The following is a 57,671-nucleotide window of genomic DNA, read 5'->3' on the forward strand; positions in this document are numbered from 1 at the left end:
GCCCCCCACACGGGCGACCGTCTCCCCCCCATCACCCCCCCCGGGGCGCGAACCGCCAAACCCGACCTAACGCCCGGGGCGGGGCCGTACTCCCGTACGGCCGAGCCGAGGGCGCCCGCTTTACATCCGGTCCGACAGCAGGTCGAACTCCTGCGCGTCATGCGACGAGAAGATGCGGATCAGCCGCGGATACGCCCTGCGCAGCGCGATCAGCCGCTCCAACTGGTCCAGCCGCAACCGGTGGTCGTCCGCGCCCATCCGCTGGTGCAGGGCCAGCGGGCGGGGGCAGCGCGGGCGCCTGAGGTCGATCTCGCCATGGAAGAAGTAGGCGTCGCCCGCGTGCAGCAGCCAGTGGTTCTGCTGCTGCACGGCGACCGCGCAGTGGCCGCGCGTACGGCCGGGCAGCGGCACCAGCAGGATGTCGGGAGCGCGCATGACCCGGGACGCCTGGAAACCGAACCAGTCCGAGTCGGCGGTGTCGTGGACCACCCAGTCGACGCCGTGCGCCCACTGGGACGGAAGGTAGCGGTTGGCCTCGAGCCGGGTGTCGCGGCGCATCGCCGAGCGGTACTCGTCGGCCATGACGTGCACTCTGGCGTGCGGAAAGTCGGCAAGCCCGCCCGCGTGGTCCAGATCGAGGTGGGTCAGGACGATGTCCTGTACGTCATAGGGGTCGTAGCCCAGCGCCCGGACCTGGTGGGCGGCCGTGCGTGACAGGTCGAGCTCGGGACGCATCGTGTGGCGGAACAGCCCGCCGAGCCGCCGGGGGTCCGACACCTCGGCGGCGCCGAGGCCGGTGTCGACGAGCACAAGGCCACTGCCGGTGGCTATCAGAAGGCAGTGCGAGACAAGGGGGATACCGCCAAGGGGGCGCATGGGTGCGCAGTCGAGATGGTGCACGGTCAGGGACGAGCGCCGCTGCGGAACGAGGGCGGTGCGCACAGACATGTGGGTCTCCTGCGGCCAGGGGGAGACCCGGCGAGGGGCCGGGCTGGAAGGCGGTGCTGGGGAGCGGGCGGCGGGGAAGGCGGGGCGGGCGGGGCGGGCGGGGAGCCGGCGGCTAGGGGCTGACGGTGGGGAGGTGTCGGCGGGGAGGGGCGAAGACCGAGAGGATGGTGGCCGTGCTGAGCTGGCGCGCGAGTGCGCCACTTACGGCGTAAGTACGAGACAGGAGAGAAGCACTTACGCTGTAAGCCGTCAAGCGTTACCGCGCGTAGCCACCCGAAAGAGAGCGACCGCCATGGCGCAGGAACCTCGACATGAACTCCCGCCCCCACGTGAACCTTTGACACGGGAACGGATCGTCGCGGCAGCGCTGGTGATCATCGACGAGGAGGGCGTGGACGGTCTGTCCATGCGGCGCATCGCGGCCAGGCTCGGAGTGCAGGCGATGTCGCTCTACAACCATGTCCAGAGCAAGGCGGACATCCTCGACGGCGTGACGGAGTACATCACGGACCGGATGCGGATGCCGACCCGGATGACCGGCGGCTGGGAGGACGGCATCCGCACCCTCTCGTACGCCTTCCGCCAGGCAGCGCTGCGCCATCCGCGTGCCGGTGAACTGGTGCTGATGCGCCAGCTCTCCACCCCCACCGCGCTGGCACCGGTCGACACCATGCTCGCGATGATGCTCGACCACGGCTTCGACGAGGCCACGGCCGTGCATGTGCTGCGACTGTTCGTCTCGTTCCAGGTCGGCTCGCTGCTGCGGGAGATCCATGCGTCGTCGCCTTCCCAGGACCGCGACCGCGCCGAGGTGCAGAAGGCCAGGACCGCCTACCTCTCGGAGGCCGGATTCCCCGCGGTGGCGAAGGTCGCGCCGATTCTCGCGGTCAACGACCATGACGCGGAGTTCACGTTCGGCGTCGAACTGCTCATCGAAGCGCTGCGGAAGCTCGCGCCCGACCGGAAAGCGGACGGCGACACCGGGCCCCTGAAACCCTGAAAGGGGCGCGTTCACCGCGCGGCCCGCCGGGTACAGCGACGCAGACGCCCGACAGCGCTCCCGGCGGAGCGCCTCGCTGCGCCAAGTGGCCGAATGGACCGGCCGGGCGCACGCTGGGCCGTATGAGAACGTCCCGAGGCACTCGTGACTCCCACGACACCCGTGTTCCCCGCAACGCACTCATCCGCAACACGCTCATCGCCGCAGCCCTGATCGCCGCGACGCTCACCGGCTGCTCGTCGGACAGCGACGAGACGCCGAAGTCAGCGGCCTCCAAGGCAAGCGACCTCATCGCCTCCGCCACCGCGCAGCTGTCCGACATCCAGGGCGGCCTGGATGCCAAGGGCGATGTGAAGGCCGGGTCCACCGAGAACGACGACGGCAGGGCCGTCGCCGAGATCACCGCGACCAACAGCTCGAGCAGCACGGCGGACTACACGATCCAGGTCAACTTCAAGGACTCCGACGGCAATCTGCTCGACGCCGCCGTCGTCAGCATCAACGACGTGCCGGCAGGCGGCACCAAGACCGCCGACGCACGCAGCAACCGCGATCTGTCCGGCACCCCGGCGGCTGAGATCGCCCGCGCGGTGCGGCACTGAGGCCGGCGCCCGAACGCCCCAACTCCGGTGGCTGAGCGATGGTGGCGCCCCGCGGGCGGCTGTCCCCGCCCCCCTGGCTGGTCAGAAACCTGCGACCGCAGCCCGCGCCCATCCCGTGGGCCGCCGTCGTACGCGCCTCCATCGCGATGTCCGCCCCGCTCGCCGCCGGCTTCGCCACCGGACAGGTGGCGTACGGGGCACTGGTGGCGATGGGCGCGCTGTCCGGCGTGATCGGCGACACCGCCGACGCGTACCGGATGCGCATCTTCAACATCGCCGTACCTCAGGCGCTGGGCGCGGTCGGGGTCACCGTCGGCACCCTGGTGTACGACCGGGGCTGGGTCGCCGTCGGCGTGCTCACCCTGGTCGCGCTGGTGTCCGGGATGATCTCCTCGATCGGCGCGATCGCCTCGGTCGCCGGGCTGCTGCTCCTGCTCGATGCCGTGATCGGCGCCGGGCTCCCGCTGCCGGACCCCTGGTGGAAGGCGCCGCTGCTGCTGAGCCTCGGCGGTCTGTTCGTGCTCGTGCTCGCCCTGCTCGGCTGGCCGCTGCGCGGCGGGGTGCCGGAGCGGTCCGCGGTGGCCGGGACCTACCGGGCCGCTGCCGACCAGCTGGCGGCGTCATCGGACGACACCGACGAGGACGCCTACGACGCCCGGCGCCACGCGGTGACCGCCGCGCTCAACACCGCGTACGACCTCGTGCTCGGCCGCCGTACCCGCGACCATGGCCACAATCCGTCGCTGGTACGGCTACTCGCCCAGCTCAACGCCCTGATCCCGGTGGTCGAAGCCGCCCCGGCCGCGCGTCTCGCCGGCCATCCGCTGCCCCCCGCGCTCCCCGCCGCCGTACGCTCCCTCGCGGACGACGTCGAACAGGGCCGCCGCACCGGCGGCCCGGCCCTGGAACTGCCGCCTCCGCACACCCCGTCCGAACGGGCCGTGGACGACGCCGTGCGGCACGCGGCCGTGGTCGTGCACCAGGCCGACGTCGATCCGTACCAGACCGAGGAATGCCTCGATCGCCTGGGCCGCCCCGCCGCCCTCGGCGTACGAGCCCGGCGCACCGCCCGCGGAGTGCTGCTGTCAGGGGCCTCCTGGCGTTACGGTCTGCGGCTCGCGATCTGTATCGGCATCGCCCAGGCCCTGGTCTCGCTCGTCACGCTGGACCGCTCCTACTGGGTGGCGCTCACGGTCACCTTCGTGCTGAAACCGGACTTCGGCTCGGTGTTCTCGCGTGCGGTGCTGCGCGCGCTGGGCACGGCGCTGGGGCTCGTGGTCGCGACGGCGGTGCTGGCGGAGGTGCCACGCGGCTGGTGGTACGTGCCGGTGATGATGGTGCTGGCGGCGATGATCCCTGCGTTCACGGTCAAGGGCTATGCCTTCCAGACGGCGGCGATCACCCCCGCCATCCTGCTGCTGTCCGATCTGCTCAACCACGAGGGCACCGGACTGCTGCTGCCCCGTCTGGTGGACAGCCTGATCGGCTGCGCGATCGCACTGGTCGCGGGCTATCTGCTGTGGCCGGAGAGCTGGCACACCCGCGTCGGGGACCGGCTCGCCGACTCGGTCGACCACGCGGCGCACTATGTGGAGCTGTCCTTCGCCCCCGCCCCCGACCCGGGCGCCCGGGAACGCTCTCGCCGCCGTCTCTACCGTGACCTGTCGGCCGTGCGCAGCGAGTTCCAGCGCGCCCTCACCGAGCCCCCGCCGACCGGCACCCGCGCCGCCGCCTGGTGGCCGCTCGCCGTCGCCATGGAGCGGGTGACCGACGCGACGACAGCCGCCAAAGTCCGAGTGGACCACGGCGCCCCCGCCCCGGCGCCCGACGAGGTCGCCGCCGTCGTCGCCGAGCTGCGGGAACTGGCGGCGGGGCTCCGCGCCAGTGAGGAACTGCACGAAGTGCGGGCCGATCTGCGGGGCTGCGAGCAGAGCGTGCTGTCGCCGCTCCGGCACGAGGTGACGGCGGCCCGCGCCATCGCCTCGCCGCGTACCTGAGGGCTAGGCGCTGTCCTGGCGGCCGTGCAAGCGATCCATCTCGCGCCGGTCCCGCTTCGTCGGGCGGCCCGCGCCCCGGTCCCGCACCCCCGTCGGGGCCACGAACTCGCGCGGCGGGGGCGGCGGGGTGTTGTCCGTGTAGCACTGCACCGCCACGGGCGCTCCGACCCGCTTGCGGATCAGCCGGGAGACCACCACGATCCGCTCGTGGCCCGCGTGGAACAGCCGCACCTCGTCCCCGGGCTGCACCGTGTGCGCGGGCTTGACCCGCTCGCCGTTCACCCGGACATGGCCGCCGCGGCAGGCGGTCGCCGCCTGCGAGCGGGTCTTGGTGAGCCGTACGGACCAGATCCAGCTGTCCACTCGTACCGTTCCGCCGGTCGCCGCGTCCTCAGCCATGCGACCGACTCTACGTCGTCGCCCACGGGCCCGGCAGGAGCTGCCGGGCCCGTGGGTCCGCGATCAGAAGCCTGATCACACCCCGATGTCGCGACCGTCCTGGCGGTACACCGCGACCACCGCGGGACGGACGATCCTGCCCGGTCCGTCCGGCCACACCGAAGCTGGCTTCTCGACGGACGCCCCGTCGACCTCGCCCGGGTGCTGCACGGCCACGATGACACGGCGGTCCTGGACGATCGGCCCGCAGGTCTCCGCACCCTTCGGCACCGTGAGGAACTGCTTCAGCTCACCTCGGCGCTCGCCCCGCGTGGCCACACCGAACAGGCCGTCGTGCGAGCCGAGCTGATTGCCGTCGGTGGAGATCCACAGGTTGCCGTGGGGGTCGAAGGCCACGTTGTCCGGGCAGGAGATCGGGCTGACCTCGTCCTTCGGGTAGCCCGCGAAGTACGTGGCCGGGTCCTCCGGGTCCCCCGCGACCAGGAACAGCCGCCAGGCGAAGCCGTCGCCCGCCGGGTTGTCCCAGTGCTCGGCGAGTTCCAGGATCTGGCCGTGCTTGTTGAGGTTGCGCGGGTTGGCCTCGTCCGCACCGGCCTTGCCCGTCTTGCCGCGGTCGGTGTTGTTGGTGAGCGCCACGTAGACCCGGCCGGTACGGGGGCTGGGCTCGACGTCCTCGGGGCGGTCCATCTTGGTGGCGCCGACCTTGTCGGCGGCGAGCCGGGTGAAGACGTAGACCTCTTCGGCGGTCATGCCCTCGACGTGCGAGACATCTCCGGTGGCCAGCGGGATCCACACCCCGGTGCCGTCGAACTCACCGTCGTCCGGCAGCTTTCCGGTGCCGTCGATCTCGGCGGCCGGGCTGTCGCCGCTGATCTTGGCGACGTACAGGGTGCCCTCGTCGAGCAGGGTCAGGTTGTGCTGGTGGGCGGCCCGCGAGTCGCCCTTCTTCATCCGCTTCGACGAGACGAACTTGTAGAAGTAGTCGAAGCGTTCGTCGTCGCCCATGTACACGACCGGACGGCCGTCGCGGGTCAGCCGCGGCTGGGCGGCCTCGTGCTTGAAGCGGCCGAGCGCGGTGCGCTTGCGGGGCGTCGATTCCGGGTCGTACGGGTCGAGTTCCACCACCCAGCCGAAGCGGTGCGGCTCGTTGGGCTCCTGGGCGACGTCGAAACGCTTGTCGAACCGCTCCCACTTGCGCTCGGTGGCGGAGGCGCCGATGCCGTAGCGCTTGTCGGTGGCGCTGGAGCCGTTGGCGAAGTACTGGTTGAAGTTCTCCTCGCCGTGCAGTGTGGTGCCCCAGGGGGTGGTGCCGCCCGCGCAGTTGTTGAGCGTGCCGAGCACCTTGGTGCCGGTCGGGTCGGCGGAGGTCTTGAGCAGGTCGCTGCCCGCGGCGGGGCCGGTGAGCCGGAACTCCGAGGTCGCGGTCAGCCGGCGGTTCAGGTGGTGCCGGAGGACGGGCGTGAGCTTGCCGCTCCTGCGCTCCTCCTGGACCACGACGACGGAAAGACCGTGCGCCGCCCAGGCGATCTCGGCCTGCTCGCGGGTGGGGTTGGCCGGGTCGTATCCCTTGAACATCAGGACTTCGTCCGTGTACTCGTGGTTGGCCACGAGTACCTGGCGCCCGTGCTCGCGCAGCGGGAGCAGGCTGAGGAAGTCGTTGTTGTAGCCGAACTGACCGGCTTGTGCCCTGGCGGTCTGACGGTCGGGGTCGAAGGCCGGGGCGCCGCGCAGAATGGGTTCACCCCAGCGGATGACGACATTCTGCGTGTAACCGGAGGGAACGGTCACCTGGTCGGCGGTGTTGGGCTCGACGGGTGCGAAGCGGAGACCGCGTGCGCCGTCGCAGACGGAGCCATGACCGTGGCCGCCCCGGCCCTCGGCCGCCGCGCCGGTGGTGGCCGCGTGGGCCTCGGTGGCACCCTGCGCGACGACGACACCTGCCGTGGCGGAGGCGACGGTCACGACGGCGGCCGTGCGCATCATGGAGCGCCGGGAGAGCACGCCCGCGATGATGTCGCCGGCGTACTCGTTGTCGCTGGTGTTCGGCACTTCATGGAAGCAGGCGTCACCACAGCGGTATCGACAGGTGAGAGCGGACCGGCCGCCCGCGTGACCCGAGTTCAGCAGCGGCAGCAGTTTGCGCACTTCGTCCCCAATCCCCTTCGGCGCGTGCCGCGCCGACATCGTGTCGGAATGTGTCCGGCCGTGACGCTAGGCGTACACGCGTTCACGCGGGCGGCGGTGAGGTGAACAGGGGATGAATGGGGACGGACCGAGGCGCTCTTGACACCGGAGGGGGTTGCCCACTTGCGGATCGGGCGGGGGCTAACCTTACGTGTCCGCCGTGGCCAGGGATGCGGGCTGCCGCGCCTGGCCCGGACATGGATCGCCCCAATTCACGCGAAAGGCCTCGCCCATGGGCATTCGGAGCTTGCTGCGCAAGGTGTTTGGACGCGAGCGTACGGAGTTGTCGTCCGCGTCATCCACGGCCGCCCCGACGACAACCCCGACCGGCGTGCCGCCCCAGGCCGAGGCCCCTGCCGGACCCGTCACCCCCGAGGAACGAGCCGCTGACCTGGTGTCGGCGGCCTTCGACAGCCCGCCGCCGCGCCCGACGATCCCGTCGGCCCGTACGACACCGGACGCGCCGGAGAGCGCGGACGCTGCTGCGGGTGCGGACGCTGTCTCCGGTGCGGCGGCCACGACGGCCGACGAGGACGCTCCCGTCACGGAGGCCGGTGCGAACGCGGCCGACGAGGCGGACGTGACCGTCGCGTCCGGGACCACGACGGCGGATGAGGCCGACGAGGCCCTCGCCGAAGCAACGCCGCAGGCCGACCCGCACACGGTCGCCGCGGCGACGGCGGAGACCGCGGGCACGGCCCAGGGCGGCGCGGAGACGGCGAACGAGGCGGAGGACAGCGACCGCGTGACGGCGGACGCCCACGAGGCCACGAGCGCAGCCGCCACGACGGCCGGCAGCGGGGCCGCGACCGAGGCGGACACGGGCGCTGACACCTCCGCTGCCGTGCAGGACGAGGCCGGCGCCGAAGCAGCGCCGCAGTCCGGCGTGGACGCCGAGCCGTCCACCGCGGACACGGATGCGGACGCGGTGCCCGCGGAACCGGCCGAGGTCACCGCCGAAGCCGCCGACGCCGACGCGCCCGCCGACCCGGCCGAGGCCAACGCCGTGATTCCGGCGCAGGCCACCCCGCAGAGCCGGGCCGATGGCGCCAAGCCGACCACAGCCGAGGCCGACCGGGACGGCAGCGACACGGTTCCCGCGACGGACGGCTCCGCGGAGCCGTCCGCGGAAACCCCCGCAACCAGCGCCGACGAGCCGGAGACCGCACCCGCGGCCGACGAAGCGGCACCGGCAGCCGGGGCCGGCCGGGACGGCGTCGACGCCACTCCCACCGCGGACACCTCCGCCGAGGAGTCCGCGGAAGCACCCGCAACCACCGCTGCCGAGCTCGCGGCCGACGAGCCCCGGGCCGAGGCGGCGGCCGCCGAGGCAGCCGAAGAACCGCGGGCCGCGAAGGCCGCCGAGGCCGCACCGACGGCTGAAGCAGCACCGGCGGCTGAAGTCGCGCCCGCAGCCGACGACACCGCCACCGGAAAGCCCGCCCTCTCCCTCGCCCGCGTCAAGTCGCGGGCCGCGGGTCTCCTCGGCGCCTACAAGGCGGCCGGCTCGGTGCTCAAGAGCACCGGCGCCACCGGGGCGCGGGCCAAGGTGTACCTGGTGCTCGACCGGTCCGGGTCGATGCGGCCGTACTACAAGGACGGCAGCGCCCAGCAGCTCGGTGAGCAGACACTCGCGCTGGCCGCGCACCTGGACGAGGCCGCGTCCGTCCACGTCGTGTTCTTCTCGACGGACATCGACGGCACCGGCGAGCTGACGCTCAGCGAGTACGAGGGCCGGGTGGACGAACTCCACGCGGGCCTCGGGCGCATGGGCCGCACCAGCTACCACCGAGCCGTCGAGGAGGTCGTGGCGCACCACGAGAAGCACGAGGAGTCGGCGGGAGCCGATGTCCCGGCCCTCGTGGTGTTCCAGACCGACGGTCCCCCGGACGCCAGGCAGCCGGCCAAGCAGGCCCTGGCGGAGGTCGCGGGCAAGCCGTTCTTCTGGCAGTTCGTGGCCTTCGGCGAGTACGAGGCCAAGGGCTTCGAATTCCTGCGCAAGCTGGACGCGGACGAGTCGGTGGACAACGCCGGGTTCTTCCACGCCGGTCCCGACCCCCGCGAGCTCACCGACGACGAGCTCTACCGGGGTCTGCTCGGCCGCTTCCCTGAGTGGCTGAGGAACCGCGAGAGCTAGGCGCTGTCCCGGCTGACACGGCCTGGTCCGTGTCAGCCGGCGATACCGGAGGGCAGGCTCACCCGCACCACGAGCCCGCCCTCCGGGCCCGGTTCGGCGGTCACCGTGCCGCCGTGGGCCACGGCGATGGACCGCACGATGGAGAGCCCGAGGCCCGCCCCGGGGCCCATCCGGTCCCGCCCCGAGCCGCGCCGGAACGGCTCGAAGAGAGCCGGGACGTCCGCCGCATCCACCCTCGGGCCGGTGTTGGCGACGGTGAGCCGCCCCGCGTCCACGGACACGTCCACCACCCCGCCCGGCGCGTTGTACGCCACCGCGTTGGCGATCAGGTTCCGTACGAGCTGGGCCAGCAGCAGCCGGTTCCCCCGCACGTGGACCACCTGCTCCCCACCGACGGCGACGCCGTACCGCTCGCACTCCTCCGCCACGACCTCCCCGAGGTCCAGGCACTCGGTCTCGCCCCGCGCCAGGCCCCGTTCGCTGCGGGCCAGCACCAGCAGGCCCTCGATCAGCCGCTCGCTGCGGCGGTTGCTGTCGAGCAGGAGCTGCCTGGTCCTGGCCAGCTCCCCGGCAGACGCGGACTCGTCCAGGCCGACCTGGATGGCCGCCCGCTGGGTCGCCAGCGGCGTACGCAGCTCGTGCGAGGCGTTCGCGATGAACCTGCGCTGGCTGTCGAACGCGGCCTCCAGCCGCGCCAGTAGCCCGTCGAACGTGTCGCCGAGCTCCTTGAGCTCATCGTCAGGGCCCCGCACGGCGATCCGTCCCCAGCCCGCACCACCGCCCTGAACCGAGGGTGTCTGCGCCGCCAGCGCCCTCGCCCGCGCGGTCATCTCGTGCACCGGGCGCAGCACCCGTCCCGCCGTCCACCACCCCACCACCACCGCGCACACCGCCATGACCAGCAGCGCGAGTGAGGACCAGATCAGCATCTGCTCCGCCACCGCGTCCCGCACCCGGTCCGAGAGCTCCCGCTCGAGACCCGTCGCCCCGTCCTCGTCCGCCCCGGCCAGGGACAGCAGGTTCACGATCCCGAGCAGCAGCGCGCCGAGTACCAGGAAGGCGCCCCCGTAGACCATCGCGATGCGGGTGCGGATGGTCGAGCCGGACCCCAGCGGAGCCGTCACAGCACGTACCCCACGCCCTGCACCGTGCGGATCAGCCCGGGCTCCCCCAGCTTGGCCCGCAGCTTGCTCATGCACACCCGCACCGCCCCGGTGAACGGATCCGCGTGTGCGTCCCAGGCCCGTTCCAGGAGCTCCTCGGCCGATACCGCCGCCCCGTCCGCCTCGAGCAGCACCTGGAGCACCGAGAACTCCTTCGGGGACAGCTCCAGTGCCCGTCCCTCCCGTACCGCCGTCCTGCGTACGGTGTCGAGCCGCAGCCCGTGGCGCTCCAGCAGCGGGGGCACGGGCGGCCGTGCGCTGCGCCGTCGCAGGGCACGCACCCGTGACACCAGCTCCGGGAACTCGAAGGGCTTGGTCAGGTAGTCGTCGGCGCCCAGGTCGAGGCCGTACACCCGGTCCTCCGTGGCCGCCGCGGCCGTCAGCATCAGGATCCGGGTCCGGGATGCGGCGGCGACCAGCCCGCGGGCCACATCGTCCCCGTGCACCCCCGGCAGATCGCGGTCGAGCACGACGACGTCGTAGTCATGCACCCCCAGGTGCTCGATGGCGGCATCGCCGCTGTGCACGGTGTCGACGGCGAAACCGGCCCGCCGCAGCCCCGTGGCGACCAGCTCCGCCAGCGTCTCCTCGTCCTCCGCGACCAGTACCCGCATAGGTCCTTCCTCTCCCGCCTGCCTCCCCTCAGCATCACTGACGCAGGTAAGTCGATCTTCGGCAGGTCGATAGGATTCCGGCCATGGCGGCCACTGGATCCGAGAAGCCCGAGCAGCACGACGAGACGCGGGGGGCGAGCGAAGGCGCGCAGGCTTTCTACGTCACGACCCCCATCTACTACGTCAACGACGCTCCTCACCTGGGCCACGCCTACACGACCGTCGCGGGAGACGTGCTCACGCGCTGGCACCGCCAGCGCGGCGAGAAGGTGTGGTTCCTCACCGGCACGGACGAGCACGGCCAGAAGGTCATGCGCACCGCCGAGGCGAACGGCGTCACCCCCCAGCAGTGGTGCGACAAGCTCGTGGAGGAGGCCTGGAAGCCCCTCTGGGAGCACCTGGAGATCGCGAACGACGACTTCATCCGTACGACGGAGAAGCGGCACACCGACCGCGTCCAGGAGTTCGTGCAGGACCTGTACGACAAGGGCGAGATCTACAAGGGCGGCTACGAAGGCCCGTACTGCGTGGGCTGCGAGGAGTACAAGCTCCCCGGGGAGCTGATCGACGGCGGCGCCGACGGAGAGTACGCGGGCCAGAAGCTGTGCCCCGTGCACAAGAAGCCGGTGGAGATCCTCAAGGAGGAGAACTACTTCTTCAAGCTCAGCGAGTACGGCCCGAGGCTGCTGGAGTTCTACGAGGCCAACCCCGGCTTCATCCAGCCGGAGTCCGCCCGCAACGAGGTCGTGAACTTCGTGAAGCAGGGCATGCAGGACCTGTCGATCTCGCGTTCCACGTTCGACTGGGGCGTCAAAGTGCCGTGGGACGAGAAGCACGTGATCTACGTGTGGATCGACGCCCTGCTGAACTACGCCACGGCCGTCGGCTACAACGAGAACCCGGCGAAGTTCGACGGGACCTTCCCGGCGAACGTGCATCTGATCGGCAAGGACATCCTCCGCTTCCACGCCATCATCTGGCCCGCGATGCTGATGGCCCAGGGCCTTCCGGTGCCGGGGAAGGTCGCGGCCAACGGCTGGCTGATGGTCGGCGGCGAGAAGATGTCCAAGTCCAATCTGACCGGCATCAAGCCGCAGGACCTGACCTCGCACTTCGGCGTGGACGCCTACCGCTGGTACTTCCTGCGCGCGATCGCGTTCGGCCAGGACGGCTCGTTCTCCTGGGAGGACTTCACCGCCCGTTACACCAGCGAGCTCGCCAACGACTACGGCAACCTGGCGTCCCGGGTCGCGGCGATGGTCGGCAAGTACTTCGGCGGGTCCCTGCCCGGGGCCACGGCGGACGGCGCGGCCGAGAAGGCCGTCCAGGACGGACTGGCGAAGGCGGTGGCCGAGGCCGACCGGCGGATCGGTGACGAGCTGGACTTCCAGGGCGGCATCCTGGCGGTCTTCGACTTCGTCAAGCAGGTCAACGGCTACATCACGGAGCAGGAGCCGTGGAAGGTCGCCAAGGACGAGTCCGACGAGGGCAGGGCCCGCCTCGCGACCATCCTCTACACGGCCGCCGAGTCGCTGCGCGCGGTCGCGGTGCTTCTGAACCCCGTCATGCCGGACACCTCGCAGAAGCTGTGGGACTCGCTGGGCGCCGAGGCGTCACTCGGGGCCCTGGCGGAGCAGCGGGTCCAGGACGGGGCGGACTGGGGCAGGCTTCCGGCCGGTGCGACGGTGACGAAGGGCGCGGTGCTGTTCCCCCGGCTGGAGGAGAAGCCCGCGCGGTAGTGGTAGCGGTGTCCGGGGACGCGGGCCGGCGGGTCAGCGCGCCAGCGCATCCAGGTCCCCCATCACCACCACCGGCTCCCGGTCCGGGTCCAGCCAGCGCAGCAGTTCCCGCATGTGCTCCTGGCCCAGCGAGACACACGCCTGGGTGGGGCCGCCGTGGTCGACATGGAACCAGACCCCGCCGCCCCGCTCCGAGCCCATGGGCCGCTGGACCACCCCGTCCTCGAGGGGACTGGCGCCCTCGTGGCGGTTGTAGTTGATCGCGACCACGTAGTCGAAGGAACCCGCGAGCGGCTCCCCGAGGAAGCCGCGGCCGGGCGCGTTGAACAGGGAGCTGCGGTGGTACGGCAGCCTGGTGCCCGGATCGGGCAGCCGGCCGCCCGAGTCGGTGAGCCCGAACACCCCGATCGGTGAGCGCTTGTCACCGGCCCAGTGCTCGTCGGTCCAGCCCTTCAGGCCGTTGTGGGCGGGCCAGCTGTCGGATACGGCCTGCCAGCCCGTGGCCGCGGTCCACTCGTACAGGACGACCGTGGAGAAGGGCGAGCGCCGGTCCTCGCCGGTGACGACGACAGCCTGGGTGGCGCCTTCCGGGATGAGGTCGCGGGTCCGGCCGCCGATCCCGGGGATCGCCGCGGCCGGTGCCGCCTCGACCGCCCCGCCTGCGCCCGGGCCGCTGGCGGGGCGGGGCGGGGTGTCCATGACCGGGGCCGGCGGCGCGGCCCGCGTACAGCCGCCGACGAGCAGTCCGGCAAGCAGCAGCGGGACGGCTGCCGCGGCGGCGGCTGTTCTGGCGGACCTCGTCGGTCTGGTCGGTCTCGTCGGTCTCGTCGTCGGTACGGTGCTGGGCACGACGCGGTGTCCTCTCCGGTTCCGGTGGTGCGTCACCGGTGGTGCGTCACCGGTCCTGCCTTCCCTGGCCCTCTCTTCCCGTTCGGCGCCCGGACGCCGAACGCCACGCCGCGAACGACACGGAAGGTACGGGAATTACGCGAGAAGGCGTCGCAGGACTTGCGCGTGTGTCGGAACGCGTGAGGGGCCGGGAACGCGTCAGGGGCCCGGAACCGTGTCGGTTCCGGGCCCCTGACGGAGCAGTCGCCCAAGGTCGCCCGATGGCGCCTAACGACGCGTCACTCGCCGGACTTGGCCTGGGGCTTGCGCAGCGCGATGTGCAGCTCGCGCAGCCGCGCCTCCTCGACCTCGGCCGGTGCGCCCATCAGCAGGTCCTGGGCGTTCTGGTTGAGCGGGAAGGAGATCGTCTCGCGGATGTTGGGCTCGTCGGCCAGCAGCATCACGATGCGGTCGACGCCGGGGGCGATACCGCCGTGCGGCGGGGCACCGTACTGGAAGGCGCGGAGCATTCCGGCGAACTCGCGCTCCACGGTCTCCCGGTCGTAGCCCGCGATCTCGAAGGCCTTGAACATGATGTCGGGCTCGTGGTTCCGGATCGCGCCGGAGGACAGCTCCACGCCGTTGCAGACGATGTCGTACTGCCAGCCGAGGATGTCCAGCGGGTCCTGGGTCTCCAGGGCCTCAAGGCCGCCCTGCGGCATGGAGAACGGGTTGTGCGAGAAGTCGATCTTGTTGGTGTCCGGGTCCTTCTCGTACATCGGGAAGTCGACGATCCAGCAGAACCGGAAGACGTTCTCCTCGAAGTGGCCCGAGCGGCGTGCGGCCTCGACCCGCACCGCGCCCATGATCTTCGAGACCTCGTCGAACTCGCCCGCGCCGAAGAACACCGCGTGACCCGGGACCAGGCCCAGGCGCTCGGTGAGGACCTTGACGTTCTCCTCGGTGAGGAACTTGGCGATCGGGCCGGACAGCGCCCCGTCGTCGCCGACGCGCACCCAGGCCAGGCCCTTGGCGCCCTGCTCGATCGCGTACTCGCCGAGCTGGTCGAAGAACTTACGGGGCTGGTCCTGCACGGCGGGCACCGGAAGGGCGCGCACGTGCTTGCCCGCGAAGGCCTTGAACTCGGAGCCCTCGAAGACATCGGTGATGTCGACCAGCTCGAGCTGTGCGCGCAGGTCGGGCTTGTCGTTGCCGTACTTCAGCATCGACTCGCGGAACGGGATCCGCGGGAAGGGGGAGGTGACGTGGCGTCCGCCGCCGAACTCCTCGAAGAGCTCCGTCATCAGCCGCTCGATGGGCTGGAAGACGTCCTCCTGCTCGACGAAGCTCATCTCCACGTCGAGCTGGTAGAACTCGCCGGGTGAGCGGTCCGCGCGGGCGTCCTCGTCGCGGAAGCAGGGCGCGATCTGGAAGTAGCGATCGAAGCCCGCGATCATCAGAAGCTGCTTGAACTGCTGGGGAGCCTGCGGCAGCGCGTAGAACTTGCCGGGGTTCAGCCGGGACGGCACCAGGAAGTCACGGGCGCCCTCGGGGGAGGTGGCCGTGAGGATCGGGGTCGCCATCTCGTTGAAGCCGAGGGCGGTCATCTTGTGCCGGATGGCGGCGATGACGGCGGTGCGCAGCATGATGTTGCGGTGCATCCGCTCACGGCGCAGGTCCAGGAAGCGGTACTCCAGGCGCCGCTCCTCGTTGACGCCGTCGTCCGTGTTGATCGTGAACGGCACCTGGGCGGAGGCGCCGAGCACCTCGACGCCGGTGACCTCGATCTCGACCTCGCCGGTGGGCAGGTCCGGGTTGACGTTCTCGGTGCCACGGGCGGACACCTTGCCGTCGACGCGGACGACGGACTCCTTGGCGAGGTGGCTCAGGGCCTCGTTCGCGGGAGTGCCGGGGCGGGCGACGAGCTGCGTGATGCCGTAGTGGTCGCGGAGATCGATGAAGAGGATGCCGCCCAGGTCTCGGCGATTGTGCAGCCAGCCGCTCAGCCGGACGTCGGTGCCGACGTCAGAGGCGCGGAGCTCGCCGCAGGTGTGGGACCTGTACCGATGCATCGTCGTTCATCCAGTTCTTCGTGGCGGTGGGGATGTGGGCAGACCCACCCAGGTTACCGCCCGGCCTGCGCTCTCTTTTGAGGCATTAGCAGAGGCCACTCCCGGCATATCGTGAATACAGTAGGAAAATGCGTCGCGAAGATGTCCTGGCCGCCCTGGCCGCGATCGCGACAGGCGTATGGCGCTGGGACAACGCCTCCGGGACCATCACCCTCGATGCCGAGGCCGCCCGGTTGCTCGGGCTGCCCGCCGACACCCGCACCGTGCCCGTGGCCACCGTGCGGGCCCGCCTCCACCCGGTGGACTGGGAGGAGGTCTACGGCCTTGTGACGGTCGCGGTCGCCGACGGCACCCTGGCCGAGATACGGATACGCATCCTCGACGAGGAGGGCGAGGTGCTGCGCACCGTGCGCAGCCGCTGCAAGCCGGTCATCGAGGGCGGCGACTACCTGCTGGTGGGGACGGTCGAGGACGCCGGAGAAGGTGCCACCGCGGCCCCGGCGCCCGCCGCCGGGGCCGCGGGCGCCAGACCCGGCAGCGGCACCCCTTGGCGCCGCTCCCGCGAGGCGTTCCTGCTGGACACCGGGCGGGCGCTGGCCGAGGCGCGGTCCACCCGGGAGGTGCTGCGGGTCGCCGCCTCGCTTGACATGCCCGGCTTCTCGCCGGACGGGCTGGTCGTCTTCGGCATCGAAGGCGACCGGCTGGCCGTCCTCGGCCACCACGGCTACGACCCGGGCAAAGAGGACGTCTTCACGGACATGCCGCTGGACACCGCCTTCCCCGCGGCCGAGGTCATCCGCAACGGACGGGCCCTGTACATCCCGACCCCCGCGGACTACCGGCGCCGCTACCCGATCGTCTGGCCGCTCGTGGAGCGCTTCGGCCGCCAGTCCTGGGCCTTCCTCCCGCTGATCGTGTCGGGCCGCACCGTCGGGGTCTGGCTGGCGTCCTTCACCCAGCCCGTGGCCTTCACATCGGACGCCCGCTCGGTGCTCACCACGGTGGCCCGGATGCTGGCACAGGCCCTCTCCCGGGCCGGTGTCACGGACGACCCGGGCGACCCCGTGCGTGGCCCCTGGGCGCTGGCGCCCGAACTGGGCTCCGGGATCCCGGGGATGTCGGTGGCCGCGCGCTATGTGCCCACCGGTGGCGGACCTCATGTGGGCGGGGACTGGTACGACCTCATCCCGCTGCCCGGTGGCACCCGCGCCGCGGGCGGTGGCGGGGGCAGGATCGCCCTGGTCATCGGGGATGTGCAGGGGCATGACGTACGGGCCGCGGTGCTGATGGGGCAACTGCGGATCGCGCTGCGGGCCTACGCCTCCGAGGGGCACCGCCCGGACGCCGTGCTCGCCCGGGCGTCCCGGTTCCTGGCGGGACTGCACGAGTACGCGGAGACCGAGGCGTACGACGACGGCGACCTGGTCGAGCGGGCCGGGGCGTACAGCGGTCCGCGCTTCGCGACCTGTCTGTACATCGAGTGCGATCCGGCGACCGGCACACTGGAGATCGCCCGCGCGGGACATCCCGACCCGGCGATCCGGATGGCCGACGGCACGGTCATCCTGCGGCCGACGGAGGGCGGGCTGCCGCTCGGTATCGACCCCGACTCGGACTACCCGACCACCCGGCTCACCCTGGAGCCGGGCGAGACGATCATGGTCTGCACGGACGGCCTCCTGGCGACCGGCGGCCATGACTTCGACTCGGGCTGGGCGCGCATCCGGTCCGTGCTGGAGGCGCCTCTCAGCGGCGGGCAGGCCCTGGAGAAGCTCGCCGACGCACTGGTCCAGGCCGTGCACGGGCCCGCGTCCCACTTCACCAGGGGACCGCTCGCCGACCGCCGTGAGGACGACATCGCGGTGCTGCTGCTGTCCCGGCACGGCGGGCCGCCCCGGCTGAGCGCCCGGCGCACGGTGTTCACCGTGGCCCAGGCCGATCCGGCGCGGATCTCGGTGGCGCGCCGGCAACTGCGCGAGCTGCTGCACGACTGGACGGACGGCGAACAGATCGACTCGGCGGTGCTGATGCTCTCCGAGATGATGACCAACGTGCTGGTGCACACCGACTGCGACGCGCTGCTGGTGGCGGAGGCGATGGGCGACCGCGGCAGCAGGCGGCTGCGGGTCGAGGTCTCGGACTCCAGCGACGAGCTGCCGCACAAGCGGCACCCGGGCGAGCTGGCGTCATCGGGTCGAGGGCTGGTGCTGATGGAGGTGCTCGCGGATGTCTGGGGCGTGGAGCCGCGCGGCGAGGGCAAGTCGATCTGGTTCGAGCTCTACGAGCCGGGGCCGCCGGGCGGGCTGCCGGGTGGCCCGGTCGAGCCGTCCGGGCCCTCGGTGGGCTCGCCGACCGGCGCGTAGCGCTTCCGCAGCTCGCTGAACACCCCGAAGGCGGCGGCGGTCAGCGGCACGGCCAGCAGCATGCCGAGGATCCCGGCCAGCCCCGCACCCGCCGTGATCGCCAGCATCACCACGGCCGGGTGCATCTGGACCGTACGGCTCTGGATCACCGGCTGGAGGATGTGGCCCTCCAGGACCTGCACGGCGAGCACCACGCCGAGCGCCCAGAGCGCGATCACGAAGCCCCGGTCGGCGAGCGCCACGAGCACGGCGACCGAGCCTGAGATGAACGCGCCCAGATAGGGGATGTAGGCGAACACGAAGACCAGCGCACCGAGCCCGACCGCGCCCGGCACCCGCAGGATCAGCAGGCCGACGGTGATGCAGACGGCGTCGATCAGCGCGATGAGGGTCGTTCCGCGCATGAAGCCCTCGACCGCCTCGAAGGCCCTGCGGCCCATCGCCTCCGCGGTGTCGGCGCCGGAGCGCGGGGCGAAGGAACGCAGGACGCGGACGGCACGGTCGGAGTCGCGGAGGAAGAAGAAGATCAGCAGCAGGGCCAGTACGGCGATCGCGATCATCTCGCCGACCGCGCTCAGCCCGGAGATCACCCCGGTGGCGGCGGTCCCGCCGAACTTGGTCATCAGGTCCTTGGAATTGGCGGCCAGATCGTCCAGGGACGTGCCCGCGGCCCCGAAGTGCTTCGCGAGGTCCCGGGCCGCCTGCCGCAGCGAGGTGATGATCTGGTCCCCGGACTCGACGAGGGCGTTGACCACGATGTAGATCGCCCCGCCCACCACGATGACGACGGCGGCGCAGGTGAGTCCCGCGGCGAGTGACCGCCTGACCTTCATGCCGACCAGCCGCCGGTACAGCGGCCCGAGCAGCGCGGTGCCGAGCAGCGCGAGCAGCACGGGGGTGACGGCGGTCTTGAAGGCCACGATCAGTTTGATGCCGACGGCGACCACCCCGGCCGCCAGGAGTACGACGGCGCACCAGGCGGCGAGGCGCCAGACCGGCCGGGGGAGGAGGGGCCACGGCGCCCCGGGCTGTGGCTGCATCCCTCCAGCGGATCACGGCGGGGGCGAACCGTCCCGCCGACCCGGGCCGGCCGGGTGACGTCTCATCAGATGCGGGGCGGGTCCCCCGGCCCCGCACGCCGAGGGGCCGGGGGCCGGCGTCACATGCCGTGCACCGCGGGGATGGTGCCCAGCCGTCCCTTCTGGAAGTCGTCGAAGGCCTGCTGGAGCTCCTCGCGGGTGTTCATCACGAAGGGCCCGTAGTGCGCCATCGGCTCCCGTATCGGCTGCCCTCCGAGCACCACGACCTCCAGGTCCGGTGTGTGCGCGTCCTGCTTCTCGTCCGCGCGGACGGTGAGCGCGGAGCCCGCACCGAAGACGGCGGTCTGACCCAGGTCGACCGGGCGCCGCTCGGCGCCGACCGTGCCACGGCCCGCCAGCACGTACGCCAGGCCGTTGAAGTCCTCCCGCCAGGGCAGGGTGACCTCCGCGCCCGGCGCCAGCGTCGCGTGCACCATGGTGATCGGCGTGTGCGTGATGCCGGGGCCCTGGTGGCCGTCCAGCTCACCGGCGATCACCCGGAGCAGCGCGCCGCCGTCCGGCGAGGTCAGCAGCTGCACCTGGCCACCGCGGATGTCCTGGTAGCGGGGGGCCATCATCTTGTCCTTCGCCGGGAGGTTCACCCAGAGCTGGAGACCGTGGAAGAGCCCGCCCGACACGACGAGGTGCTCCGGCGGCGCCTCGATGTGGAGCAGCCCGGAACCGGCTGTCATCCACTGGGTGTCGCCGTTGGTGATGGTGCCGCCGCCGCCCTGGGAGTCCTGGTGGTCGAAGACGCCGTCGATGATGTAGGTGACGGTCTCGAAGCCCCGGTGGGGGTGCCAGGGCGTCCCCTTGGGCTCTCCGGGCCGGTACTCCACCTCGCCCATCTGGTCCATCATGATGAACGGGTCGAGGTGCTGGTAGTTGATCCCGGCGAACGCGCGTCGCACCGGGAAGCCCTCTCCCTCGAAACCGCTGGGCGCCGTGGTCACGGCGCGTACCGGACGCTGCACGGCGTCCGCGGGAGCGGTGACGCGCGGCAGGGTGAGCGGGTTCTCGACAGTCACTGCGGGCATGGGGTGACCTCCTTGTGCGCTCAGTTTAGTTGAACACTGAACTTCTTGCCAGCCCCAACGCGAGACGCCCGGGAGGAATTCCTCCCGGGCGTCCACGACATCGCTCGCGACGGTCAGCCGTACATGCGCCGCATCGCGAAATCGACCATCTGCTCCACTGCCTTGGCGTCGAACACCATCCGGTGGTCACCCTCCATGTCCAGGACGAAGCCGTACCCGGTCGGCAGCAGGTCGATCACCTCGGCTCCCGTGATCACGAAGTGCTTGGAGTCCTTGCCCGCGTACCGGCGCAGCTCCTTCAGCGAGGTGAACATCGGGATCACCGGCTGCTGGGTGTTGTGCAGCGCCAGGAACCCCGGGTTGTCGCCCCGCGGGCAGTACACCTTCGACGTGGCGAAGATCTGCTGGAAGTCCTCGGCGGACATCGACCCGGTCGTGAACGCCCGCACGGCGTCGGCGAGCGACGGCGGCGACGGCTCCGGATACAGCGGCTGCTCCCCGTAACCGGGGGCCTGCCCGCCGTAACCGGCACCCGGCATTCCGGCGCCGTGCATGGGCTGCTGCGGCGGGGCACCGTAGTGATGCTGGGCACCCGGGTTCTGGTCGTAGCCGTACATGAGCGCAAGCCTACCGAGCCGCCACGGCGGGGCGAGGTGGGTACGGGAGCGTGCGGGACGCGTCACAGATGCCCGCGAGGGGTTGCCTCTTATTACCGACGGGTAGCATCATCTCGACTACCAACGGGTAGATGTGTGTACTGACGTACGAGGACCCCCTCCCAATCCAGACGGAGCCGTCGCCATGGGCCACTACAAGTCGAATCTCCGCGACATCGAGTTCAACCTCTTCGAGGTGCTCGGCCGCGACAAGCTGTACGGCACCGGCCCGTTCGCGGAGATGGACGTCGAGACCGCCAAGAGCATCCTGGACGAGATCGCCCGCCTCGCGGAGAACGACCTCGCCGAGTCCTTCACGGACGCCGACCGCAACCCGCCGGTCTTCGACCCGGAGACCAACACCGCTCCCGTGCCCGCCAGCTTCAAGAAGAGCTACAAGGCCTTCATGGAGTCCGAGTACTGGCGTCTCGGCCTGCCGGAGGAGATCGGCGGCACCACCGCGCCCCGCTCTCTCGTCTGGTCGTACGCCGAGCTGCTGCTGGGCTCGAACCCGGCGATCTGGATGTACTCCTCTGGCCCGGCCTTCGCCGGCATCCTCCACGACGAGGGCAACGAGGCCCAGAAGAAGGTCGCGCAGATCGCGGTCGAGAAGCAGTGGGGCTCCACCATGGTCCTCACCGAGCCGGACGCCGGCTCGGACGTCGGCGCCGGCCGCACCAAGGCGATCGAGCAGGAGGACGGCTCCTGGCACATCGAGGGCGTGAAGCGCTTCATCACCTCCGGTGAGCACGACATGGAGGAGAACATCCTCCACTACGTCCTCGCCCGCCCCGAGGGCCACGGCCCCGGCACCAAGGGCCTGTCCCTCTTCCTCGTGCCGAAGTTCCACTTCGACTGGGAGACCGGCGAGCTGGGCGAGCGCAACGGCGTCTACGCCACGAACGTCGAGCACAAGATGGGCCTCAAGGCCTCCAACACCTGCGAGATGACGTTCGGCGACAAGCACCCCGCCAAGGGCTGGCTGATCGGCGACAAGCACGACGGCATCCGCCAGATGTTCATGATCATCGAGTTCGCCCGGATGATGGTCGGCACGAAGGCGATCTCCACGCTCTCGACGGGCTACCTGAACGCGCTGGAGTACGCCAAGGAGCGCGTCCAGGGCTCCGACCTGTCGCAGTTCATGGACAAGACCGCCCCCAAGGTCACCATCACCAACCACCCCGACGTGCGCCGCTCGCTGATGACGCAGAAGGCGTACGCGGAAGGCATGCGCACCCTCGTCCTCTACACCGCGTCCGTCCAGGACGAGATCGCGGTCAAGGAGGCGGCGGGCGAGGACGCCAAGACGCTGCACGGCCTGAACGACCTGCTGCTGCCGATCGTGAAGGGCTACGGCTCCGAGAAGGCGTACGAGCAGCTCGCCCAGTCGCTCCAGATCTTCGGTGGCTCCGGGTACCTCCAGGAGTACCCGATCGAGCAGTACATCCGGGACGCCAAGATCGACACCCTCTACGAGGGCACCACGGCGATCCAGGGCCAGGACTACTTCTTCCGGAAGATCGTCCGCGACCAGGGCGCGTCCCTGAACCTGCTGGCCGAGGAGATCAAGAAGTTCCTCGCGGTCGGCACCGGCGGCGACGAGCTGGCCGGCGCCCGTGACGCGCTCGCCAAGGCCGCCGTGGACCTGGAGGGCATCGTCGGCCGGATGCTGACCGACCTCACCGCCACCGGCGAGGACGTCAAGAACATCTACAAGGTCGGCCTCAACACCACCCGCCTGCTGCTGGCCTCCGGCGATGTCGTCGTCGGCTACCTGCTGCTGCGCGGCGCGGCCGTAGCCGCCGAGAAGCTGGAGACCGCGTCCCCCAAGGACAAGGCCTTCTACCAGGGCAAGATCGCGGCCGCGAAGTTCTTCGCCGCCAACGTCCTGCCGGGCGTCACGACCGCGCGCGAGATCGCCGAGGGCATCGACAACGAGCTGATGGAGCTGGACGAGGCCGCGTTCTAAAGCGCCTCCGCCGTCACTCCGGTGCCGCCACTCGACTCGTTCGGGTGGCGGCATCGTCGTACCCGCGACCGGCGGCACGGCCCGGAATCCCGTCCATGGGAGGAACCGCCGGGCGGCTGCACCATGGACGACCTCCTCCCGCTCGACGCCGTCCCGCCGCACACCGATCCCACCGAGATCGACCGGCTACAGGCGGCCCACTTAGGCTGGCCTCATGACGAGCAGCGCCCCCACCGCCTTCGACCGCGGCCACACCGACGACCTGATGTCCTTCCTCGCGGCGTCCCCCTCGCCCTACCACGCCGTGGCGAACGCCGCCGCACGACTGGAGAAGGCCGGTTTCCGGCAGGTCGAGGAGACCGACGCCTGGGACGGCACGAGCGGCGGGAAGTACGTGCTGCGGGGCGGCGCGATCATCGCCTGGTACGTGCCCGAAGGTGCGGCGCCGCACACCCCGTTCCGGATCGTCGGGGCCCACACCGACTCCCCGAACCTACGGGTCAAGCCGCAGCCGGACATGGGGGCGCACGGCTGGCGGCAGGTGGCCGTCGAGATCTACGGCGGGCCGCTGCTCAACTCCTGGCTGGACCGCGACCTCGGCCTCGCGGGCCGGCTCTCGTTGCGCGACGGCGGCACCCGGCTCGTCAACATCGACCGCCCCCTGCTGCGTGTGCCCCAACTCGCCATCCACATGGACCGCGCGATCTACGAGAAGGGCCTCCAGCTCGACAAGCAGAAGCACATGCAGCCCATCTGGGGGCTCGGCGACTCCGTGGGCGAGGGCGACCTCATCGCCTTCCTGGAAGAGGAGTCCGGGCTGTCCGCCGGGGAGGTCACCGGCTGGGACCTGATGACGCACGCGCTGGAGGCTCCCGCGTACCTCGGCCGCGACCATGAGCTCCTCGCCGGACCCCGGATGGACAACCTGCTGTCCGTGCACGCCGGTACGGCCGCGCTGGCCTCGGTTTCCGCACGGGACGGCCTGCCCTACATCCCCGTGCTCGCCGCCTTCGACCACGAGGAGAACGGCTCCCAGGCGGACACCGGCGCGGACGGCCCGCTGCTCGGTTCGGTGCTGGAGCGCTCGGTGTTCGCCCGCGGCGGCTCGTACGAGGACCGGGCCCGCGCCTTCGCCGGGACGGTGTGCCTGTCCTCCGACACCGGCCACGCGGTGCACCCCAACTACGCGGAGCGCCACGACCCCACGCACCACCCGCGCGCGGGCGGCGGCCCGATCCTGAAGGTCAACGCCAACCAGCGGTACGCCACCGACGGCAGCGGCCGTGCCGTGTTCGCGGCGGCGTGCGAGCGCGCCGGGGTGCCATGGCAGACGTTCGTCTCCAGCAACTCGATGCCCTGCGGCACGACGATCGGCCCGATCACCGCGGCACGCCACGGGATCCGGACCGTCGACATCGGCGTCGCCATCCTGTCGATGCACAGCGCCCGCGAACTGTGCGCCGCGGACGACCCGTATCTGCTGGCCAACGCGCTGGTGGCGTTCCTGGAGAGCTGAACCGGCAGGAAAACCGCTTCTTGCGGCATGGCCGTTCGGGTTGGGGGTACCCGAACGGCCACGTTGCTTTCAGGAGGCGGAAATCATGGGTCTAGGAGGCTGCATCCTGCTCATCGGGGCAGGCGCGATTCTCACCTTCGCAACCGACTGGCAGACGGAGAGCGTCAATCTCGACCTGGTCGGTCTGATCATGATGGCGGTCGGCATCATCGGGGTCGCCGTCTTCACCAGCATCGCCCGGCGCCGCCGCGCGATCGTACCGCCGGTGACACCCACGTACGTGGACGAGAACCGGCGCTAACATCCGGGAAACACCGCCCCTGCCACGGTGTCGACCATGGTTCTGATGGGGCAGACGGATCCGGTGCACCACCGGGTCCCAGGGCGGCGCGGCAGGGTGCTCACCGCGCTCGTGGCATGCGCGTTGCTGGGTGCGGCGGGCGCCGCGTTCCTGATCTGGCGGTTCAACGACCGTCCGCCGTGGGGCGATGATGTCGCCTACGAGGGCGGGTACATCATGGGCACCCGTATCCGCCAGGCCGATGTGACGGGCGAGCGGACGAAGGAGCTGCTCAGCGGCGGTTGCGCCCGACTGCTCGCGGAGGGCTTGGGAGGCCGCCGGGCCACCCACAACTCTCCGCTGTGGGTGACCGGTTGCCTCGACGGCGCAGCGGGCCGCCCCTCAACGCACCAGGGCCTGGTGCGCTAGGCCGTGTGTGAGAACAGGCGTCGTCCGCCCGAAGGGCGGGGCGCGCCGCAGTTCTCACACACGGCTAGGTCCCGTCCGGTACGGCGGATCAGGCGTCCATGCCCGCGAGCACCAGCGGCAGCCGGGTGGCGCCGTCCGGGGCGACACGTACCGGAACACCCCAGTCCTGCTGGTGCACATGGCAGGCCGGGTACTCGTTCTCCGGATCGTCGTCGCACGAGGCGGCCATCGCCGAGACATGCAGAACGCCCTCGGTGACCCCGGGGTTCAGCTCCAGCTCCCGGAACAGGTCCGTACCCGCGCCCTCGCCCGCGGACAGCAGCCCGGGAGGGGTCGAGGAGACCAGCAACCGGGTCGACGGCCCGTAGCGGGTGTCGAGCTTCTGCCCGGCAGGTGCCTGGAACACCACGTCCAGCCGCAGCATGCCCGGGGCCACGTCGGTGGCGGCGCGCTGGGTGCGATGGGCGACGGCCTCGACCCTTACGGCCTCCTCGGGCAGCCGCAGCCGGGTAAGCCGGTGCCTGGCCGACTCGACGACCACGATGTCCTCGTCCACCAGCACGGCGGCGGACGGCTCGCGCAGATCGGTGGCGAGGGTGGTCACCTCGCCGGTCGCCGGGTCGTAGCGGCGCAGCGCGTGGTTGTACGTGTCCGACACGGCCACCGAGCCGTCCGGCAGCGCGGTCACCCCGAGTGGGTGTTGGAGCAGTGCCTGCTCGGCGGGGCCGTCCCGGTGCCCGAAGTCGAACAGGCCGGTGCCGACGGCGGTGTGCACGACACCTTCGGGGTCGATCCAGCGCAGCGCCGAAGTCTCCGAGTCGGCGATCCACAACCGGTCGGCGGTGGCGGCGAGACCGGACGGCTGCGCGAACCAGGCCTCGGCGGCCGGTCCGTCCACGAGCCCTTCGTTGGTCGTGCCCGCCGCCACCTGGACCGTCCCGGCCTCCGGGTCGTACGTCCACAGCTGGTGGACCCCGGCCATCGCGATCCACACCCTGCCCTGCCACCAGGCCACATCCCACGGCGACGACAGATCCACCTCGAGCGCGGGCCCCGAGGCCGGAGAGCCCTGCCACCACTGGCGCCCGGTCCCGGCGACCCGCTCGATCGTCCCGGTCTCCGGGTCGTACGTGCACAGCGCATGGTTCACGGTGTCGGCGACGATCACCTTCCCCGACGGCAGCAGCGCGAGCCCCTGCGGCTCCCGGAAGTCCCCGCCCCCGTCCCCGCCGATCCTGCGTACGACGGTCTCGCCGTCAGCCGCCAGCTCGACGAGCTGGTGCCGGGTCGAGTCGGAGACCAGGAAGTGCCCGGACGGCAGCACGACCGCCTTCCCGGGAAACCGCAGATCCGTCGGCACCGGCTCCGGCGCCACATACGGCCCGTCCCCGCGCCGCAGCGTCCCCTTCGCCTCATGCTCGGCCTCCAGCTCCTCCACCAGCCGCTCGATGGCATGAGCATGCCCCTCCCCGGCGTGCTGGGCGACGACATACCCCTCCGGATCGATCACCACAAGCGTCGGCCAGGCCCGCACGGCGTACTGCTTCCACGTCGCGAGCTCGGGGTCGTCGAGCACGGGGTGGTGCACCTCGTAGCGCTCGACGGCGTCGACGACGGCCTGGTGCTCGGCCTCGTGCACGAACTTCGGCGAGTGCACACCGACGATCACGACGGTGTCCCGGTGCTTCTCCTCGAGCTCACGGAGCTCGTCCAGGACGTGCAGGCAGTTGATGCAGCAGAACGTCCAGAAATCCAAGATCAATGTGCGGCCTCGGAAATCGGCGAGCTTCAGGTCCTTCCCGCCGGTGTTGATCCATCCGCCCTTGCCGATCAGCTCGGGGGCACGGACACGGGCACGGCGGCGGGGCTCGGACGCGGGGGCAGCATCGTTCATCCTTCAAGCTTGCCATTGGCCCATGAACACCAGATCACGGCCGTACGGCGCCGCCGGCCTGACATTTCACCGGGCGCGCTCCACCACGGCGAACTCCGGCAGCCGGGTTCCCTCAAACACGGGAGCCAGGTGGCGATGCCAGGTGGTCCGGCAGGCCGTGCGAGGCTGCGGCGCAGTGGGACCCGGCCGTCTCCCCGTCTCGGGAATCCGTCTCCCCGTCTCGGGAATGAGGGCGGACCCCTGCTCCGGGAGGAGGCTCCTCAGGGGGCGACCCCGACGATTCCCAGGGTCCGGATCGGACCGCAGAGCGACGCTTCGCCCCCTGGTTCCGGGCGAGTATCGAGTCATCGGGAGCACACAGGAGTGACTCCCACGAAGGACTCGCTAAGGAGCCCACCATGGCCGCACTTGCCCGCCCCCGTGACGGAAAGATGATCGGCGGAGTGTGCGCGGCGCTCGCGCGGCGCTTCGGCACCTCCGCGACCACCATGCGGGTGATCTTCCTGGCGTCGTGCCTCCTGCCGGGCCCGCAGGTCCTGCTGTACCTGGCGCTGTGGCTGCTGCTGCCGGCGGAGAAGACCGCGTCGACCGCCTGGTGAGGGGGGCCTGCACAGCCCCGAGGGGCACACATGCCGAGGTGGACCAGTACGCCGCCCGCCCGGTGCAGGAGGCGACCGCGACCGGTGCGAGGTGCGCGCGGCCGGCGCGGGCCGGGCCGACGTCGAGCCGGATCAGCCCGGCGGTGGCGACCACATCTCCCCGCCACAGGTGACCGGCTGCGCGGTCGTGGTGGAGAAGGGGGGCCGGCGGTTTGGCGATCACCGCGTCCACAAGCACTGCGCCGGCGATCGCCGCCGGCGGTCTGCGCAGGGACCACCTTCCCGCCCATCTTCCCGCCCGTCGGTCCGGCGCCAGCCGTCCGCCGAGGACTTTTTCAGCCCCCGGGCCAAAAAGTGTTATCCCGCGTGCCCCGTACCATTCTCCTTTCTGCCGGACGGACCGGCCTTCCGGTGAGAGAGCGGGGCCCGATGCAGCACATGAAGAAGCCCACCTGGTTCCCCGAGACCGTGGCGCCCCAGGCACTCCGGAACGCGGACGGCGGACACGCTGAGCACGACGGGCACGACTCTCGCGGCGGGCGGCGGCGGGCGGCTGGGAAGGGGCGGCACAGCCGGCGTCCGCAGGCCGGGTTCCGGGCGGACGCGCCGACGTCCGCCGTCGTGGGGGTGGCCGCGGCGGCCGTGCTCGCGGGTGGGATCTTCGCGCTGAGCGGGTCGGACGGCGACAGCGGCAACGACAGGGCATCGGCTTCGGCTTCGGTGCAGGAGGTGCCGGCGGACTCGGGCATCGCGGTGGCGCCGGGCGGCGAGCTCTCCGGGTTCATACCCCCGGCTTCCCCGACGGCCGCCCCGTCGGGGAAGCCTTCCGCGTCTTCCGGTGACGGGGCGCCCACCGGTTCGCAGAGCCGGTCCCCGCACGAGGCGGAGTCCCCCAGCACCTCCCGTAACAAGAACCGCACGACCCAACCCTCCGGGGAGCCGTCGAAGCAGAAGGCGACGGGCACCGGCAAGGCGAAGAACAAGGCTGCGCGGTTCGCCGAGGAGATCGTCACGCTGGTGAACATCGAGCGGGCGAAGGCCGGTTGCGAGCCGCTGCGGGTGAACGCGCGCATGCAGGCCGTGGCCCAGGCGCACGCCGACGACATGGCGGCCCGCGACTACTACGAGCACGTCGACAGCGAGGGACGGCACGCCGACGAGCGGTTGCGCGCCGCGGGCTACCCGGTCGGGATGTGGGGCGAGAACCTCCACCGGGGCCCGGAGGACCCCGTGACGGCGATGACCGGCTGGATGAACAGCCCCACCCATCGCGACAACATCACCGACTGCGACTTCGAGGACTTCGGCATCGGCGTGAACCTCAGCGGCAACGGGCCCTGGTGGGTCCAGAACTTCGGCGCCGAGTACTGACACTCAGGAAGCTCAACGACGCGGCGACGGCAGCCCCAGCATGCGGTCCTTGAGGGCCGGGAACTGCTCCCGGGTCGCCGCCGGCTTCGTCAGGTCCAGGTCCACCGTGAGGATCTGCTCGTCCGGACCGGCCTCAGCCAGCACCTCGCCCCAGGGGTCCACGACGATGCTGTGGCCGGCCTGCTGGACCCCCGCATGGGTGCCCGCGCTGCCGACGGCGAGGACATAGGACTGGTTCTCCACCGCACGCGCCTGGGCGAGGAGGGTCCAGTGGGCGCGGCGGCGCTCGGGCCAGCCGGCCGCGATCACGAGGATGTCGGCGCCCGCGTCGACGAGTCCGCGGAACAGCTCCGGGAAGCGCAGGTCGTAGCAGGTGGCGAGCCCGAGTGTGGCGCCGGGAGAGCCGGGCAGCGGGACCGTGACCAGTTCCGTGCCCGCGGCCATCATCACCGCCTCGCCCTTGTCGAAGCCGAAACGGTGGATCTTCCGGTAGACACACGCGAGTTCACCCGCGGGGGAGAACACCAGCGAGGTGTTGAAGAGAGCCCCTTCAGACCCTTCGGCCGCCGGGCCCCGTTCCACGATCGAGCCCGCGTGCAGCCAAACCCTCGCGTCCGCCGCGGCCTTGGCCATCACTTCGTGGGTCGGACCGTCGAGGGGCTCCGCCTCGGCCGTGAACAGGTCGTACGCGAACGCCCCGGTGGGCCACAGCTCCGGTAGCACCACCAGGTCCGCCTCGGACTGCTCCCGCACGAGGGCGGCGGCACGCTGCCGCCGGGAATCGACGGATTCCTCCGGGTCTACAGCGATCTGGATGAGCGAAGCGCGCACACTACCACCGTCCTGGCATTCGAGCTGTCAGCCAGCCCTACGATCGTCGTCCGAAAGCACTGCCGGGGTGCCTTCCGGCAGCGTACTGTTCTGTTCCGGGGGCCACCCCCAGGACCCCCGGCCGCTGCCCAGCAACCAGCCCGCGCACAACCGTCGAGGGGTTCCGTGACCGTCCATCCCAGCCTCCAGACCTACGCCGACGCCTGGAACCACTCCGTCGAAGCAATATCCGAGCTGGTGCAGCCGCTTGTCGAGGGCGAGTGGAACCGCCCGACTCCGTGCCCCGGTTGGTCGGTGCGCGACATCGTGTCGCACATCATCGGCATGGAGTGCGAGATGCTCGGCGATCCCCGGCCGATCCACAGCCTGCCCCGTGATCTTTACCATGTGCGCAGCGAGTTCGCGCGCTACATGGAGATGCAGGTCGATGTGCGGCGCCACCACACCGGGCCCGAGATGACCGCCGAGCTCGAGTACACGATCATCCGGCGCAACCGTCAGATACGGAACGAGAACCGCACCCCCGACACCTTGATGCGTGCCCCGCTGGGCGCCGAGCAGACACTGGAACTGGCCTACCGGATGCGGGCGGCCGATGTCTGGCTGCACGAGCAGGATCTCCGCACGGTGCTCGGCAGGCCGGGCAACCTCGACGCCCCCGGCGCCCACATCGTCCGCGACAACTTCCTGACGGTTCTGCCCAAGGTCGTCGCCCGGGACGCGGGCGCCCCGCCGCGCTCCACGGTGGTCTTCGACGTCAGCGGGCCGCTGGAGTTCCTGCGTACGGTACGGATCGACGCGGAGGGGCGGGGCACGATCGACGGGGCTCCGGCCCTGGGTCCGGCCGTGTCCTTCGCCCTGGACTGGGAGACCTACGTACGGCTGGCGGCGGGCCGGGTGAAGCCCGCGGCCGTGGCCGACCGGATCAAGGTCGAGGGTGACGCGGACCTGGCCGCGGCGATCCTGGACCGCTTCGCGGTCACTCCATAGCGCCGCGGCTCGGGCGTACGCCCGCTCACACCGGAACGTGCACGGCCTCCACCCGGCTGGCCACCAGCCGTTCGCGCTCGCGGCGCGCCGTGCGGGCGCGCAGCCGCAGGATCTGGGCGACGCCCAGGGTCTGAAGGACGAAGACGGAGGCGAAGGCGATCCGGTAGTTGTCTCCGGTCATGTCCAGCAGCACACCCACCGCGAACAGGGTCGTCATCGAGGCCACGAAACCGCCCATGTTGACGATTCCGGAGGCCGTGCCCTGACGCTGGGGCGGATTCGCGGGGCGTGCGAAGTCAAAACCGATCATCGAGGCGGGACCGCAGGCACCGAGCACCACGCACAGCGTGATCAGCAACCAGGAAGGGGCCTGATCACCCGGATACGCGAGGGTCGCCGCCCACAGCAGGGCGGTGGCCGCGACCGTGCCGAGCGCGAGTGGAGCCCGGGCGGCATGGTGCCGGGCGACGACCTGCCCGTACACGAGCCCCACGACCATGTTGGTGACCACCACCAGCGTGAGCAGCTCGCCCGCGGCCTCCCGTGACCGCCCCTGGGCCTCGACCAGGAAGGGCATGCCCCACAGCAGCAGGAACACCATCGCGGGGAACTGCGTGGTGAAGTGCACCCACATCCCGAGCCGGGTGCCGGGCTCGCGCCAGGCCGCGGCTATCTGCCGGCGGACGAAGGCGGCGCCGCTGTGCGGGACCGGTGCGGGGGCGTGACCCTCGGGGTGGTCCCTCAGGAAGAGCGACACCAGCACGAGCACGACCGCCCCGGCCAGGGCGCTGCCCGCGAAGGTCGCGGTCCAGCCGAGCCCGTGCAGCAGCCGTGAGACGGCGATGGTCGAGACGAGATTGCCCGCCATCCCGAACAGCGCGGCGAACTGGGCGATCATCGGGCCGCGCCGGGCCGGGAACCAGCGGGCGCCGAGCCGCAGCACGCTGATGAACGTCATCGCGTCGCCGCAGCCGAGCAGCGCGCGGGAGGCGAGGGCCGTTCCGTAGGAGGGGGAGAGCGCGAAGCCGAGCTGTCCGGCCGTGAAGAGGACGACCCCGAGGGTGAGGACCTTCTTGGTGCCGAGCCGGTCGACCATCAGGCCGACGGGTATCTGCATGCCCGCGTAGACGAGCAGCTGGAGTATGGAGAAGGTGGACAGCGCCGAGGCGTTGACGTGGAAACGGTCGGCGGCGTCGAGTCCGGCGACCCCCAGGGACGTTCGGAAGATCACGGCAACGAAGTAGACGGCGACGCCGATGCCCCAGACCGCCATGGCTCGGCGCCCACCGGGCGGATCAGCGGGGAGGGAACCGGCGCCGGAGGAGCCGGGGGACCCGGTGTCGCTCACCGGTCTTCGCCCCGCACCAGTACCTTCACCCAGCCCAGGTGTCTGCGCACGCACTCCGCCGCGCCCTCGGTGTCACCGGCCTTGATGGCCTCCAGCAACTCGGCGTGTTCGGTGATGTTCTTGGTGACCCGCTCGGGCTGGGCGTGCATCAGGGCGACGCCCATCCGTAGTTGCCGGTCGCGCAGCTGGTCGTAGAGGCGGGCGAGGATCTGGTTTCCGGCATGCTGGACGATCTCGGCGTGGAAGCGGCGGTCGGTGGCGGCGACCGCGGCGAGGTCGCCTTCCTCGGCCCGCCGCCGCTGCTCGTCCACCAGCGCCGCCAGCCGTTCGACGAGCGCGGCGGACGCCGGGACCGACCTGCGGACGGCGAACTCCTCCACCAGCAGCCGGGTCTCGATCACATCCGCGATCTCCTGCGCGGAGACGGCGAGCACCAGGGCGCCCTTCTTGGGATAGAGCTTGAGCAGCCCCTCCATCTCCAGCTTGAGCAGGGCTTCGCGCACCGGGGTCCTGGAGACCCCGACCGCCTCGGCGAGCTCGCCTTCGGTGAGGAGCGTGCCGCCCTCATAACGGCGGTCCAGTACGGCCTGCTTGATGTGGGCGTAGACACGGTCGGCGGCAGGGGCGGCGGCTGGCATGCGCACAGCATAGATACAACAGAGGTACATCAGGAGGCCCCGTCCAGCATTCAGACAGGGCCCCCGAGGACGACAGGGAGAGCGAAGGACAGCGGACAGCGAGGGACAGCAAGGGAGGAAACGGGCCCCTATAGAAGACGGAGTGAGATCTGCACAACTTCCGTACATCCGTAGGGCGCCTTCCGTCGTCTCACATGTCGACAGATGACGTATACGCCAAAACGGAGCGTTCCCTTGATAACCAGCCTCACCGGCGTGCGCAGAGCCGCGACAGCGGTTCTCGCTGGCGGCCTGCTGCTGACGGTCTCGCCCCTCGCGGCTCCGGCCCAGGCGGCGACCCAGCCCATCCCGTCCATCAGCGCCAAGGGCGGATTCCTGCTCGACCAGGCGGATGGCAAGGCCATCTACGGCAAGGCGAACAACACCCGGCGCCAGATGGCCAGCACCACCAAGCTCGTGACGGCCATCACGGTGCTCACTCAGACCGGCGTGGACCTCAACAAGAAGGTCACCGTCAAGCAGGCCTACCGTGACTACGTGACCCGCGAGGGCGCGAGCACCGCCGACCTGCGCACGGGCGACAAGCTGACCGTCCGCCAGCTGCTGTCCGCGCTGATGCTGCCGTCCGGCTGCGACGCCGCGTACGCGCTCGCCGACACCTTCGGCACCGGATCGACCCGTACCGCCCGCACACAGTCGTTCATCGGGAAGATGAACAAGAAGGCCACGCAGCTCGGCCTGACGAACACGAAGTTCGACTCGTTCGACGGCATCTCCCCCACGGGCAACAACTACACGACCCCGTGGGACCTGGCGAAGCTCGCCCGTCACGCGATGAGCAGCTCCGTCTTCCGCGATGTCGTCAAGGCGACCTCGTACAAGACCACCGCGCCCACCAGCACCGGCGGCACCCGCACCTACACCTGGTACAACACCAACAAGCTGCTGGGCTCCTACAGCGGCGCGATCGGTGTGAAGACCGGCACCGGTACGGCCGCCGGCCCCTGCCTGGTGTTCGCCGCCACCCGCAACGGCAAGACCTACACCGGTGTGGTGCTCAACGGCACCGACCGCTTCAACGACGCGGCCAAGCTGCTGGACTTCGGCTTCGGCTCGTCGACGGCGCGCACGATGAAGCTGCGCTCGCTGCCGGCCGACGCACAGCGCGACTGATTCGGCCACTCGCACAACGCTGAAGGGCCCGTCCTCCCGGACGGGCCCTTCAGGGTTCATCAGGCGTTCGTCACGCCCAGGTGATCAGCCGCTTCGGCTGCTCCAGGACCGCGGCGATGTCCGCCAGCACCTTCGAGCCGAGCTCGCCGTCCACCAGCCGGTGGTCGAACGACAGCGCCAGCGTGGTGACATGGCGCGGCTTGACCTTGCCCTTGTGGACCCAGGGCTGGAGCTTGATGGCGCCCACCGCGAGGATCGCGGACTCACCCGGGTTGAGGATCGGCGTACCGGTGTCGACGCCGAACACGCCGACGTTGGTGATGGTCACCGTGCCGCCCTGCATGGCGGCGGGCGTGGTCTTGCCCTCACGGGCCGTGCCGACCAACTCGCCGAGGGACTCGGCAAGTTGCGGCAGGGTCTTGTCGTGCGCGTCCTTGATGTTCGGCACGATCAGACCGCGCGGGGTGGCGGCGGCGATGCCCAGGTTCACATAGTGCTTGAGCACGATCTCCTGGTTCACCTCGTCCCACGAGGCGTTGACCTCCGGATTGCGCTTGATCGCGACCAGCAGGGCCTTGGCCACCAGCAGCAGCGGGTTCACCCGCAGCCCGGCCATGTCCTTGTCGGCCTTGAGCTCCTCGACCAGCCGCATCGTGCGCGTGACGTCGACCGTCACGAACTCGGTGACATGCGGTGCCGTGAAAGCGCTGCCCACCATCGCCTGTGCGGTGGCCTTCCGTACTCCCTTGACGGGGACACGGGTCTCCCGGGCACCGGCCGCCACCGGGGCCGCGGCGGCCACCGCCACCCCGGGCTCCGGGGTCTGCACGGGGATGTCGGCCGGGGCCGCCGGCGCGACCGCGGCGTGGACGTCCTCGCGGGTGATGATGCCGTCAGGACCGGTGGGCACAACCGTCGCGAGGTCGACGCCCAGGTCCTTGGCCAGCTTGCGGACCGGCGGCTTGGCCAGCGGGCGGGCCGCGGTCGGCACCGAGGACGCAGCGGAACCGTGGCCGTTGAGCTCGGCCTGTACGGCAGCCGCGGCCGGGTTCTGCTCCGGCACCGACGTGCCCTTGCGCGGGCGACGCTTGGTGGAGGACTCGGCCACGCCGTAACCGACGAGCACCGGCTGGCGGCCGGCCGGCTTGTCGTCCGCGTCCTTGGCCGCGGGCTCGGCGGCGGCGAGCGTCGGCTCGGTCGCCGCCGGGGGCGGCTCCTCGACCGGGCCGGAGCCCGGCGCCACGTCCACCGTGATGATCGCGGTACCCACATCCACCGTGGTGCCCTCGCCGAAGCGCAGCTCGTGCACCACGCCGTCGTACGGGATCGGCAGCTCCACGGCCGCCTTCGCCGTCTCGACCTCGCACACGACCTGGCCGTCGGTGACGGTGTCGCCGGGCTGGACGTACCACTTGAGGATCTCGGCCTCGGTGAGTCCCTCGCCCACGTCGGGCATCTTGAACTCACGGAAGCGTGCGGAAGTCGCGGGGTTTTCCGTCATCGTCGTCACGACCTTCTCCTCAGTACGCCAGCGAGCGGTCGACGGCGTCGAGCACCCGGTCGAGCCCCGGCAGGTACTCCTCCTCCACCCGGGCCGGCGGATACGGGGCGTGGAAGCCGCCCACGCGCAGCACCGGCGCCTCCAGGTGGTAGAAGCACCGCTCGGTGATACGGGCGGCGATCTCCGCACCGGCGCCGTAGAACACCGGGGCCTCGTGGACCACCACGAGCCTGCCCGTCTTCTCGACGGACCGCTGGATGGCGTCGAAGTCGATCGGGGACATCGAGCGCAGGTCGAGGACCTCCACCGACTTGCCCTCGTCCTGGGCCGCCGCAGCGGCCTCCAGGCAGACCTTCACCATCGGGCCGTAGGCCGCGAGGGTGACGCCGGTGCCGGTACGGGCGACCCGGGCCGCGTGCAGCGGGTCCGGGATGGCCTCGATGTCGACCTCGGCCTTGTCCCAGTAGCGCCGCTTGGGCTCGAAGAAGATCACCGGGTCATCGCTCTGGATGGCCTGCTGAAGCATCCAGTAGCCGTCGGACGCATTCGAAGGGGAGACCACCTTGAGCCCCGGCACGTGCGCGAACAGCGCCTCGGGGGATTCGGAGTGGTGCTCCACCGCGCCGATGCCGCCGCCGTAAGGGATGCGGACGACGACCGGAAGCTTGATCTTGCCGAGCGCACGGGCGTGCATCTTGGCGAGCTGGGTGACGATCTGGTCGTACGCCGGGAAGACGAAGCCGTCGAACTGGATCTCGACCACCGGGCGGTAGCCGCGCAGCGCGAGGCCGATCGCGGTGCCGACGATTCCGGACTCGGCGAGCGGGGTGTCGATGACCCGCTCCTCGCCGAAGTCCTTCTGGAGCCCGTCGGTGATCCGGAAGACCCCGCCGAGCTTGCCGACGTCCTCACCCATGATGAGGACCTTGGGGTCGGTGTCGAGGGCCTTGCGCAGCGATTCGTTGAGCGCCTTCGCGAGGGACATCTTCTCTGCGGTCATGGCTTACTTGCCCTCCTGGGAGGCGTCCGCGAAGGACGCCTGGTACGCGGCGAACCCGGCGCGCTCCTCGTCGACCAGCGCATGGCCGTCCGCGTAGACATGGTCGAACATCGACATGTCGTCCGGGTCGGGCATCGCTCGCACGGCCTCGCGCACCCGCTTGGCCAGCACGTCGCTCTCCTCGTCGAGCGCGGTGAAGAAGGCCTCGTCGGCGTGACCCTGGGCCTCCAGGTACCGGCGCAGCCGCAGGATCGGGTCCTTGGCCTCCCAGGCCGCCCGCTCGTCGTCGTGGCGGTAGCGGGTCGGGTCGTCGGACGTGGTGTGGGCACCCATCCGGTACGTGAACGCCTCGACCAGGGTCGGGCCCTCCCCGCGCCGGGCGCGCTCCAGGGCGGAGCGGGTCACGGCCAGGCAGGCGAGCACGTCGTTGCCGTCCACACGGACGCCGGGGAAGCCGAAGCCGCGGGCGCGCTGGTAGAGGGGGACGCGGGTCTGGCGCTCGGTGGGCTCGGAGATGGCCCACTGGTTGTTCTGGCAGAAGAACACCACCGGGGCGTTGTAGACCGCCGAGAAGGTGAAGGCCTCGGCCACGTCGCCCTGGCTGGAGGCGCCGTCGCCGAAGTAGGCGATGACCGCGGAGTCCGCGCCGTCCTTGGCGACACCCATCGCGTATCCGGTCGCGTGCAGCGTCTGCGAGCCGATCACGATCGTGTACAGGTGGAAGTTGTTGCTGTTCGGGTCCCAGCCACCGTGGTTCACGCCGCGGAACATGCCGAGCAGGTTCGTCGGGTCCACCCCGCGGCACCAGGCGACGCCGTGCTCGCGGTAGGTCGGGAAGACGTAGTCGTCGTCGCGCAGGGCCCGGCCGGAGCCGATCTGCGCGGCCTCCTGGCCGAGCAGCGAGGCCCACAGGCCCAGCTCGCCCTGGCGCTGAAGGGCCGTCGCCTCAGAGTCGAAGCGGCGGGTGAGCACCATGTCGCGGTAGAGCCCGCGGAATTCCTCGGGGCTCAGGTCGACGTCGTAGTCCGGATGCGCCACCCGCTCGCCCTCAGGCGTCAGCAGCTGCACGAGCTCGGGCTCGGTGCGCCCGGCCTGCTCGCTCTGCTGCCCTGCCTGCTGCGGCTTGGCGGCGCTCTTCTTCGCCACGGTGCGCTTGGTCGCGGCCTTGGCCGCGGTCGCGCTCGTATCGGCGCTCTTCTCGGCTCCGGCGCTGACGCGCTTACTGCTGCGGCGCGGTTTGCTCGCGGCAGTGCTCTCCACGGTCACGTGCGTGCTCCTCCGTCGGTCCGGCCCCCGGGATCCGCCGGGTACCAGTGCGGCTCACCTGTGCCCGTACCCGGGCACGGGGTGGGTGCACCGTTGGGTATCCGTCGGGAAACAGGCGTGACAGGTGCCCCGGCGTGCTCCCTGTCACAGGCACGTTACCCAGTGGACCGCATTCCTGCGAAACCCCATTTGACCTGCGATTTTGCTTGGATATCCAAGTAAATCGGGAAACGAGGGAACAGCAGCAGGTCAGAGCACTGGTCACGGCCATGCAGGCCGCCGGAACACGGGCACGGTATCCCGGGCACCCCGGGCACGGGAAGAGCCAATATGTGAGACTTACTTTGTGCCCGAATCGCGAAAAATCACGGTATTCCTGCTGGACGACCATGAGATCGTCCGTCGCGGCGTGCACGAATTGCTCTCGATGGACGACGGCATCGAGATCGTCGGGGAGGCCGGTACGGCGGCTGACGCCCTGGTGAGAATTCCCGCCGTACGGCCGGATGTGGCCGTTCTGGACGTACGCCTTCCGGATGGCAGCGGGGTCGAGGTCTGCCGCGAGGTGCGCTCCCAGAACGAGGACATCAAGTGCCTGATGCTCACCTCGTACGCCGATGACGAGGCACTTTTCGACGCGATCATGGCCGGGGCCTCCGGTTACGTCCTCAAGGCGATCCGCGGCAGCGAGCTGCTGGCGGCCGTGAAGGACGTGGCCGCGGGCAGGTCGTTGCTCGACCCGGTGGCCACCGCACGTGTGCTGGAGCGGCTGCGGGACGGCGGCAGTCCGCACACCGACGACAAACTCACCCATCTCACCGACCAGGAACGCAGGATCCTGGACCTGATCGGCGAGGGTCTGACCAACCGGGCGATCGGCGAGCGGCTGCACCTCGCCGAGAAGACGATCAAGAACTATGTCTCGGGACTGCTCGCCAAGCTGGGCATGGAGCGACGTTCGCAGGCCGCCGCGTACGTGGCCCGGATGCAGGCGGAACGACACTGAGAGGGGCCGCGTCCCGGGCCGCAGCCGGACCACGTACGCGGCGGCCCTGTCCCGGGCCCGAGCCGTCCGGAGCATCCCCGAAGAGCGACACGCGCGACACGCTGAGTGATCTATCATTTGGCGGGTGCCGCGCTCATTTGCTACTGCTCCACCTCCGCTGGGTGAACTGCTGCGGCGGTACGAGAATCCCGGCGAGCCCCTCTCCTGCGAGCCCGTCACCCAGGGCCTCCTCAACCGCGGCTACCGGCTCGCCACCACCCGCGGTGCCTACTTCCTCAAGCACCACCTGGACGCGCCCACCGCCGACCGGGCCACCATCGTGCGCCAGCACCGCGCCACCCAGCGGCTCCAGTCCCTCGGCGTCCCCGTCGCCCCACCCGTCCAGGACACCGCGGGCGACACCGTCGCCGTGATCGGCGGGCGCTGCTACGCCCTGCACCCCTGGGTGGACGGGCGGCACCGAGTGGGCGCCCAGCTCACCACGGCCGAGTCACGGCGGCTCGGCGCCCTGCTCGGCCGGGTGCACACCGGGCTCGACCAGGTCATGGAGGCCGACGGACAGCCCGGGGAGCATGACAGCGCGGACCCGGACGAGACCTTCGCGCTGATCGACGAGCTGCTGGAGCTGAGCCGCAGCCACAGCCCCCGGGACACCTTCGACCTGCTCGCCGAGCACCGGCTGCGGGAGCGAAGGGCCCTGCTGGAGCGCCACGCACACCGCCGGCCACCAGCCGGCTCGGCGAGCGGCTGGGTGCACGGGGACTTCCATCCGCTGAACCTGCTCTACCGGGGCGGGGAGCCGGCGGCGATCGTGGACTGGGACCGGCTGGGCGTACAGCCACGGGCCGAAGAGGCCGTACGGGCAGCGGCGATCTTCTTCGTACGGCCGTCAGGGGTGCTGGAGCTGCCGAAGGTGAGGGCCTATGCGCGGGCGTACCGGCGCGCGGCGGGCGCGGACAGCGCGGAGCTGGCGGCGGCCGTGCACCGCGTGTGGTGGGAGCGGCTCAACGACTTCTGGATACTGCGCTGGCGCTACCAGCTGCACGACCGCAGGGCCGACCCGCAGTTTCCGGCGGTGTCGGCCCTGGCGGTGTGGTGGACGAGGGAGTACGAGGCGGTGTGCGAGGCCTTCGCGGGGTGAGCCGAGGGTCCGGGCGGGAGGGGCTCCCGCGGGCCCGCGTCGGTCTCCCGCGCCGGTCCGCGCTGCCCCTGCGGGCCCCCGCTCAGCCCGCGCCCGCGTCCGTACCGGCGTCCGTGCCCGCATCGGTACCCGTCGACGTACCGGCATCCGTGCCCGCATCGGTACCCGTCGACGTACCGGCATCCGTGCCCGCGTCCGTACCCGTCGACGTACCCGCGTCCGTGCCCGCGTCCGTACCGGCGTCCGTGCCCGCATCGGTACCGGCGTCGGTACCGGCGTCCGTGCCCGCGTCGGTGCCCGTCGACGTACCCGCGTCCGTGCCCGCGTCCGTACCGGCGTCGGTACCCGTCGACGTGCTCGGGGACTGCTCGGTGGACGGGCTGTGCTGCTCCTTCGGGTCCTCGGGCGTCCAGTCGCCGCCCTGGCTGCCGCCGTTGTCGGAGCTGGACTCCTCGGGCTGCTGCTCTTCCTCCTCGGGATCCACCGGCTCGGGGCTCGACTCCTGCTTCTTCTCAGGGGTCTTGGTGACAGGCGTCGGCTGCTTCTGGTCGTTGGCGGTGTCGTTCGCCCGGTTCAGCGCGAAGGCCACGCCCGCCGTGATGGCGACCAGCGCGAGCGCGACGAACATCAGCACCTTGCCGCGCCCGCCGCCACCGGACTTGCCCTTGCCGCCGCCGTAACCGCCGCTTCCGTAGCCGCCGTTGTAACCGCCGTCGTCCGGATTGCGAGGCGGGAGGAGCGAACCCTGCGGGGTGTCGCCGGAGTTCGGGTGCCCCATCACGGTCGTCGCGGCCATCCCCATCGCCGGGGTGTAGCCGACCTCGTGCATCCCGACCGGGCCGGTGTCCCACGTACCGGTGTGGCTGCCCGACTGCTGGAGCATCTGGAGCCCGTACTGCACCAGACCGCGCATCTCCTCGGCGCTCTGGAACCGGTCGTCCGGATCCTTGGCGAGCGCCCGCATGGCCAGCCCGTCCAGCTCGGGCGGTGCCACGTCCGAGACCTCGGACGGCGGCACCGGCATGTCCTGGACATGCTGGTAGACCACGGAGAGCGGGGTCTCACCGGTGAACGGCGGGCGCAGCGCGAGCAGTTCGTAGAGCAGGCAGCCGGTGGCGTACAGGTCGGAACGGTGGTCGACGGCCTTGCCGAGCGCCTGCTCGGGGGAGAGGTACTGCGGGGTGCCCATGACCATGCCGGTCTGGGTCATCGTGGTCGACGCGCCGTGCAGCGCGCGGGCGATGCCGAAGTCCATCACCTTGACCGCACCGCTGTGGGTGATGATCACGTTGGCGGGCTTGATGTCCCGGTGCACGATGCCGTGCTGGTGCGAGTACGCCAGCGCCTCGAGGACCCCGGACACGATGATCAGCGCCTGCTCGGGCGGCGGCGCCTCCGCGTTGACGAGCAGGTCCCGGATCGTGCGGCCCTCGACCAGCTCCATGACGATGTACGGCACGGACTGGCCGCCCACGACATCCTCGCCGGAGTCGTACACGGCCACGATGGCATGGTGGTTGAGCCCGGCGACGGACTGCGCCTCGCGTGTGAAGCGGGCCTTGGAGACCGGGTCCTCGGCAAGGTCGGCGCGGAGCAGCTTGACGGCGACGGTGCGCCCGAGCCGTACGTCCTCGGCCGAGAACACCTCGGCCATGCCGCCTCTGCCGAGACGGCCGGTGAGCCGGTAGCGGCCATCGCCGACGAGCCCGCCTACAGCGGCATCCGAGACTCCGCCGCTGCTTGCTTCGGGTTCGGGTGCCATCAGTCCTCGCCGTCGTTTCCGTGCCGCCTCGCGCGTCGGCGCGCGCGATGGTCTTCCTTATAGTGCTCAGTACTCTGCCCCGTCACGCTACAGGTTCCGGGAGCCGCCCCGGTCCGGGATCGGCTGGTCGTCAGGTCGTCCGGAACCCCGGCATCGACCCTCCCGCTGTGCGGATACGAGAATCCCCGGGCATCCATTCATGGGATTTCGTGAGTTTCCTGTAACACTCGCCCGGCGCTTCTTGTGCGTACGGTCACGGAACGGGCACCCGGCTTGACGTGTACGTCCCCTGCGGCAGACTTGGCCCGTCATACGGATCACCGCCGCAAACGGACCACCGCCGCCCGGGGCGCTTAGGGGGAAGCACAGGATGAGCAGCCACGACGGGGCGGACGGGACGCGAGGCCGCTACGCGGGCGGTTCGCTGGCCGGCGGCAGGTACCAGCTTCGCGATCTGCTCGGCGAAGGCGGAATGGCGTCCGTCTATCTCGCGTACGACAGCGCGCTCGACCGTCAGGTCGCCATCAAGACCCTGCACACCGAACTCGGCCGTGAGCAGTCCTTCCGTGAGCGCTTCCGCCGGGAGGCCCAGGCCGTCGCCAAGTTGTCGCACACCAACATCGTGTCGGTCTTCGACACCGGCGAGGACGCCGTGGTGTTCGCCGACCCCGCCCAGGGCGACGGCGGAGTGATGCCGTACATGGTGATGGAGTACGTCGAGGGGCAGCCGCTCGGCTCGGCCCTCCAGGCGGACATCCGGCAGCACGGGGCGATGCCCGCGGACAGGGCGCTCAAGGTGACCTCCGATGTGCTGGCGGCGCTGGAGACCAGCCACGAGGTCGGTCTGGTGCACCGGGACATCAAGCCCGGCAACGTGATGCTGACCAAGCGCGGTGTGGTCAAGGTCATGGACTTCGGCATCGCCCGGGCCATGCAGTCGGGTGTCACGTCGATGACACAGACCGGCATGGTCGTCGGCACCCCGCAGTATCTGTCGCCGGAGCAGGCACTCGGGCGCGGAGTGGACGCCCGCAGCGATCTGTACTCCGTCGGCATCATGCTCTTCCAGCTGCTGACGGGTCGGCTGCCGTTCGACGCCGACTCCCCGCTGGCGATCGCCTACGCGCACGTCCAGGAGGAGCCGGTCGCCCCGTCCTCCATCAACCGGTCGCTGACCCAGGCGATGGACGCGCTGGTGGCCCGCGCGCTGAAGAAGAACCCCAACGAGCGCTTTCCCAGCGCCGCCGCGATGCGGGACGAGTGCATGCGGGTGGCGTCCGCGGGGCAGACCGGCGCGCCGGTGATCATCGCGGGCGGTCCGGCCAACAGCGGGTCGGGCGTCGGCTCGGCGGTCTTCCCGCCGCTGGACCAGTCGCACGCGGGCCCGGCCGCGCCGGGCATGCAGCATGTGCAGCAGCCTTACATGCCGCCGACCCCGCTCGGGCCCCATCATCCGCAGCAGGCCCCGGGGACCGTTCCGGCGCCCGGGCCCTACACGCATCCGGTGGCGTCGCCGTCGCACGGGCACACACCGGCGCCCGCGCAGTCGTACGGCTACCCGCAGCAGACTGCGGCACCCGCACCGGCGTACGCACCGCAGACCCCGCCCCCGTCCCCGTACAACACCACCACCGGCACGGGTGGCCGGAGCAGTGGCGGCGGCCGTCGGAACACCCCGGTGATCGTGGGCTCGATCGCGGTCGCCCTGCTGGCGATCGGCGGCCTGCTCGCCGTCATCAACATGGGGGGCGACGACGACCAGGGCTCGGGCGGCACGGACGGCAAGCCGACGAGCTCGACGGTGGCCGATCACAAGGGTCCCGACCTGAGCAGGACCATCGACAAGGAGAAGTGCACCTCTCCGCAAGAGGGCAATGATCCCGAGAAGTTCCAGACCCCCGACTTCAAGTGGAAGAACATCACCTCGGTCAAGGACTGCATCCAGGCCGCCGGCTGGGAGATCACCAAGGAGTCGCCGACGGACGAGAACGTGTACGGCGAGGGCACGATCCTGACGCAGTACCCTCCGGCCGGCACGGAGATCTCCGAGAGCGATGCCAAGTTCACCCTGGAAGTCTCGACGGGCAACCCGGAGTAGCTCCCGGCCTTCGAGCGTTTGGAGCCCGTCGCGTGTGACCGGACACCGCTGCGGGCTCTTTCGTTTGCCTCTACCTGATTCCCTCCTCCACCTCATTTCGTGCGATTTCACCCACTCAGGACGCCTGAGATGCCCGCATTGCTCTCTTATGTGACGCTGAGTCCGATATAGCGACACGGCACGAGAGGGGGCCATGCGATGGCTCCAGAGCCCCGGCTCCGCACGCACCGCGCTCCGGCCGCCGCTGCCCTCGCCGCCCTGGTGCTGGCCCTGCCGGCCACGGCGTATGCCGGTGAACGCGACACGCACACGGCTCACCGCGCCCCGCTCTTCCATCTGCCCACACTCGCACCCAAGCCCACACCCCCGCCCTCACTGGCGGGCCGTGAGGCGGGCGAGGGGCGGCAGCGGCCCGGGCGGCGCGCCTCGCCACCGGCGCACACGGCGTCCATACCGCCATCGCCACAGCCCCCTTCGGCACCCTTCGCCCCGGTGGCACCACCGATATCGCCATCCGTGAAGCGCCCCGCCCCCTTCGCTCCCCTCACACCGGCCACTCCTGCCACGCCCATCCCTTCTGCTGCTTCCCGCCTGCCTGCCGCGCCCGTGACTCCCGTCACATCCACACCTGCCGCGGCCGTCGGTGAGGCCGAGCCCCACGCCGGCCCTCCGGCGCGAGAGCGACGTATCCCCTCGCTGTCACTCGGCACCGGGTTCGCACTGATGGGACTGGGTCTGGGCTACATAGCGCTGCGCCTGCGGCGGCACTGAGCCAGGCGCCGCGGAGCGGACGGCGGGGCAGGGGAGCCCTTCGCAGGGACCACCGTCCCCCGTAGGACCTACCCGTCGTATCCCCCTCAGGTCGGTTGTCGGCGACGACATACTCGGTATACATACTGAGTATGTCGATCCGCCACGGGCTGCTGGCCCTCCTCGACCGGGGCCCCCGCTACGGCTCCCAGCTCCGCACCGAGTTCGAGTCCCGTACGGGTGCCACCTGGCCGCTCAACGTGGGCCAGGTCTATACGACCCTGGGGCGGCTGGAGCGCGACGGGATGGTCGTACAGGACGGGGAGGACGAGGCGGGGCATGTGCTCTACGCCATCTCCGACACCGGACGGGCCGAGCTGCGGTCCTGGTACGAACGTCCCGTCGACCGCAGCAGTCCGGCCAGGGACGAGCTGTCCATCAAGCTCGCCATGGCCGTCGGCACCTCGACGGTCGACATCCGTGAGGTCATCCAGTCCCAGCGCCGCCACACCGTGAAGGCCATGCAGGACTACACGCGCCTCAAGGCGCAGGCACTGGAGACCGAACCCACCGACCGGGCCGACATCGCCTGGCTGCTCGTGCTGGAACAGCTCATCTTCCAGACCGAGGCCGAGGCACGCTGGCTCGATCACTGCGAGGCCCGGCTCATCCGGCTCTCGACGGCGTCGCCACCCCCGGAGCAGGCACCCCCACCCGCCTCTGCTCCCACTCCCGCTCCCGTAGCCGCACGCGCCCAGGGCCGCCTGGGGCGGCGGCGCGGCTGACCTCGGGCGCCGTCCCAGCCCACTGCATCCCGTACGTCCCATGCGGCACCTGTCATCCCCGGCACGTCCCGCGCAGCACATTCGCTCAGCACATCCGCTCACCCGCGTATGCCCCTGCGTACGCCCAAAAGGGGGACCACCGATGTCCAGTCAGTCACACCAGCAACAGCAGCCACAGCAACAGGGGTCCCGGCACCCTGTGCTCCAGCTCCGCCAGCTCACCCGCGTCCACGGCAGCGGCGCCACCGAGGTACACGCCCTGCGCGGTATCGACCTCGACGTCTACCCGGGTGAACTCGTCGCCGTCATGGGCCCGTCAGGCTCGGGCAAGTCCACCCTGCTCACCATCGCCGGTGGTCTGGACTCCCCGACATCCGGCCATGTGATCGTGGAGAACACGGACATCACCACCGCCGACCGCAAGACCCTGGCGGCCCTGCGCCGCCGTAGCATCGGCTACGTCTTCCAGGACTACAACCTCATCCCGGCGCTGACCGCCGCCGAGAACATCTCCCTGCCCCGCGAGCTCGACGGCGTCTCCGCCCGCAAGGCCCGCACCGAGGCACTCGCCGCGCTCGAGGAGATGGGGCTGGCCCACCTGGCCGACCGCTTCCCCGACGAGATGTCCGGCGGCCAGCAGCAGCGGGTCGCGATCGCCCGCGCCCTCGTCGGCGAGCGCCGGCTCGTGCTCGCCGACGAGCCCACCGGCGCCCTGGACTCCGAGACGGGTGAGTCCGTGCTCGCGCTGCTCCGCACCCGCTGCGACGCGGGCGCGGCGGGCATCCTCGTCACCCATGAGCCGCGCTTCGCGGCGTGGGCGGACCGGGTGGTCTTCCTGCGCGACGGTGCCGTGGTCGACCAGACCGTGCGCAGCGACGCGGCCTCCCTGCTGAGCGAGCAGGCGGCCGAGCGGTGAAGCACTTGTACCACTCCTGGCGTGCGGCGATACGCATCGCACGGCGCGACGCCCTGCGTTCCAAGGGACGCAGCTTCCTCGTCCTCGCCATGATCGCGCTGCCCATCATCGGGGTCAGTGCCGCCGATCTGACCCTGCGCAGCGCCGAGCTCTCCACGGAGCAGAGCCTCGAACGCTCGATCGGTGCCGCCGACGCCCGGCTCTCCGGCACCGGCATGGCCGGCGCGCCCATCTACCAGTCCCCCGACGGCACCAACCACGAACCCGTCGAGGACTACGGCGACAAGCCCTATCCCGAGGGCGCCACCGACCTGAAGAAGGCCATCCCCGCAGGGGTGCGGTCCCTGAAGGACTCGACCGGTTCCGCCAAGCTGCGCACCACGCACGGTCTGCTGCACACCGAGGTCCGTGAGCTGAAGGCCGCTGATCCGCTGGCCGCCGGGCTGATGACCCTGCTGAGCGGCCGCTTCCCGCAGGGAGCCGGGGAAGTCGCCGCGACCACGCATTTCCTGGAGTCGAGCGGTCTGAGCGTCGGCTCCAAGATCACGGCGCGCGGTTTCGACCGCGAGTACACGATCACCGGCTCGTACGAGCTGCCCGGAGCGCTGGAGAGCGACCAGGTCATCGCGCTGCCCGGGGCACTGCTCGACCCGCTCGACAAGGCGCTGCTCGCGGACGACCTGCCCGGGGTCAACAAGGACACCAGCTATCTGGTGGGCGTTTCGGGTGGTTTCACGTGGAACATGGTCAAGCAGGCCAATGCCAAGGGCGTCGTGGTCATCTCGCGCTCCGTACAGCTCGACCCGCCCGCCTCCTCGGATGTCCCGCTGTACCAGACGGGCAAGTGGAACAACTACGAGGCAAGCCCCGCGGCCAAGGCCGCCGCCCTGGCCGCGGCCGCCACCGTCGTCGGTCTCGCGATTCTGGAGATCTGCCTGCTGGCCGGTCCCGCCTTCGCCGTGGGCGCCCGGCGCTCGCGCCGGCAGCTCGGACTGGTCGGTGCCAACGGCGGTGATCGCCGCCATATCCGGGCCATCGTCCTCTCGGGCGGTCTGGTGATCGGCGTCGCCGCCGCCGTCGTGGGCACTCTGCTGGGCCTGGCGCTCACCTACGCCCTGCGCCCGCTGCTCGAGGGCTACATCGGCGCCCGCTTCGGCAGCTTCGACATCCGGCCGCTGGAGCTCCTCGGCATCGCCCTGCTCGCCGTGCTCACCGGTCTGCTCGCCGCGATCGTCCCTGCCGTCACCGCGTCCCGGCAGACCGTACTCGCCTCGCTCACCGGACGGCGCGGCATCCGCCGCAGCAGCCGGGTCCTCCCGCTGATCGGTCTGGCGGCCGTGCTCCTGGGCGCCGGGCTCGCCCTGTACGGCTCGCTCCTCAGCGATCAGCCGATCATCGTCGCGGGCGGAAGCGCCATCGCCGAGCTGGGCGTCGTGGCCATGACCCCCGCACTGGTCGGCCTCTTCGGTCGGACCGGCCGCTGGCTGCCCCTGTCCCCGCGGCTCGCGCTGCGTGACGCGGTGCGCAACCGGGGGCGCACGGCGCCCGCCGTGGCCGCGGTGCTGGCTGCCGTCGCGGGGACGGTCGCCGTCACCACGTACCAGGCGAGCAGGGAGGCCCAGAACGAGGCCGCCTATGTGGCCCAGCTGCCCGCAGGGGCGGTCAGCCTCCTCGTGGACGAGCCGGGTGGCCGGGACGTCGCCCAGGCACGCGAGGCCGCCCAGAAGTACCTGCCGGTCGAGGAGCGGGCCGATGTGGACCGGATCACCGTGGGCAAGAAGCAGTGCACGAGGTACTCCGACGCCTCCGGCTGCGGACGCCACGAGATCGTCATACCCAAGGCGAACGAGTGCCCCCTGTGGGCCAACGTGCCAGGCGTCGACGACCCCGCAGCGCGGTTCAGCAAGGCCCAGCGCAGGGAGCTCGCCAAGGACTGGCGCTGCAAGGACGACAGCGGCTACGAGGCGTACATCGGCGACGAGAAGCTGCTCAAGGTCCTCGGTATCAACGATCCGGCAGCCGCGAAGGCCCTCGCGGAAGGCAAGGCCGTCTCGTTCGACAAGCGCAATATCGACACCGCCAAGGGCAACAAGGTCGGCATCCGGCTGGTCACCGAGGCCGAGGACGACAAGGCCCAGGCTGCGAGCAAGGAAGCCGAGGGCACGATCACGCCGTTCCCCGCCTACCAGATGCCCGCGGGCACCAAGTCCTACGGCGTCTCGGTACTCATCCCGCCGTCCGCGGCCAAGTCCGCCGGGCTGATGACCGTGCCGTACGGCGCGTACTACACGACCGACCGTGCGCCGAGCACCGAGCAGAGGCAGAAGCTCGACGCCGAGCTCGACAAGACGGGAGCCGAGGTCAGCCTGCATATCGAGGAAGGCTTTGTCAGCGAGCAGAGCATCGTGCTGCTGGCGCTGACCGTCTTCGCCGGGCTGATCACCATCGGCGCCGCGGGTATCGCCACCGGGCTCGCACAGGCGGACGCGGAAGCGGATCTGAAGACCCTCGCCGCCGTGGGCGCTCCGCCCAGGGTGCGTCGCACCCTCAGCGGTTTCCAGTGCGGTGTGGTCGCGGCGATGGGCGTGGTGCTGGGCACTGCGGCGGGTGTGCTGCCCGCCGTCGGACTGCGGCTGAGCGAACGCCGCGAGGCGGAACGCTGGTACCAGCAGGCACTGGACGAGGGCTGGGGCCGGGTCCAGGACCTGCCGGACGTGCCGATCGTCGTGCCGTGGGCCACCCTCGCGGCGCTGCTGATCGCGGTGCCGGTCGGCGCGGCCGTTCTCGCCGCCCTGGTCACACGCTCCCGGGGAGCTGTGGCCAGGCGGGAGGCGACCTGACGGACAACCTGCGGTAGGCACGTGTGCCCCCGTAGGAGGGTGGATCACCCTCCTACGGGGGCACACCGTCTGATGAGGCAGTTGTGCGAGAGAATGGGCGGCATGGAGATGCCGAGGAATGAACGGTCGCCGGAGACACCTCATGTCCTCATCGTGGGGCAGGACGGGATGTCGCTCGGTGGCGGTCAAGCTGACGACGAGTCGCGCGAGGTCCCCGTGACGGACATGGTCGAACAGCCGGCGAAGGTCATGCGCATCGGCAGCATGATCAAGCAACTACTGGAAGAGGTAAGGGCGGCTCCTCTCGACGAGGCAAGCCGCGTCAGGCTCAAGGAGATCCACCGGGGCTCCGTCAAGGAGCTCGAAGACGGGCTGGCTCCTGAACTGGTCGCAGAACTCGAGCGTCTCTCCCTGCCGTTCACCGATGACGCGGTGCCGTCGGAAGCGGAACTGCGCATCGCGCAGGCTCAGTTGGTCGGCTGGCTGGAGGGGCTCTTCCACGGTATCCAGACGGCGCTGTTCGCCCAGCAGATGGCGGCCCGTGCCCAGCTCGAACAGATGCGCCGCGCGCTTCCGCCCGGTGCTCCCACGGACGATGACGACTCGTCGCACGGCGCGATCCGCTCCGGCCCGTATCTCTGACTCCCTGACTCCCTGACCGTGTTCGCGTCTGCGGCTGCGGCGTACTGCATCGGATGTGACTGACGGCCGGGCTCTGTTTCGCAGCAGAGCCCGGCCGTCGGTCATTTCCGTCCCGGGCCGTCCCGTTCAGCCCTGTTCCGGCATGGTCAGACCTGATCCGGCAGGGTCAGGCCGGTGAGCGTTGGCCGGCCTTGTTCGGCCCTGGTCAGGCCTGGTCAGCTCTTTTGGGCGCTCGGCGCCAACAGCACCACCTTGCCCACATGGGTGCTCTCCTCCAGCGCGCGGTGCGCCTCGGAGGCCTCGGGCATCGGCAGGGTGCGGTCCACCACGGCGCGTACGGTGCCGCCCGCCAGCAGCGGCCAGACATGCTCCCGTACCGCCGCCACGATCGTCGTCTTCTCGTGCATCGGACGCCCACGCAGCGAGGTCGCCATCACGGCGGCACGCTTGCCCAGCAGGGCCCCGAGGTTCAACTCACCCTTCACGCCGCCCTGGAGACCGATCACCGCGAGCCGCCCGTTCACGGCCAGCGCCCGCACATTCCGGTCCAGGTACTTGGCGCCGATGATGTCGAGGATGACATCCGCACCGGCGCCCGCGGTCGCGGCCCTGATCTCCTCCACGAAGTCCTGCTCGCGGTAGTCGATCAGGATGTCCGCGCCCAGCTCCGCGCAGCGGCGCAGCTTCTCCTTGCCCCCCGCGGTCACGGCCACCTTCGCGCCCACCGCCTTCGCGAGCTGGATCGCCATGGTGCCGATTCCGCTGGCCCCGCCGTGCACCAGCAGGGTCTCACCCGGCCGCAGATGGGCCATCATGAAGACGTTCGACCACACTGTGCAGGCCACTTCGGGCAGCGCCGCCGCCGTGATCAGGTCCACGCCTTCGGGCACCGGCAGCAGTTGGCCGATCGGTACGGTCACCTTCTCCGCGTAGCCGCCACCGGACAGCAGCGCGCACACCTCGTCGCCGACGGTCCAGCCGGAGACACCGGGTCCGAGTGCGGCGATCCGCCCCGAGCACTCCAGTCCGGGATACGGGGACACCCCCGGAGGCGGGTCGTAGAAGCCCTGCCGCTGCAGCAGGTCCGCGCGGTTGACTGCGCTCGCGGCAACGTCGACGAGGACCTCGCCCTCGCCCGGCTCGGGATCGGGCACCTCTGCCCAGACCAGAGCCTCGGGACCACCTGGTTCGGGAATCGTGATCGCATGCATGATCGCGAGGCTACTCCGGGGAACCCCGCCCCCTACTCCTTGGCGCCCAGCGCGCGAGCATCCGATACCCGGGCGATCGTGATCAGACGGTCCGTCAACTGCAAGGGGCTGGCCTGGGGATCGTCGTAGCCGAGCAATCGATGCCCGCGCAGCACGCTGATCACCAGATCGTCCGTCTCCCGGACCCCCTTGCCCACCTCGCTCTTGGTCACCGGCCGCTCACCGACATCGAGTCCGCTGCCCTGCTGGATCAGATCCTCCATCACCCTGCCCGCACTGGGGCTCAGCACGGAGAGCCCGAGCAGCCGACCCGCCGCACTGGCACTGGTGATCACCACATCCGCCCCGGACTGACGCAGCAGGGGTGCGTTCTCCTCCTCGCGGACCGTCGCGACGATCCTCGCCCCGCGGTTCAGCTGCCGCGCGGTCAGGGCGACCAGCACAGCGGTGTCGTCCCGTTGGGTGGAGATGACGACTTGGCGCGCCTTGTGGACCTCACCTCGCTGGAGCACATCACTGCGGGTGGCATCACCCACGACCCCGACGAATCCGTCCAGGTTGGCGGCCTCGATGACCTTGGAACTCGGGTCGATCACGACCACCTGCTCCTTCTTCAGACCCGTCGCGCACAGGGTCTGAATGGCCGAACGCCCCTTCGTTCCGAAGCCGATGACGACGGTGTGGTCACGCAAGGTACGCCTCCAGCGATTCAGCCGCCATTCGTCCCGGGTCCGCTCGGTGAGGACCTCAAGCGTGGTGCCGACCAGGATGATCAGAAAAAGCACGCGCAGTGGCGTCACCACCAGCACGTTCACCAGCCGTGCGCTGTTGCTGTACGGGACGATGTCGCCGTAACCGGTGGTGGAGAGGGTGACGGTGGCGTAGTAGACGCAGTCGAGGAAGGTGACCTGCTCATCGGCGTTGTCGTGATAGCCGCCCCGGTCGAGCCAGACGACCAGCACCGTCAGCCCCAGCACTATCAACGCGAGCAGCAGACGCCTGCCCACCTGCCGCAACGGGTGCTCGACCACTCTGTGGGGCATCCTGACCCGCGTCGTGACCAGCTGTTCATCCGCGTGCCGGGCCATCTGGTCCTGGCCGGGAAGTTTCACGTGAAACGCCCCTCAGTCGGCGGCGGCGTGGTTGTCGTCGACTGGGTGGTTGTCGTGGACGGCGTGGACGGCGCATAGACAGGCGACCAGGGAATTTCCAGGAGCTCCAGCTCGTCGCCGGCTTTCGCCCCACCGGGCGGTACGACAGCGAGTCCGTGCGCGGCGGCGATCCCCCGCAGCATGGCCGGACCGTTGTAGCGCAGCGGTACGAGCCGGCCGCCCCGCCGCACCACCGGCGCCAGCCGTGTGTCCTCCGGATGTCCCTGTGCCTCGGCCCCCAGAGTCGCGAACGAGCGTCCCGGAGTGGCGCCTCCCAGGGATACCTCCTGCCCCGACATCTCACGCAGCAGCGGTTCGGCGAGCGTGACCAGACCGGACACGGCGGCCAGCGGGTTCCCGGGCAGGCCCACCAGATACCGACCTGCCGCGAGCCGCGCCAGCAGCATCGGATGACCGGGGCGCACGGCGACACCGTCGACCAGCAGCTCCGCCCGCGCCCTGCGCAGCACAGGGTGGACATGGTCCACGGGTCCCCCGGCCGTCCCGCCCGTGGTGACCAGGAGGTCGGCCTCCGATGCCATCACGGCCTGGTACAGGGCATCGGCATCGTCACGGACCCGGAGCGTGCCGAGGGTCTCCGCGCCCAGCGCCCGCAGCCAGGGGCCGATCATCGGTCCCAGGGCATCGCGGATCAGACCGTCATGGGGCAGCCCCTCGGACAGCAGCTCATCCCCGAGGACCAGCACCTGGACCCGGGGCGGGCGCACGGTGAGCAGCCGGTCGTAACCGGCAGCCGCCGCGAGCCCGAGCACGGCGGGGGTCACCGTCACGCCTTCAGGCAGGAGTTCATCACCGGAGCGGCACTCCTGGCCCCGCGGTCTGATGTCCTGACCATGGGTCACCTGGCTACGGGCGTGCAGATTCCCGCCGGTGTCGGTTCGGGCGTGCTCACTGCGGATCACCGCGGTGGCCCCGTCGGGGACCCGGGCTCCGGTGGCGATCCGCACCGCCCTGCCGTCGCCGAGTGCCCCGGGCCCGCCGTGTCCGGCGAGGATGCCGGGTTCCTCGCCCGCGCGGGCATCCGTGTCCAGGGAACCCGTCTTCCAGGGACCGGGCCCGGAGACGGCCCAGCCGTCCATGGCGGAGGTGTCGAAGGACGGCAGATCGCTGAGAGCTGTGAGCGGTTCGGCGAGCACCTGGCCCAGAGCCTGGGCAAGGGGCACCTGACGGGCTCCGAGGCGGGCGCGCCGCCCCGCCCGCGCGGCGCGGGAGCGGGCCTCGTGCCAGGTCACCGCCAGGTGCCGCGAGCCGGACGAACGTCCTTGCCCGGTGCCGTGCCCCCGCACCAGTGCGAGTGCGTCCTCGACGCCGTCGTCATCCGCGTCATCCGCGTCGACCCCGCCGACCTCGTTCCGCTCGTTCCGCTCGTTCCGCTCGTCGCTGTCATCGGCCTCGTCGGCCTCGGCGCGGGCGGTAGTGCCGGACGAGACGTCTTCCGCAGTCGCGTCCGACTCAGCAACCACACCCGCTTTGCGCGTCTCAATGGTCTCGCGAGCCTCAGTGGCCTCACCAGCGCTACCGGCCTCATGAGCCGCGAGCAGGAGTCCCACGAGGGCGCCCCTACCGGACACGGTTGCCCCCTGCCGTGCGGCGCCCGGAGCGTCGAGTGCGTGATCCCGTGCGGTCATCAGCTACCAGCCTCGCCCTTCTCACCGGCACCGCTGGCTTCGGCAGCCCATCGCTCCGCGAGGGCCGCGGCCTTTCTGGCCGCCTCTGCCACGGCCTCGGGGCCCGCACCACCGGACTTCGCTGCCGCGTAACCAACCAGGAACGTGGTGAGCGGGGCAGCGGGCCGGGCCACGCCGTGCGCGGCGTCCCGTGCGAGATCGAGCAGGACGCCGGTGTCGACATCGAGTTCGATGCCTAGTTCGGCCTTGACCGCGGTGATCCATTCATCAAGCACGTGCCCATGCTCTCTGATACGAGCCCGGGCCGTCGCGATGTCTCCCCAGGTGTCGCAGTCGAAGGAGTCCAGGGGCCCCGCGGAGATCCGCACCAGGTCCAGCTCGTGAGTGAGCAGCCGCAGCGGCAACCCGGCGAGTCGACCGTGCTCCGTGGCGATGAGCGCGAGTTCGCGGCGCAGCGGCTCGGTCCGGTAGGCCGCGACCAGCGGCTGGTCACGGCCCTCGCCATCGGTGAGCAGCGCCGCCTCCCGCCCGCTGCGGTCCAGGGCTTCGACGAGCCGGCGTACGGTCGCATCACCGATGAACGGCAGATCGGCGGCCAGCACCATCACGGTGCCCGCGCTGGTCTGTCGTACCCCGGCGTCCAGCGCGGCGAGCGGACCCCCGCCCGGTGGGGTCTCCCGGACCCATCGCACCGGCCGGACCGTGGCCCGGCGACCGCCGACGACCACGGTCCGCCCGGCGCCACGGCAGGCGGTGAGCACACGGTCGAGCAGTGCCCGACCGCCGATGCTCAGCCCGGGCTTGTCCGCGCCGCCGAGCCGCTCGGCGGCGCCTCCGGCGAGCACGATCGCGTCATAGCCGGGCCCCGTGGTACCCGCCTCATGGCCAGTCACCCCAGCAGTATGAGCCGCGACCACCCCGGCCGGCGAAGGCGGGGCCCGCCCGGGGGCCGCCGCACCCCGAGGGGACCGCTACAAGGTGCGCAGCAGCACCGCCGGACTCTCCACGCAGTCCGCCACGTACCGGAGGAATCCACCGGCCGTCCCACCGTCACACACCCGGTGGTCGAAGGTGAACGAGAGCTGGACGACCTGACGGACCGCGAGCTCGCCCTCATGCACCCAGGGCTTGGGCATGATGCGGCCGACGCCGAGCATCGCCGCTTCCGGGTGGTTGATGATCGGCGTGGAACCGTCGACCCCGAACACCCCGTAGTTGTTCAGCGTGAAAGTCCCGCCCGTGAGGTCGCCCGGTGTGAGGGCACCGCGGCGGGCCGTCTCCGTCAGCCGGGCGAACTCCTCGGTGAGCGACTCGGCCGTGCGACCGTGGGCGTCCCGGACGACGGGCACGACAAGTCCGCGCTCCGTCTGGGCGGCGAAGCCCAGATGCACCTCGGGCAGCCGCACGATCTCCCGCGCGTCCAGGTCCACCGTCGCGTTCAGCTCGGGGTAGCGGGCGAGCGAGGCCGTGCAGATCCTGGCGAACAGCGCAAGCAGCGAGATCTTCGGTCCACCCGCGGCGTTCATCGCCCTGCGGGCCGCCATCAGCTCTGTCGCGTCCGCGTCGACCCAGCAGGTCGCGTCCGGGATCTCCCGGCGGCTGCGGGACAGCTTCTCCGCCACGGCTCCCCGTACCCCGCGCAGCGGTATCCGCTCACCGCGCCCGGTGGTGCGGGGCGCCTGGGCGGGTGCCGCCTCCGGCACGGGGGCCTGCCGGGGCTGCGCCGCCGGGGCGGCGGGCTCGGCGAGTGCGCGTACCGCGTGCTCCACATCGGCCCGGAGGATCAGCCCGTCGGGGCCGGAACCGTGCAGCCGCCGAAGATCGACCCCATGCTCCCTGGCCAGCTTCCGCACCAGCGGCGATATCACCGCCACGGGTCCTTCGTCCTGGGGCACGGCCCGGGCGGCTCCCGGCCGAGCCGCCGCACCGCCGAGCCTGGGGGGCGCAGCGGGGGTGGTGGAACGCTCCTCACCGACGAACTCGTCGGGCGCCGGGCTCTCCACCGCGCTGTCCCAGACCGGCTCCGGAAGCGTGTGTCCACCGCCGGGCTCACCGCCGTGTGTCCCCGCCCCGGCCGACAGCGCCGTGGGCCGGATGCGCTTGCGGCGCGCCGCGGGGGCGCCTGTGCCGTAGCCCACCAGGACGTTGCCGGAGGTCTCGCTCCCGGAGCCGTTGGAGGCGGCAGCACCGGATTCACCAGCCGCTCCCGGAGCGCCGGACTCTCCGGAGGCGCCCGTCCGGTCCGCGCCGACCGCGACGGTCAGCAGCGGCGCCCCGACGGGCAGCTCGGCGCCCTCCTCACCGAAGCGCGCGGTGACCACGCCCGCATAGGGGCACGGCACCTCGACCATCGCCTTGGCCGTCTCGACCTCCACGACCGGCTGGTCGATGGCGACGACATCGCCCACCGCGACCAGCCAGCGCACGATCTCCGCCTCGGTCAGGCCCTCGCCGAGGTCGGGCAGCTTGAATTCCAGCACCTGGGCCATCAGCACTCCGCCTCCCACTGCAACCTGGCTACCGCGTCCAGGATGCGGTCCACTCCCGGCAGATGGTGTCGTTCCAGCATCGGCGGCGGATAGGGAATGTCAAAACCGGCCACCCTCAGCACGGGCGCTTCAAGGTGGTGGAAGCAACGCTCGGTGACCCGGGCCGCTATCTCCGCGCCGGGCCCCGCGAAGCCACTTGACTCGTGGACGACGATCGCACGCCCGGTGCGACGTACGGATGCGCACACCGTCTCGTCGTCGAAGGGCACCAGCGAGCGCAGATCGACGACCTCGAGGTCCCAGCCCTCGGCCTGGGCGGCCTCCGCGGCCTCCATGCAGACCGGCGTGGAGGGGCCGTAGGTGATCAGCGTCGCGCTGCTTCCCCTGCGTCGCACCACCGCGCGCCCGATGGGCTCCACGGCGGTTGGTGCCTCGGGCGACCAGTCCGCCTTCGACCAGTAGAGCCGCTTGGGCTCCAGGAAGACCACGGGGTCGTCGGAGGCGATGGCCGCCCGCAGCAGTCCGTAGGCGTCCTCGACCGTCGCGGGCGTGACGACATGGAGCCCCGGCGTCGCCATGTAGTAGGCCTCGGACGAGTCGCTGTGGTGCTCGACGCCGCCGATGCCGCCCCCGTAGGGGACACGCACCGTGATCGGCATCGGCATGGCGCCCCTGGTGCGGTTGCGCATCCGGGCGACATGGCTGATGAGCTGCTCGAACGCCGGGTAGGCGAAGGCGTCGAACTGCATCTCCACCACAGGCCGCAGCCCGTACATCGCCATGCCGACGGCCGTGCCGAGAATTCCGGCCTCTGCGAGTGGTGTGTCCGTGCAGCGGTCCTCGCCGAACTCCTTGGTGAGACCGTCCGTGACCCGGAAGACACCGCCGAGTGTGCCGACGTCCTCGCCCATGACGTGGACCGTCGGGTCCTCCGCCATCGCGTCGCGCATCGCGCGCTGAAGCGCCTGCGCCATGGTGGCGGGCTTGGACTGCCTGGCCGTTGCCGTGCTCATCGTGCTTCGCCCTCCGCACCGTGCGCCGCGTCTCCGCTCTCCGCATCCAGCTCGGCGCGCAGCTGCGCCGCCTGCTCCCGCAGCTGGGTCGTCTGCTCCGCGAAGACATGCGTGAACAGATCCATCGGGTCCAGCACCGGATCGGCGTTCATCCGCTCCCTCAGCTGCGCGGCCATGGTCTCCGCGGCGTCCCGGGCCGCGTTGGCGGTGTCCTCGTCCAGCAGCCCCCGCGCGGTCAGATCACGCTCCAGCAGCAGGATCGGATCGTGCTCGCGCCAGGCGTCCACCTCGCCGTCGCCCCGGTACCGGGTGGCGTCATCGGCGTTGGTGTGGGCGTCGATGCGGTAGGTGACCGCCTCGACCAAGGTCGGGCCACCGCCGCGCCGTGCTCGTGTCACCGCCTCCGACAGCACCTCGTGCACGGCCACCGCGTCGTTTCCGTCGACCAGCCGGCCCGGCATGCCGTAGCCGACGGCCTTGTGCGCGAGCGAAGGCGCGGCGGTCTGCTTGGCGAGCGGCACGGAGATCGCGAAACCGTTGTTCTGCACGAGGAAGACCACCGGCGCCTGCCACACGGCGGCGAAGTTCAGCG

General features: G+C 70.9%; 46 protein-coding genes and 1 pseudogene (1 of these 47 running past the window's edge). 22 read left to right on the forward strand and 25 right to left on the reverse strand.

The annotated features are described in order from the left end of the window. Positions 1-120: 120 nt before the first annotated feature. Complete coding sequence (locus ACFV6V_RS03325; protein ID WP_385558369.1) at positions 121-948, reverse strand: MBL fold metallo-hydrolase; 828 nt, start codon at positions 946-948, stop codon at positions 121-123. A 337-nt stretch (positions 949-1,285) separates the two neighbouring features. On the opposite strand from ACFV6V_RS03325, the gene ACFV6V_RS03330 reads away from it, so the two are divergent. The 3 genes from ACFV6V_RS03330 (at position 1,286) to ACFV6V_RS03340 (ending at position 4,547) form a co-directional block, all read left to right on the forward strand. After that, positions 1,286-1,948, forward strand: coding sequence for a TetR/AcrR family transcriptional regulator C-terminal domain-containing protein (locus ACFV6V_RS03330; RefSeq protein ID WP_385558372.1), 663 nt, complete (start codon positions 1,286-1,288; stop codon positions 1,946-1,948). A gap of 122 nt (positions 1,949-2,070) precedes the next feature. After that, on the forward strand, positions 2,071-2,550 hold the full coding sequence (locus ACFV6V_RS03335; RefSeq protein ID WP_385558375.1) for an FxLYD domain-containing protein: 480 nt from the start codon (positions 2,071-2,073) through the stop codon (positions 2,548-2,550). 38 nt (positions 2,551-2,588) lie between these two features. Next, positions 2,589-4,547, forward strand: coding sequence for an FUSC family protein (locus tag ACFV6V_RS03340; RefSeq protein WP_385558378.1), 1,959 nt, complete (start codon positions 2,589-2,591; stop codon positions 4,545-4,547). Positions 4,548-4,550: 3 nt separating this feature from the next. Here the strand turns inward: ACFV6V_RS03340 and ACFV6V_RS03345 are convergent. Further along, positions 4,551-4,928, reverse strand: a pseudogene (locus ACFV6V_RS03345) (RNA-binding S4 domain-containing protein); the annotation flags it as partial. Positions 4,929-5,021: 93 nt separating this feature from the next. Further along, the gene (locus ACFV6V_RS03350; RefSeq protein WP_385558381.1) at positions 5,022-7,091 is read right to left on the reverse strand and encodes a PhoX family protein; all 2,070 of its coding nucleotides are present in this window, start codon (positions 7,089-7,091) and stop codon (positions 5,022-5,024) included. Between the two features lie 271 nt (positions 7,092-7,362). On the opposite strand from ACFV6V_RS03350, the gene ACFV6V_RS03355 reads away from it, so the two are divergent. After that, on the forward strand, positions 7,363-9,267 hold the full coding sequence (locus tag ACFV6V_RS03355) for a VWA domain-containing protein (RefSeq protein WP_385558384.1): 1,905 nt from the start codon (positions 7,363-7,365) through the stop codon (positions 9,265-9,267). Positions 9,268-9,299: 32 nt separating this feature from the next. Here the strand turns inward: ACFV6V_RS03355 and ACFV6V_RS03360 are convergent, their stop codons facing one another. After that, a complete protein-coding gene (locus tag ACFV6V_RS03360; protein ID WP_385558866.1) occupies positions 9,300-10,343 on the reverse strand; it encodes a sensor histidine kinase in 1,044 nt (347 codons plus the stop codon). Between the two features lie 44 nt (positions 10,344-10,387). Beyond that, on the reverse strand, positions 10,388-11,044 hold the full coding sequence (locus ACFV6V_RS03365; protein WP_385558387.1) for a response regulator transcription factor: 657 nt from the start codon (positions 11,042-11,044) through the stop codon (positions 10,388-10,390). Between the two features lie 83 nt (positions 11,045-11,127). Here ACFV6V_RS03365 and metG point away from each other — a divergent pair, with 83 nt between their 5' ends. After that, positions 11,128-12,783 (forward strand): methionine--tRNA ligase, encoded by a 1,656-nt coding sequence (gene metG / locus ACFV6V_RS03370; RefSeq protein ID WP_385558390.1) that lies wholly within the window; start codon positions 11,128-11,130, stop codon positions 12,781-12,783. Positions 12,784-12,816: 33 nt separating this feature from the next. Here the strand turns inward: metG and ACFV6V_RS03375 are convergent, their stop codons facing one another. Then, positions 12,817-13,632 carry a L,D-transpeptidase family protein gene (locus ACFV6V_RS03375; RefSeq protein ID WP_385558393.1) on the reverse strand — a complete coding sequence of 272 codons (816 nt, stop codon included), beginning with the start codon at positions 13,630-13,632 and terminating at the stop codon, positions 12,817-12,819. A 278-nt stretch (positions 13,633-13,910) separates the two neighbouring features. Continuing rightward, the gene (gene aspS / locus ACFV6V_RS03380) at positions 13,911-15,683 is read right to left on the reverse strand and encodes an aspartate--tRNA ligase (protein WP_385558396.1); all 1,773 of its coding nucleotides are present in this window, start codon (positions 15,681-15,683) and stop codon (positions 13,911-13,913) included. 128 nt (positions 15,684-15,811) lie between these two features. Between aspS and ACFV6V_RS03385 the strand changes: the two genes are divergently transcribed. Next, the gene (locus tag ACFV6V_RS03385) at positions 15,812-18,046 is read left to right on the forward strand and encodes a SpoIIE family protein phosphatase (protein WP_385558399.1); all 2,235 of its coding nucleotides are present in this window, start codon (positions 15,812-15,814) and stop codon (positions 18,044-18,046) included. Here the strand turns inward: ACFV6V_RS03385 and ACFV6V_RS03390 are convergent. From ACFV6V_RS03390 to ACFV6V_RS03400, 3 genes are all read right to left on the reverse strand, one after another. Continuing rightward, positions 17,962-19,086, reverse strand: coding sequence for an AI-2E family transporter (locus ACFV6V_RS03390; RefSeq protein ID WP_385558402.1), 1,125 nt, complete (start codon positions 19,084-19,086; stop codon positions 17,962-17,964). The two genes, ACFV6V_RS03385 and ACFV6V_RS03390, sit on opposite strands and share 85 nt — an antisense overlap. A 119-nt stretch (positions 19,087-19,205) precedes the next feature. Continuing rightward, positions 19,206-20,162 carry a pirin family protein gene (locus tag ACFV6V_RS03395; protein ID WP_385558405.1) on the reverse strand — a complete coding sequence of 319 codons (957 nt, stop codon included), beginning with the start codon at positions 20,160-20,162 and terminating at the stop codon, positions 19,206-19,208. 113 nt (positions 20,163-20,275) lie between these two features. Beyond that, positions 20,276-20,779 (reverse strand): SseB family protein, encoded by a 504-nt coding sequence (locus ACFV6V_RS03400; RefSeq protein ID WP_361284083.1) that lies wholly within the window; start codon positions 20,777-20,779, stop codon positions 20,276-20,278. A 184-nt stretch (positions 20,780-20,963) separates the two neighbouring features. On the opposite strand from ACFV6V_RS03400, the gene ACFV6V_RS03405 reads away from it, so the two are divergent. The 4 genes from ACFV6V_RS03405 to ACFV6V_RS03420 all read left to right on the forward strand — a co-directional run bounded on the left by ACFV6V_RS03405 (position 20,964) and on the right by ACFV6V_RS03420 (position 25,015). Then, positions 20,964-22,790, forward strand: a complete 1,827-nt coding sequence (locus ACFV6V_RS03405; protein WP_385558409.1) for an acyl-CoA dehydrogenase — start codon at positions 20,964-20,966, stop codon at positions 22,788-22,790. A gap of 214 nt (positions 22,791-23,004) precedes the next feature. Further along, positions 23,005-24,306, forward strand: coding sequence for a M18 family aminopeptidase (locus ACFV6V_RS03410; RefSeq protein WP_385558412.1), 1,302 nt, complete (start codon positions 23,005-23,007; stop codon positions 24,304-24,306). A gap of 85 nt (positions 24,307-24,391) precedes the next feature. Further along, entirely contained in the window at positions 24,392-24,607 is a 216-nt protein-coding gene (locus ACFV6V_RS03415; protein ID WP_385558415.1) for a DUF6458 family protein, read from the forward strand. Positions 24,608-24,652: 45 nt separating this feature from the next. Continuing rightward, positions 24,653-25,015, forward strand: a complete 363-nt coding sequence (locus ACFV6V_RS03420; RefSeq protein WP_385558418.1) for a hypothetical protein — start codon at positions 24,653-24,655, stop codon at positions 25,013-25,015. Between the two features lie 88 nt (positions 25,016-25,103). On the opposite strand, the gene ACFV6V_RS03425 is transcribed toward ACFV6V_RS03420, so the two are convergent. Continuing rightward, positions 25,104-26,909, reverse strand: coding sequence for an NHL domain-containing thioredoxin family protein (locus ACFV6V_RS03425; protein WP_385558421.1), 1,806 nt, complete (start codon positions 26,907-26,909; stop codon positions 25,104-25,106). Positions 26,910-27,307: 398 nt separating this feature from the next. On the opposite strand from ACFV6V_RS03425, the gene ACFV6V_RS03430 reads away from it, so the two are divergent. Together ACFV6V_RS03430 and ACFV6V_RS03435 are read left to right on the forward strand one after the other, a co-directional pair. Further along, complete coding sequence (locus ACFV6V_RS03430; RefSeq protein ID WP_385558424.1) at positions 27,308-27,508, forward strand: PspC domain-containing protein; 201 nt, start codon at positions 27,308-27,310, stop codon at positions 27,506-27,508. A gap of 438 nt (positions 27,509-27,946) precedes the next feature. After that, positions 27,947-28,879: a CAP domain-containing protein gene (locus tag ACFV6V_RS03435; protein ID WP_385558426.1), complete on the forward strand. Its 933-nt coding sequence runs from the start codon at positions 27,947-27,949 to the stop codon at positions 28,877-28,879. A 12-nt stretch (positions 28,880-28,891) separates the two neighbouring features. Here the strand turns inward: ACFV6V_RS03435 and ACFV6V_RS03440 are convergent, their stop codons facing one another. Beyond that, on the reverse strand, positions 28,892-29,710 hold the full coding sequence (locus ACFV6V_RS03440) for a carbon-nitrogen family hydrolase (protein ID WP_385558429.1): 819 nt from the start codon (positions 29,708-29,710) through the stop codon (positions 28,892-28,894). Between the two features lie 165 nt (positions 29,711-29,875). Here ACFV6V_RS03440 and ACFV6V_RS03445 point away from each other — a divergent pair, with 165 nt between their 5' ends. Further along, a complete protein-coding gene (locus tag ACFV6V_RS03445) occupies positions 29,876-30,700 on the forward strand; it encodes a maleylpyruvate isomerase family mycothiol-dependent enzyme (protein ID WP_385558431.1) in 825 nt (274 codons plus the stop codon). A gap of 25 nt (positions 30,701-30,725) precedes the next feature. Here ACFV6V_RS03445 and ACFV6V_RS03450 read toward each other — a convergent pair whose 3' ends face one another. Then, positions 30,726-31,973 (reverse strand): nitrate/nitrite transporter, encoded by a 1,248-nt coding sequence (locus ACFV6V_RS03450; protein WP_385558869.1) that lies wholly within the window; start codon positions 31,971-31,973, stop codon positions 30,726-30,728. A gap of 71 nt (positions 31,974-32,044) precedes the next feature. Continuing rightward, positions 32,045-32,686: a GntR family transcriptional regulator gene (locus ACFV6V_RS03455; RefSeq protein WP_385558434.1), complete on the reverse strand. Its 642-nt coding sequence runs from the start codon at positions 32,684-32,686 to the stop codon at positions 32,045-32,047. A gap of 204 nt (positions 32,687-32,890) precedes the next feature. Between ACFV6V_RS03455 and ACFV6V_RS03460 the strand changes: the two genes are divergently transcribed. Beyond that, complete coding sequence (locus ACFV6V_RS03460; RefSeq protein ID WP_385558437.1) at positions 32,891-33,859, forward strand: D-alanyl-D-alanine carboxypeptidase family protein; 969 nt, start codon at positions 32,891-32,893, stop codon at positions 33,857-33,859. A gap of 70 nt (positions 33,860-33,929) precedes the next feature. Here the strand turns inward: ACFV6V_RS03460 and ACFV6V_RS03465 are convergent, their stop codons facing one another. From ACFV6V_RS03465 to pdhA (ACFV6V_RS03475), 3 genes are read right to left on the reverse strand one after another with little or no spacing between them, the layout of a single operon-like run. Next, the gene (locus tag ACFV6V_RS03465; RefSeq protein WP_385558440.1) at positions 33,930-35,369 is read right to left on the reverse strand and encodes a dihydrolipoamide acetyltransferase family protein; all 1,440 of its coding nucleotides are present in this window, start codon (positions 35,367-35,369) and stop codon (positions 33,930-33,932) included. 10 nt (positions 35,370-35,379) lie between these two features. Next, positions 35,380-36,360, reverse strand: coding sequence for an alpha-ketoacid dehydrogenase subunit beta (locus ACFV6V_RS03470; protein ID WP_385558443.1), 981 nt, complete (start codon positions 36,358-36,360; stop codon positions 35,380-35,382). Positions 36,361-36,363: 3 nt separating this feature from the next. Continuing rightward, positions 36,364-37,626, reverse strand: coding sequence for a pyruvate dehydrogenase (acetyl-transferring) E1 component subunit alpha (pdhA, locus tag ACFV6V_RS03475; RefSeq protein WP_361284129.1), 1,263 nt, complete (start codon positions 37,624-37,626; stop codon positions 36,364-36,366). 346 nt (positions 37,627-37,972) lie between these two features. On the opposite strand from pdhA (ACFV6V_RS03475), the gene ACFV6V_RS03480 reads away from it, so the two are divergent. Together ACFV6V_RS03480 and ACFV6V_RS03485 are read left to right on the forward strand one after the other, a co-directional pair. Beyond that, positions 37,973-38,632, forward strand: coding sequence for a response regulator (locus ACFV6V_RS03480; RefSeq protein WP_385558446.1), 660 nt, complete (start codon positions 37,973-37,975; stop codon positions 38,630-38,632). A gap of 124 nt (positions 38,633-38,756) precedes the next feature. Continuing rightward, on the forward strand, positions 38,757-39,773 hold the full coding sequence (locus ACFV6V_RS03485; protein WP_385558449.1) for a phosphotransferase: 1,017 nt from the start codon (positions 38,757-38,759) through the stop codon (positions 39,771-39,773). A gap of 82 nt (positions 39,774-39,855) precedes the next feature. Here ACFV6V_RS03485 and ACFV6V_RS03490 read toward each other — a convergent pair whose 3' ends face one another. Then, positions 39,856-41,535: a protein kinase gene (locus ACFV6V_RS03490; RefSeq protein ID WP_385558452.1), complete on the reverse strand. Its 1,680-nt coding sequence runs from the start codon at positions 41,533-41,535 to the stop codon at positions 39,856-39,858. Positions 41,536-41,905: 370 nt separating this feature from the next. Between ACFV6V_RS03490 and ACFV6V_RS03495 the strand changes: the two genes are divergently transcribed. The 6 genes from ACFV6V_RS03495 to ACFV6V_RS03520 all read left to right on the forward strand — a co-directional run bounded on the left by ACFV6V_RS03495 (position 41,906) and on the right by ACFV6V_RS03520 (position 49,566). Beyond that, complete coding sequence (locus ACFV6V_RS03495; RefSeq protein ID WP_385558456.1) at positions 41,906-43,633, forward strand: protein kinase; 1,728 nt, start codon at positions 41,906-41,908, stop codon at positions 43,631-43,633. A 198-nt stretch (positions 43,634-43,831) separates the two neighbouring features. After that, complete coding sequence (locus tag ACFV6V_RS03500) at positions 43,832-44,404, forward strand: hypothetical protein (RefSeq protein WP_385558459.1); 573 nt, start codon at positions 43,832-43,834, stop codon at positions 44,402-44,404. Between the two features lie 131 nt (positions 44,405-44,535). After that, entirely contained in the window at positions 44,536-45,168 is a 633-nt protein-coding gene (locus ACFV6V_RS03505; RefSeq protein ID WP_385558462.1) for a PadR family transcriptional regulator, read from the forward strand. Between the two features lie 142 nt (positions 45,169-45,310). After that, positions 45,311-46,084, forward strand: a complete 774-nt coding sequence (locus tag ACFV6V_RS03510) for an ABC transporter ATP-binding protein (RefSeq protein ID WP_385558465.1) — start codon at positions 45,311-45,313, stop codon at positions 46,082-46,084. Beyond that, a complete protein-coding gene (locus ACFV6V_RS03515; protein WP_385558468.1) occupies positions 46,081-48,924 on the forward strand; it encodes an FtsX-like permease family protein in 2,844 nt (947 codons plus the stop codon). Before ACFV6V_RS03510 ends, ACFV6V_RS03515 begins: the two co-directional genes overlap by 4 nt. A 102-nt stretch (positions 48,925-49,026) precedes the next feature. Continuing rightward, a complete protein-coding gene (locus ACFV6V_RS03520; RefSeq protein ID WP_361284156.1) occupies positions 49,027-49,566 on the forward strand; it encodes a bacterial proteasome activator family protein in 540 nt (179 codons plus the stop codon). A gap of 215 nt (positions 49,567-49,781) precedes the next feature. Here ACFV6V_RS03520 and ACFV6V_RS03525 read toward each other — a convergent pair whose 3' ends face one another. The 7 genes from ACFV6V_RS03525 to pdhA (ACFV6V_RS03555) all read right to left on the reverse strand — a co-directional run. Next, positions 49,782-50,777, reverse strand: coding sequence for an NAD(P)H-quinone oxidoreductase (locus tag ACFV6V_RS03525; RefSeq protein ID WP_385558471.1), 996 nt, complete (start codon positions 50,775-50,777; stop codon positions 49,782-49,784). Positions 50,778-50,809: 32 nt separating this feature from the next. Beyond that, positions 50,810-51,865, reverse strand: coding sequence for a potassium channel family protein (locus tag ACFV6V_RS03530; RefSeq protein WP_385558872.1), 1,056 nt, complete (start codon positions 51,863-51,865; stop codon positions 50,810-50,812). 20 nt (positions 51,866-51,885) lie between these two features. After that, on the reverse strand, positions 51,886-53,577 hold the full coding sequence (locus tag ACFV6V_RS03535) for a molybdopterin molybdotransferase MoeA (RefSeq protein ID WP_385558474.1): 1,692 nt from the start codon (positions 53,575-53,577) through the stop codon (positions 51,886-51,888). Continuing rightward, positions 53,577-54,470, reverse strand: a complete 894-nt coding sequence (locus ACFV6V_RS03540; RefSeq protein WP_385558477.1) for an NTP transferase domain-containing protein — start codon at positions 54,468-54,470, stop codon at positions 53,577-53,579. Before ACFV6V_RS03540 ends, ACFV6V_RS03535 begins: the two co-directional genes overlap by 1 nt. A gap of 78 nt (positions 54,471-54,548) precedes the next feature. Then, complete coding sequence (locus tag ACFV6V_RS03545) at positions 54,549-56,066, reverse strand: dihydrolipoamide acetyltransferase family protein (RefSeq protein WP_385558480.1); 1,518 nt, start codon at positions 56,064-56,066, stop codon at positions 54,549-54,551. Next, positions 56,066-57,079 carry an alpha-ketoacid dehydrogenase subunit beta gene (locus ACFV6V_RS03550; protein WP_385558483.1) on the reverse strand — a complete coding sequence of 338 codons (1,014 nt, stop codon included), beginning with the start codon at positions 57,077-57,079 and terminating at the stop codon, positions 56,066-56,068. The genes ACFV6V_RS03545 and ACFV6V_RS03550 overlap by 1 nt, the downstream gene beginning before the upstream one ends. Beyond that, positions 57,076-57,671, reverse strand: the 3' portion of a protein-coding gene (pdhA, locus tag ACFV6V_RS03555) for a pyruvate dehydrogenase (acetyl-transferring) E1 component subunit alpha (protein WP_385558874.1). The gene runs 565 nt beyond the window's last position; the window shows 596 of its 1,161 coding nt (coding positions 566-1,161); its start codon lies beyond the right edge, outside the window; its stop codon occupies positions 57,076-57,078. Before pdhA (ACFV6V_RS03555) ends, ACFV6V_RS03550 begins: the two co-directional genes overlap by 4 nt.

The sequence above is a fragment of the Streptomyces sp. NPDC059828 genome, assembly GCF_042731955.1.
GTDB lineage: Bacteria > Actinomycetota > Actinomycetes > Streptomycetales > Streptomycetaceae > Streptomyces.

Excerpts from the sequence above, each read along its gene's own strand:
- ACFV6V_RS03360 (WP_385558866.1), bottom strand. The coding sequence starts at position 10,343 with ATGGTCTACGGGGGCGCCTTCCTGGTACTCGGCGCGCTGCTGCTCGGG.
- ACFV6V_RS03430 (WP_385558424.1), top strand. The coding sequence starts at position 27,308 with ATGGCCGCACTTGCCCGCCCCCGTGACGGAAAGATGATCGGCGGAGTG.
- ACFV6V_RS03530 (WP_385558872.1), bottom strand. The coding sequence starts at position 51,865 with ATGGCCCGGCACGCGGATGAACAGCTGGTCACGACGCGGGTCAGGATG.
- ACFV6V_RS03510 (WP_385558465.1), top strand. The coding sequence starts at position 45,311 with ATGTCCAGTCAGTCACACCAGCAACAGCAGCCACAGCAACAGGGGTCC.
- ACFV6V_RS03395 (WP_385558405.1), bottom strand. The coding sequence starts at position 20,162 with ATGCCCGCAGTGACTGTCGAGAACCCGCTCACCCTGCCGCGCGTCACC.
- ACFV6V_RS03420 (WP_385558418.1), top strand. The coding sequence starts at position 24,653 with ATGGGGCAGACGGATCCGGTGCACCACCGGGTCCCAGGGCGGCGCGGC.
- aspS (WP_385558396.1), bottom strand. The coding sequence starts at position 15,683 with ATGCATCGGTACAGGTCCCACACCTGCGGCGAGCTCCGCGCCTCTGAC.
- ACFV6V_RS03425 (WP_385558421.1), bottom strand. The coding sequence starts at position 26,909 with ATGAACGATGCTGCCCCCGCGTCCGAGCCCCGCCGCCGTGCCCGTGTC.
- ACFV6V_RS03500 (WP_385558459.1), top strand. The coding sequence starts at position 43,832 with ATGGCTCCAGAGCCCCGGCTCCGCACGCACCGCGCTCCGGCCGCCGCT.
- ACFV6V_RS03505 (WP_385558462.1), top strand. The coding sequence starts at position 44,536 with ATGTCGATCCGCCACGGGCTGCTGGCCCTCCTCGACCGGGGCCCCCGC.
- ACFV6V_RS03335 (WP_385558375.1), top strand. The coding sequence starts at position 2,071 with ATGAGAACGTCCCGAGGCACTCGTGACTCCCACGACACCCGTGTTCCC.
- ACFV6V_RS03405 (WP_385558409.1), top strand. The coding sequence starts at position 20,964 with ATGGGCCACTACAAGTCGAATCTCCGCGACATCGAGTTCAACCTCTTC.
- ACFV6V_RS03415 (WP_385558415.1), top strand. The coding sequence starts at position 24,392 with ATGGGTCTAGGAGGCTGCATCCTGCTCATCGGGGCAGGCGCGATTCTC.
- ACFV6V_RS03365 (WP_385558387.1), bottom strand. The coding sequence starts at position 11,044 with ATGCGGGTACTGGTCGCGGAGGACGAGGAGACGCTGGCGGAGCTGGTC.
- ACFV6V_RS03470 (WP_385558443.1), bottom strand. The coding sequence starts at position 36,360 with ATGACCGCAGAGAAGATGTCCCTCGCGAAGGCGCTCAACGAATCGCTG.
- ACFV6V_RS03400 (WP_361284083.1), bottom strand. The coding sequence starts at position 20,779 with ATGTACGGCTACGACCAGAACCCGGGTGCCCAGCATCACTACGGTGCC.
- metG (WP_385558390.1), top strand. The coding sequence starts at position 11,128 with ATGGCGGCCACTGGATCCGAGAAGCCCGAGCAGCACGACGAGACGCGG.
- ACFV6V_RS03495 (WP_385558456.1), top strand. The coding sequence starts at position 41,906 with ATGAGCAGCCACGACGGGGCGGACGGGACGCGAGGCCGCTACGCGGGC.
- ACFV6V_RS03460 (WP_385558437.1), top strand. The coding sequence starts at position 32,891 with ATGACGTATACGCCAAAACGGAGCGTTCCCTTGATAACCAGCCTCACC.
- ACFV6V_RS03550 (WP_385558483.1), bottom strand. The coding sequence starts at position 57,079 with ATGAGCACGGCAACGGCCAGGCAGTCCAAGCCCGCCACCATGGCGCAG.
- ACFV6V_RS03435 (WP_385558426.1), top strand. The coding sequence starts at position 27,947 with ATGAAGAAGCCCACCTGGTTCCCCGAGACCGTGGCGCCCCAGGCACTC.
- ACFV6V_RS03545 (WP_385558480.1), bottom strand. The coding sequence starts at position 56,066 with ATGGCCCAGGTGCTGGAATTCAAGCTGCCCGACCTCGGCGAGGGCCTG.
- ACFV6V_RS03525 (WP_385558471.1), bottom strand. The coding sequence starts at position 50,777 with ATGCATGCGATCACGATTCCCGAACCAGGTGGTCCCGAGGCTCTGGTC.
- ACFV6V_RS03325 (WP_385558369.1), bottom strand. The coding sequence starts at position 948 with ATGTCTGTGCGCACCGCCCTCGTTCCGCAGCGGCGCTCGTCCCTGACC.
- ACFV6V_RS03390 (WP_385558402.1), bottom strand. The coding sequence starts at position 19,086 with ATGCAGCCACAGCCCGGGGCGCCGTGGCCCCTCCTCCCCCGGCCGGTC.
- ACFV6V_RS03355 (WP_385558384.1), top strand. The coding sequence starts at position 7,363 with ATGGGCATTCGGAGCTTGCTGCGCAAGGTGTTTGGACGCGAGCGTACG.
- ACFV6V_RS03490 (WP_385558452.1), bottom strand. The coding sequence starts at position 41,535 with ATGGCACCCGAACCCGAAGCAAGCAGCGGCGGAGTCTCGGATGCCGCT.
- ACFV6V_RS03535 (WP_385558474.1), bottom strand. The coding sequence starts at position 53,577 with ATGACCGCACGGGATCACGCACTCGACGCTCCGGGCGCCGCACGGCAG.
- ACFV6V_RS03385 (WP_385558399.1), top strand. The coding sequence starts at position 15,812 with ATGCGTCGCGAAGATGTCCTGGCCGCCCTGGCCGCGATCGCGACAGGC.
- ACFV6V_RS03450 (WP_385558869.1), bottom strand. The coding sequence starts at position 31,973 with ATGGCGGTCTGGGGCATCGGCGTCGCCGTCTACTTCGTTGCCGTGATC.
- ACFV6V_RS03455 (WP_385558434.1), bottom strand. The coding sequence starts at position 32,686 with ATGCCAGCCGCCGCCCCTGCCGCCGACCGTGTCTACGCCCACATCAAG.
- ACFV6V_RS03340 (WP_385558378.1), top strand. The coding sequence starts at position 2,589 with ATGGTGGCGCCCCGCGGGCGGCTGTCCCCGCCCCCCTGGCTGGTCAGA.
- ACFV6V_RS03520 (WP_361284156.1), top strand. The coding sequence starts at position 49,027 with ATGGAGATGCCGAGGAATGAACGGTCGCCGGAGACACCTCATGTCCTC.
- ACFV6V_RS03410 (WP_385558412.1), top strand. The coding sequence starts at position 23,005 with ATGACGAGCAGCGCCCCCACCGCCTTCGACCGCGGCCACACCGACGAC.